At 52.2% G+C, this 56699-nt stretch carries 66 protein-coding genes and 1 riboswitch (2 of these 67 cut by a window edge); of the genes, 64 read left to right on the top strand and 2 right to left on the bottom strand.

Features of this window, described 5'->3' with window-relative positions:
• The 5 genes from pknB to KNP77_RS02045 all read left to right on the top strand — a co-directional run.
• Positions 1-391, top strand: partial view of a Stk1 family PASTA domain-containing Ser/Thr kinase gene (pknB, locus tag KNP77_RS02065; RefSeq protein ID WP_214888057.1) — the end only. 1547 nt of this gene lie to the left of the window's left edge; the window shows 391 of its 1938 coding nt (coding positions 1548-1938); its start codon lies off the left edge, out of view; it ends in the stop codon at positions 389-391.
• A 43-nt stretch (positions 392-434) separates the two neighbouring features.
• Complete coding sequence (rsgA, locus tag KNP77_RS02060) at positions 435-1319, top strand: ribosome small subunit-dependent GTPase A (RefSeq protein WP_070327526.1); 885 nt, start codon at positions 435-437, stop codon at positions 1317-1319.
• Position 1320: 1 nt separating this feature from the next.
• A complete protein-coding gene (gene rpe, locus KNP77_RS02055) occupies positions 1321-1977 on the top strand; it encodes a ribulose-phosphate 3-epimerase (RefSeq protein WP_070327525.1) in 657 nt (218 codons plus the stop codon).
• Between the two features lie 19 nt (positions 1978-1996).
• Positions 1997-2096: riboswitch (TPP riboswitch) on the top strand.
• 74 nt (positions 2097-2170) lie between these two features.
• Positions 2171-2743, top strand: coding sequence for an energy-coupled thiamine transporter ThiT (thiT, locus tag KNP77_RS02050; protein WP_070327524.1), 573 nt, complete (start codon positions 2171-2173; stop codon positions 2741-2743).
• On the top strand, positions 2743-3330 hold the full coding sequence (locus KNP77_RS02045; RefSeq protein ID WP_070327523.1) for a thiamine diphosphokinase: 588 nt from the start codon (positions 2743-2745) through the stop codon (positions 3328-3330). The genes thiT and KNP77_RS02045 overlap by 1 nt, the downstream gene beginning before the upstream one ends.
• A gap of 56 nt (positions 3331-3386) precedes the next feature.
• Here the strand turns inward: KNP77_RS02045 and rpmB are convergent, their stop codons facing one another.
• Positions 3387-3575, bottom strand: coding sequence for a 50S ribosomal protein L28 (gene rpmB / locus KNP77_RS02040; RefSeq protein ID WP_015881349.1), 189 nt, complete (start codon positions 3573-3575; stop codon positions 3387-3389).
• Positions 3576-3827: 252 nt separating this feature from the next.
• Here rpmB and KNP77_RS02035 point away from each other — a divergent pair, with 252 nt between their 5' ends.
• From KNP77_RS02035 to rnc, 11 genes are all read left to right on the top strand, one after another.
• The gene (locus KNP77_RS02035) at positions 3828-4190 is read left to right on the top strand and encodes an Asp23/Gls24 family envelope stress response protein (RefSeq protein WP_016509701.1); all 363 of its coding nucleotides are present in this window, start codon (positions 3828-3830) and stop codon (positions 4188-4190) included.
• Positions 4191-4212: 22 nt separating this feature from the next.
• Positions 4213-5889, top strand: a complete 1677-nt coding sequence (locus tag KNP77_RS02030) for a DAK2 domain-containing protein (RefSeq protein ID WP_214888054.1) — start codon at positions 4213-4215, stop codon at positions 5887-5889.
• A 63-nt stretch (positions 5890-5952) separates the two neighbouring features.
• Entirely contained in the window at positions 5953-6615 is a 663-nt protein-coding gene (gene sdaAB, locus KNP77_RS02025; protein WP_035386362.1) for an L-serine ammonia-lyase, iron-sulfur-dependent subunit beta, read from the top strand.
• Positions 6616-6627: 12 nt separating this feature from the next.
• Positions 6628-7515: an L-serine ammonia-lyase, iron-sulfur-dependent, subunit alpha gene (gene sdaAA, locus KNP77_RS02020; RefSeq protein WP_070327520.1), complete on the top strand. Its 888-nt coding sequence runs from the start codon at positions 6628-6630 to the stop codon at positions 7513-7515.
• On the top strand, positions 7502-9532 hold the full coding sequence (gene recG / locus KNP77_RS02015; RefSeq protein WP_131489843.1) for an ATP-dependent DNA helicase RecG: 2031 nt from the start codon (positions 7502-7504) through the stop codon (positions 9530-9532). The genes sdaAA and recG overlap by 14 nt, the downstream gene beginning before the upstream one ends.
• 85 nt (positions 9533-9617) lie before the next feature.
• Positions 9618-10187 carry a transcription factor FapR gene (gene fapR, locus KNP77_RS02010; protein WP_016509712.1) on the top strand — a complete coding sequence of 190 codons (570 nt, stop codon included), beginning with the start codon at positions 9618-9620 and terminating at the stop codon, positions 10185-10187.
• Entirely contained in the window at positions 10184-11173 is a 990-nt protein-coding gene (gene plsX, locus KNP77_RS02005) for a phosphate acyltransferase PlsX (protein WP_070327518.1), read from the top strand. The genes fapR and plsX overlap by 4 nt, the downstream gene beginning before the upstream one ends.
• 18 nt (positions 11174-11191) lie before the next feature.
• Positions 11192-12109 carry an ACP S-malonyltransferase gene (fabD, locus tag KNP77_RS02000; protein ID WP_214888051.1) on the top strand — a complete coding sequence of 306 codons (918 nt, stop codon included), beginning with the start codon at positions 11192-11194 and terminating at the stop codon, positions 12107-12109.
• Positions 12102-12842: a 3-oxoacyl-[acyl-carrier-protein] reductase gene (gene fabG, locus KNP77_RS01995; protein WP_070327516.1), complete on the top strand. Its 741-nt coding sequence runs from the start codon at positions 12102-12104 to the stop codon at positions 12840-12842. Before fabD ends, fabG begins: the two co-directional genes overlap by 8 nt.
• Positions 12843-12901: 59 nt before the next feature.
• Entirely contained in the window at positions 12902-13141 is a 240-nt protein-coding gene (acpP, locus tag KNP77_RS01990; protein WP_016509693.1) for an acyl carrier protein, read from the top strand.
• 121 nt (positions 13142-13262) lie between these two features.
• Complete coding sequence (rnc, locus tag KNP77_RS01985; RefSeq protein ID WP_070327951.1) at positions 13263-13979, top strand: ribonuclease III; 717 nt, start codon at positions 13263-13265, stop codon at positions 13977-13979.
• 37 nt (positions 13980-14016) lie between these two features.
• On the opposite strand, the gene KNP77_RS01980 is transcribed toward rnc, so the two are convergent.
• Positions 14017-14211 (bottom strand): DUF1128 family protein, encoded by a 195-nt coding sequence (locus KNP77_RS01980; RefSeq protein WP_016509709.1) that lies wholly within the window; start codon positions 14209-14211, stop codon positions 14017-14019.
• A 115-nt stretch (positions 14212-14326) separates the two neighbouring features.
• On the opposite strand from KNP77_RS01980, the gene smc reads away from it, so the two are divergent.
• From smc to KNP77_RS01740, 48 genes are all read left to right on the top strand, one after another.
• Positions 14327-17884 (top strand): chromosome segregation protein SMC, encoded by a 3558-nt coding sequence (gene smc / locus KNP77_RS01975; protein WP_251138867.1) that lies wholly within the window; start codon positions 14327-14329, stop codon positions 17882-17884.
• The gene (ftsY, locus tag KNP77_RS01970; protein WP_131465298.1) at positions 17881-18882 is read left to right on the top strand and encodes a signal recognition particle-docking protein FtsY; all 1002 of its coding nucleotides are present in this window, start codon (positions 17881-17883) and stop codon (positions 18880-18882) included. Before smc ends, ftsY begins: the two co-directional genes overlap by 4 nt.
• Before the next feature lie 96 nt (positions 18883-18978).
• Positions 18979-19302 (top strand): putative DNA-binding protein, encoded by a 324-nt coding sequence (locus KNP77_RS01965; protein WP_070327513.1) that lies wholly within the window; start codon positions 18979-18981, stop codon positions 19300-19302.
• An 11-nt stretch (positions 19303-19313) separates the two neighbouring features.
• Positions 19314-20654: a signal recognition particle protein gene (gene ffh, locus KNP77_RS01960; RefSeq protein ID WP_070327512.1), complete on the top strand. Its 1341-nt coding sequence runs from the start codon at positions 19314-19316 to the stop codon at positions 20652-20654.
• A gap of 81 nt (positions 20655-20735) precedes the next feature.
• On the top strand, positions 20736-21011 hold the full coding sequence (rpsP, locus tag KNP77_RS01955) for a 30S ribosomal protein S16 (protein ID WP_021067098.1): 276 nt from the start codon (positions 20736-20738) through the stop codon (positions 21009-21011).
• A 53-nt stretch (positions 21012-21064) separates the two neighbouring features.
• Positions 21065-21583, top strand: coding sequence for a ribosome maturation factor RimM (gene rimM, locus KNP77_RS01950; protein ID WP_070327511.1), 519 nt, complete (start codon positions 21065-21067; stop codon positions 21581-21583).
• Positions 21573-22292 (top strand): tRNA (guanosine(37)-N1)-methyltransferase TrmD, encoded by a 720-nt coding sequence (gene trmD, locus KNP77_RS01945; protein ID WP_131465296.1) that lies wholly within the window; start codon positions 21573-21575, stop codon positions 22290-22292. Before rimM ends, trmD begins: the two co-directional genes overlap by 11 nt.
• A gap of 110 nt (positions 22293-22402) precedes the next feature.
• A complete protein-coding gene (rplS, locus tag KNP77_RS01940; protein WP_070327950.1) occupies positions 22403-22756 on the top strand; it encodes a 50S ribosomal protein L19 in 354 nt (117 codons plus the stop codon).
• Positions 22757-22836: 80 nt separating this feature from the next.
• On the top strand, positions 22837-23379 hold the full coding sequence (lepB, locus tag KNP77_RS01935; RefSeq protein WP_016508241.1) for a signal peptidase I: 543 nt from the start codon (positions 22837-22839) through the stop codon (positions 23377-23379).
• Positions 23380-23391: 12 nt separating this feature from the next.
• Complete coding sequence (gene ylqF / locus KNP77_RS01930; RefSeq protein ID WP_131440287.1) at positions 23392-24252, top strand: ribosome biogenesis GTPase YlqF; 861 nt, start codon at positions 23392-23394, stop codon at positions 24250-24252.
• A 41-nt stretch (positions 24253-24293) separates the two neighbouring features.
• Positions 24294-25049, top strand: coding sequence for a ribonuclease HII (locus KNP77_RS01925; protein WP_302050620.1), 756 nt, complete (start codon positions 24294-24296; stop codon positions 25047-25049).
• A gap of 13 nt (positions 25050-25062) precedes the next feature.
• Positions 25063-25908, top strand: coding sequence for a hypothetical protein (locus KNP77_RS01920; protein WP_071399590.1), 846 nt, complete (start codon positions 25063-25065; stop codon positions 25906-25908).
• Positions 25908-26174, top strand: coding sequence for an EscU/YscU/HrcU family type III secretion system export apparatus switch protein (locus tag KNP77_RS01915; protein ID WP_016508266.1), 267 nt, complete (start codon positions 25908-25910; stop codon positions 26172-26174). Before KNP77_RS01920 ends, KNP77_RS01915 begins: the two co-directional genes overlap by 1 nt.
• 111 nt (positions 26175-26285) lie before the next feature.
• Positions 26286-27446: an ADP-forming succinate--CoA ligase subunit beta gene (gene sucC, locus KNP77_RS01910; protein ID WP_070327507.1), complete on the top strand. Its 1161-nt coding sequence runs from the start codon at positions 26286-26288 to the stop codon at positions 27444-27446.
• A 12-nt stretch (positions 27447-27458) separates the two neighbouring features.
• Positions 27459-28376 carry a succinate--CoA ligase subunit alpha gene (sucD, locus tag KNP77_RS01905; protein ID WP_070327506.1) on the top strand — a complete coding sequence of 306 codons (918 nt, stop codon included), beginning with the start codon at positions 27459-27461 and terminating at the stop codon, positions 28374-28376.
• A gap of 54 nt (positions 28377-28430) precedes the next feature.
• A complete protein-coding gene (dprA, locus tag KNP77_RS01900; RefSeq protein WP_251138866.1) occupies positions 28431-29225 on the top strand; it encodes a DNA-processing protein DprA in 795 nt (264 codons plus the stop codon).
• A gap of 65 nt (positions 29226-29290) precedes the next feature.
• The gene (gene topA / locus KNP77_RS01895) at positions 29291-31387 is read left to right on the top strand and encodes a type I DNA topoisomerase (protein WP_071399592.1); all 2097 of its coding nucleotides are present in this window, start codon (positions 29291-29293) and stop codon (positions 31385-31387) included.
• A 2-nt stretch (positions 31388-31389) separates the two neighbouring features.
• Positions 31390-32697, top strand: a complete 1308-nt coding sequence (trmFO, locus tag KNP77_RS01890) for an FADH(2)-oxidizing methylenetetrahydrofolate--tRNA-(uracil(54)-C(5))-methyltransferase TrmFO (protein WP_483297946.1) — start codon at positions 31390-31392, stop codon at positions 32695-32697.
• Positions 32698-32884: 187 nt separating this feature from the next.
• Complete coding sequence (locus KNP77_RS01885) at positions 32885-33766, top strand: tyrosine-type recombinase/integrase (RefSeq protein ID WP_131440275.1); 882 nt, start codon at positions 32885-32887, stop codon at positions 33764-33766.
• 11 nt (positions 33767-33777) lie between these two features.
• On the top strand, positions 33778-34326 hold the full coding sequence (gene hslV / locus KNP77_RS01880) for an ATP-dependent protease subunit HslV (protein WP_070327501.1): 549 nt from the start codon (positions 33778-33780) through the stop codon (positions 34324-34326).
• Entirely contained in the window at positions 34323-35693 is a 1371-nt protein-coding gene (gene hslU, locus KNP77_RS01875) for an ATP-dependent protease ATPase subunit HslU (protein WP_070327500.1), read from the top strand. Before hslV ends, hslU begins: the two co-directional genes overlap by 4 nt.
• A 38-nt stretch (positions 35694-35731) precedes the next feature.
• The gene (gene codY, locus KNP77_RS01870; RefSeq protein WP_016508279.1) at positions 35732-36511 is read left to right on the top strand and encodes a GTP-sensing pleiotropic transcriptional regulator CodY; all 780 of its coding nucleotides are present in this window, start codon (positions 35732-35734) and stop codon (positions 36509-36511) included.
• Positions 36512-36786: 275 nt separating this feature from the next.
• Positions 36787-37158: a flagellar basal body rod protein FlgB gene (flgB, locus tag KNP77_RS01865; protein ID WP_131465289.1), complete on the top strand. Its 372-nt coding sequence runs from the start codon at positions 36787-36789 to the stop codon at positions 37156-37158.
• A 2-nt stretch (positions 37159-37160) separates the two neighbouring features.
• Entirely contained in the window at positions 37161-37589 is a 429-nt protein-coding gene (flgC, locus tag KNP77_RS01860) for a flagellar basal body rod protein FlgC (protein WP_070327498.1), read from the top strand.
• Between the two features lie 13 nt (positions 37590-37602).
• Complete coding sequence (gene fliE / locus KNP77_RS01855) at positions 37603-37887, top strand: flagellar hook-basal body complex protein FliE (RefSeq protein ID WP_016508240.1); 285 nt, start codon at positions 37603-37605, stop codon at positions 37885-37887.
• 21 nt (positions 37888-37908) lie between these two features.
• The gene (gene fliF / locus KNP77_RS01850; RefSeq protein ID WP_214888038.1) at positions 37909-39477 is read left to right on the top strand and encodes a flagellar basal-body MS-ring/collar protein FliF; all 1569 of its coding nucleotides are present in this window, start codon (positions 37909-37911) and stop codon (positions 39475-39477) included.
• Positions 39478-39482: 5 nt separating this feature from the next.
• Positions 39483-40490: a flagellar motor switch protein FliG gene (fliG, locus tag KNP77_RS01845; RefSeq protein ID WP_083273965.1), complete on the top strand. Its 1008-nt coding sequence runs from the start codon at positions 39483-39485 to the stop codon at positions 40488-40490.
• Complete coding sequence (locus KNP77_RS01840) at positions 40474-41199, top strand: FliH/SctL family protein (protein ID WP_251138865.1); 726 nt, start codon at positions 40474-40476, stop codon at positions 41197-41199. Before fliG ends, KNP77_RS01840 begins: the two co-directional genes overlap by 17 nt.
• On the top strand, positions 41186-42505 hold the full coding sequence (gene fliI / locus KNP77_RS01835) for a flagellar protein export ATPase FliI (RefSeq protein ID WP_070327495.1): 1320 nt from the start codon (positions 41186-41188) through the stop codon (positions 42503-42505). Before KNP77_RS01840 ends, fliI begins: the two co-directional genes overlap by 14 nt.
• On the top strand, positions 42502-42936 hold the full coding sequence (locus KNP77_RS01830) for a flagellar FliJ family protein (RefSeq protein WP_016508248.1): 435 nt from the start codon (positions 42502-42504) through the stop codon (positions 42934-42936). Before fliI ends, KNP77_RS01830 begins: the two co-directional genes overlap by 4 nt.
• A gap of 4 nt (positions 42937-42940) precedes the next feature.
• Positions 42941-43507 carry a MotE family protein gene (locus tag KNP77_RS01825; protein ID WP_214888035.1) on the top strand — a complete coding sequence of 189 codons (567 nt, stop codon included), beginning with the start codon at positions 42941-42943 and terminating at the stop codon, positions 43505-43507.
• A gap of 22 nt (positions 43508-43529) precedes the next feature.
• Complete coding sequence (locus tag KNP77_RS01820) at positions 43530-44636, top strand: flagellar hook-length control protein FliK (protein ID WP_251138864.1); 1107 nt, start codon at positions 43530-43532, stop codon at positions 44634-44636.
• A complete protein-coding gene (locus KNP77_RS01815) occupies positions 44608-45042 on the top strand; it encodes a flagellar hook capping FlgD N-terminal domain-containing protein (protein ID WP_071399604.1) in 435 nt (144 codons plus the stop codon). Before KNP77_RS01820 ends, KNP77_RS01815 begins: the two co-directional genes overlap by 29 nt.
• Before the next feature lie 12 nt (positions 45043-45054).
• The gene (gene flgG, locus KNP77_RS01810; protein WP_131456193.1) at positions 45055-45924 is read left to right on the top strand and encodes a flagellar basal body rod protein FlgG; all 870 of its coding nucleotides are present in this window, start codon (positions 45055-45057) and stop codon (positions 45922-45924) included.
• Entirely contained in the window at positions 45924-46142 is a 219-nt protein-coding gene (locus KNP77_RS01805; protein WP_214888010.1) for a flagellar FlbD family protein, read from the top strand. The genes flgG and KNP77_RS01805 overlap by 1 nt, the downstream gene beginning before the upstream one ends.
• The gene (locus tag KNP77_RS01800; protein ID WP_071399607.1) at positions 46135-46584 is read left to right on the top strand and encodes a flagellar basal body-associated FliL family protein; all 450 of its coding nucleotides are present in this window, start codon (positions 46135-46137) and stop codon (positions 46582-46584) included. Before KNP77_RS01805 ends, KNP77_RS01800 begins: the two co-directional genes overlap by 8 nt.
• 9 nt (positions 46585-46593) lie before the next feature.
• On the top strand, positions 46594-47583 hold the full coding sequence (fliM, locus tag KNP77_RS01795; protein WP_070327489.1) for a flagellar motor switch protein FliM: 990 nt from the start codon (positions 46594-46596) through the stop codon (positions 47581-47583).
• The gene (fliY, locus tag KNP77_RS01790) at positions 47580-48689 is read left to right on the top strand and encodes a flagellar motor switch phosphatase FliY (protein WP_214888007.1); all 1110 of its coding nucleotides are present in this window, start codon (positions 47580-47582) and stop codon (positions 48687-48689) included. The genes fliM and fliY overlap by 4 nt, the downstream gene beginning before the upstream one ends.
• A 12-nt stretch (positions 48690-48701) precedes the next feature.
• Entirely contained in the window at positions 48702-49067 is a 366-nt protein-coding gene (locus KNP77_RS01785) for a response regulator (protein ID WP_035385909.1), read from the top strand.
• Positions 49064-49558 carry a flagellar biosynthetic protein FliO gene (locus tag KNP77_RS01780; RefSeq protein ID WP_070327487.1) on the top strand — a complete coding sequence of 165 codons (495 nt, stop codon included), beginning with the start codon at positions 49064-49066 and terminating at the stop codon, positions 49556-49558. The genes KNP77_RS01785 and KNP77_RS01780 overlap by 4 nt, the downstream gene beginning before the upstream one ends.
• Positions 49555-50220, top strand: coding sequence for a flagellar type III secretion system pore protein FliP (gene fliP, locus KNP77_RS01775; RefSeq protein WP_016508219.1), 666 nt, complete (start codon positions 49555-49557; stop codon positions 50218-50220). The genes KNP77_RS01780 and fliP overlap by 4 nt, the downstream gene beginning before the upstream one ends.
• Positions 50221-50231: 11 nt before the next feature.
• Positions 50232-50504, top strand: coding sequence for a flagellar biosynthesis protein FliQ (fliQ, locus tag KNP77_RS01770; protein WP_070327486.1), 273 nt, complete (start codon positions 50232-50234; stop codon positions 50502-50504).
• Positions 50501-51271, top strand: coding sequence for a flagellar biosynthetic protein FliR (gene fliR, locus KNP77_RS01765; protein WP_070327485.1), 771 nt, complete (start codon positions 50501-50503; stop codon positions 51269-51271). Before fliQ ends, fliR begins: the two co-directional genes overlap by 4 nt.
• A complete protein-coding gene (gene flhB / locus KNP77_RS01760) occupies positions 51268-52359 on the top strand; it encodes a flagellar biosynthesis protein FlhB (protein ID WP_131465277.1) in 1092 nt (363 codons plus the stop codon). The genes fliR and flhB overlap by 4 nt, the downstream gene beginning before the upstream one ends.
• Positions 52360-52372: 13 nt before the next feature.
• A complete protein-coding gene (gene flhA / locus KNP77_RS01755; protein WP_070327483.1) occupies positions 52373-54391 on the top strand; it encodes a flagellar biosynthesis protein FlhA in 2019 nt (672 codons plus the stop codon).
• Position 54392: 1 nt separating this feature from the next.
• Positions 54393-55463 (top strand): flagellar biosynthesis protein FlhF, encoded by a 1071-nt coding sequence (locus KNP77_RS01750; RefSeq protein WP_131465275.1) that lies wholly within the window; start codon positions 54393-54395, stop codon positions 55461-55463.
• Positions 55442-56281, top strand: a complete 840-nt coding sequence (locus KNP77_RS01745) for a MinD/ParA family protein (RefSeq protein ID WP_070327481.1) — start codon at positions 55442-55444, stop codon at positions 56279-56281. The genes KNP77_RS01750 and KNP77_RS01745 overlap by 22 nt, the downstream gene beginning before the upstream one ends.
• Positions 56282-56300: 19 nt before the next feature.
• Positions 56301-56699 carry the 5' end (the start) of a chemotaxis protein CheA gene (locus KNP77_RS01740; protein WP_131465273.1) on the top strand. 1578 nt of this gene lie beyond the right edge of the window, so the window shows 399 of its 1977 coding nt (coding positions 1-399); its start codon is at positions 56301-56303; the stop codon falls past the right edge of the window.

Below are 56699 nucleotides of genomic sequence, written 5' to 3'. Positions count from 1 at the left end.
GAAACGCGATGAGTATTCGACGAGCATCCCAGCGAATCAAATCATTCGTCAACTTCCGACGTCAGGGACGGCGGTCGACCCGGGAACGGAACTGACGGTCATCGTCTCACAAGGGGTCGAGCCGACCGACATCTCGATCGAGCGAGAAGTGGACGTCGAAATCGAACCGCCGGCAGAAGGTGACGAGGCGGAGCCGGTCGAAGTCGTCATCCGTACCGTCGATGCCCGTGGTGAGATCGAAGTGTTGCGTGATATGATCACAGAAACGACGACGTATTCCTATACGCTCGTCATTGCTCCGGACGAAGTCGGTACCGCGACGATTGAAGTCGAGGGAGAAGTCGTTCGGACCGATACGGTGACATACGCCCAAGCAAAAGATTCACAATGAAGAGGTGGCGTGCGCGTCACCTCTTTTCTAAGGAGGAAACAGGATGAAAGGAACGATTATTCGCTTGCAAGGTGGATTTTATGATGTCATGACCGAAACGAAAGTTGAAATCAGATGTCGCGCCCGAGGAAACTTCCGGAACCGAAACATTTCGCCCGTCGTCGGGGACGACGTCGATATTCAAGACCAAGGGGACGGGACCGGCTACATCATGGCTGTCGATGAGCGATCGAACCATCTCGTCCGTCCGCCGATCGCCAACATCGATCAGGCGTTTCTGCTCTTTTCCGTGAAAGAGCCGGCGTTCTCGTTTCATTTGCTTGACCGCTTTCTCATTTTGATCGAATCGAAGCAAGTTCACCCGATCATCGTGTTGACGAAGATGGACTTGTTGCTAGAAGCTGAGAAGGAAAAAATTAGTGCGGCGGCAGCGCTATACCGTTCGATCGGCTATCAAGTCATTGAGACGTCGACCGAAGACGGAGCTGGGATCGAGCTCATCCGCAGCGCGTTCAAAGACAAGACGAGCGTATTCGCCGGACAGACCGGCGTCGGGAAGAGTTCGTTGCTGAACGCGGTCGCACCGGAGCTTGAACTCGCGACTGGTAAAATTTCGAAAGCGCTTGGCCGCGGGAAGCATACGACGCGTCACGTCACGCTCATCACACTCGCGGACGGGTTCGTCGCCGATACACCTGGATTCTCGAGTCTTGAGTTCCCGGAAGAACTTGAAGTCGAGGAGATGCGTTGGTGTTTCCCTGAATTCGTCTTGCGGCACGATGACTGTAAATTCCGTGGTTGCGCCCATTTGAACGAGCCAGGTTGTGCCGTCAAAGCGGCGGTCGAGGCCGGAGAAATCGCTTCCACCCGCTATGCGAACTATGTTACGTTTATGGAGGAATTAAAAGATAGACAACGGAGGTACTAACATGATTAAAATCGCACCATCGATCCTGTCGGCCGATTTTGCCAACCTTGAGGCAGAGGTCAAAGCGGTCCAAGAAGCAGGGGCCGATTACATCCATTTTGACGTCATGGACGGTCAGTTCGTGCCGAACATCTCGATTGGACTGCCGGTACTCAAAAGTTTGCGTGACAAGTCGGACATGGTATTAGACGTCCATTTGATGATTGACCAGCCGGAACGGTTCGTCGAGGACTTCGTTCAAGCAGGCGCCGATATCGTCACGGTCCATGTCGAGGCGACAAACCATTTGCATCGCGTATTGCAACAAATCAAAGGAGCCGGCGCCAAGTGTGGTGTCGTCTTGAACCCACATACGCCGTTGTCATCAATCGAGCACGTGCTCGGTGATGTCGATATGGTGTTGCTCATGACCGTGAACCCTGGCTTTGGCGGCCAAGCGTTCATCGAAGCGGTCGTCCCGAAGATTGCGGCGCTCAGCGAGATGCGCCAAGCGCGTCGTCTCGACTTCGAGATCGAGATCGATGGCGGGGTAAATCCTGCGACGGCAAAACTTTGTATCGACGCAGGTGCCGACGTCCTCGTTGCCGGTTCAGCCATCTATAACGAACCGAGCTATAAAGACGCAATCGATAGCATTCGCAACGCGTCTCGTGTATAATCGTCTGTAGAACAACAAATATTGTCGCAAGGGGTGTCACATCTGTGGCTGAGAGGCATGAGCTAACCCTTTGAACCTGTTCCGTTCACACGGACGTAGGGATGTGGCGAAAATGCACGTTGCTACACGATAGCAGCATGGCGTTTACGTCATGCTGCTTTTTGTCGTTCACTCATATCAAGGAGGGAATAAGATGAAACAACGTTTAAAACTACAGGCGCTCATTGAAATCTCGCTGTTCGCCTCGCTCGGACTGATCTTTGACATGCTCATCCCATATCGGTTGCCGCAAGGCGGAGCAGTCAGCTTGGCGATGCTGCCGATTCTCGTGATGGCTTATCGGCATGGATTGAGAGGCGGACTCGCGACAGGCGCGCTCGTCGGGACGCTACAACTGTTATTTGGGGCCTATATCTTCACGCCGGTCCAGTTTTTACTCGACTACACGGTCGCCTACGGCCTCGTCGGAGTCGCCGGCATCTTCGCCGGGCAAGTCAAACAGTCGGCAAAAGACGGCGCCAAGAAAACGCTCACGTTCTATTTGATTCTCGGGGCGTTGATCGGCTCGGCGCTCCGCTACGTTGCGCACGTCGTCTCCGGCATCGTCTTCTTCGCCGAGTATGCGGAAGGACCGGTCGTCTTGTACTCGCTCGGCTATAACTTGACGTATATGTTGCCGTCGTTCCTCGTCTCGGCGGTCGTGATCGTGCTCTTGTTCACGTCGGCGCCGCGTTTCGCGACGCTCGCGACACGGGACATCAGATAATGCGTGTCTTGATTGTGGCTGCGAGCCCGGAAGCGGTCCCTGAGCTTCCTCGGAACGCCGATTACGTCATCGGCGTCGACGGCGGCTATCATACGCTGCTCGACCGTGGGATGAAGCCGGACCTGCTCGTCGGTGACTTTGATTCGTTCACAGGCACCGTGCCGGAGGAAGCTGTCCGTTATCCGTCTGAAAAAGACGTGACCGACCTTGAGATCGCTCTCGAGGCGGCACGAGGGAAAGGGGCGGACGTGATCGACGTGTACGGTGCACTCGGGGGCAGACTCGATATGACGCTCAGCAACGTCGGTCTGCTCGAGGCGTACCCCGAGATGCGGTTGTTCGCAGACGGGCAAGAAGTGCGCCTCGTCGGAAAAGGGGACTATCGTCTCCCGCGTCGTCCTGACCATTACTTGTCGCTCGTACCTTGGAAACGGGCCTCGGTCTCGATTCGTGGCGTCAAGTACCCGCTCGAGAACCATGACGTCGTCAGCCATGAGGCGCTGACGATCTCAAACGAGTGGTCGGCGGAAGAGGCGGATTTGCTCGTTCATAGCGGCAACGTCTTGATTATGTATATAAAGAAATAAACAAAAAAATCCCATCGGCGCATGCCGCTGGGATTTATTTCGTTCGTGTATGGTAATTATACGCGTTCAACGAGACCTGATTTAAGAGCGCGAGCTGAAACCCAAACTCGTTTAGGTTTACCGTCAACGAGAATGCGAACTTTTTGTACGTTTACACCCCAAGTACGTTTTGTCTTGTTGAGTGCGTGCGAACGGTTGTTACCTGACTTAGGTGACTTACCTGTTACGTAGCATTTACGTGCCATGCGTTTCCCCTCCTTTTTTATGTGGGTTCGTCCTAATAGACACTCGTTTATATTAGCATGGGTTTTTTCACGATGCAACTAGAAAATAACCGGATGACAAGAAAAAAACTTGACATTACGGATGAGGATTTTAATAATGAATGAGGGTTGCGGTTACAATTGACCGAGTTTAGGGGCATGTCCTTTTAATAACTAGGTACTTATTGTAGAATATACTGTAGGAATCATTCCGAATAAAGGAGGCTACTCCATATGGCAATTGAAATGAAGACAACATATGGCAATATTGATATCACGAACGACGTGGTCGCGACACTCGCGGGCGGTGCGGCGATGGAATGTTTCGGCGTCGTAGGAATGGCGTCACAAGCTCAACTGAAAGACGGGATCGCAGAACTGCTCAAACGTGAGAATTATGCGCGTGGCGTTGTCGTACGTCAAGATGGAGAAGACGTACATATCGATATGCACATCATCGTGAGCTACGGGACGAAAGTGTCGGAAGTCGCTTACAACGTGCAAAGTCGTGTAAAATACACGCTCGGTGAAACTTTAGGATTAAACGTTTCGTCGGTAAATATATTCGTACAAGGCGTTCGTCTGACGAATGACTGACGAGAACGAAGGAGGATTTGGTGTGGGGTTAAAACGTTTAGATGGATTGGTGTTTGCGCAAATGGTCGCAAACGGTGCAGCCAACTTGAGCCAAAATGCAGATTACGTGGATTCGCTTAACGTCTTCCCGGTCCCAGACGGCGACACGGGAACGAACATGAATTTGACGATGACTTCAGGTGCGAAGGAAGTGGCCGCACTCGACACAGCGAACATCGCTGACGTGTCATCGAAGTTTGCCCGCGGCCTACTTATGGGGGCCCGTGGGAATTCGGGTGTTATTTTGAGCCAATTATTCCGTGGTTTCGGTAAATCGATCGAAGGAAAGACAGAATTGTCGACACTCGACTTTGCCGAGGCACTCAAACGTGGCGTCGACACGGCATACAAGGCGGTTATGAAACCGGTTGAAGGAACGATTTTGACGGTTGCTCGTGAAGCGGCCGACGAAGCGCTCCGTGCCTCTGAGTCGACGAGCGACTTCAATGAGTTCATGGAGCAAGTGATCACGGAAGCGAAAGCGTCGCTCGAGCGGACACCTGATTTGTTGCCGGTCTTAAAAGAAGTCGGTGTCGTCGACTCAGGCGGTCAAGGTCTCCTCGTCATCTATGAAGGGTTCCTCGCGAGCCTTGAAGGGAAAGAGCTCGAGAAGCCGCACGCACCGGTCATGGATGCCCTCGTTGAGGCAGAACACCATGCTGCGCAAGGTTTCATGTCGACGGAAGATATCGAATTTGGATATTGCACGGAGATCATGGTCCGTTTCCAAGACGAAAAGTTGAAACAGACTCCGTTCGATGAGGACGTGTTCCGTAACGAGTTGTCTGAACTCGGAGACTCGCTCCTTGTCGTCGCCGACGAAGAGTTGCTCAAAGTCCACGTTCACGTCGAGACGCCGGGCGACGTCATCACGAAAGGACAACGTTTTGGTGAGCTTGTCGCGGTCAAGATCGAGAACATGCGTCAACAGCATTCGACGATTCTTGAAGAAGAGCACGGTGCCAACCAGCACGGCGTTCAAGCGACTGCCGTCAAAGCGAAAGTGCCTTACGCGATCGTCACCGTCGCCATGGGTGAAGGTGTCAGTGAACTGTTCCGTTCGCTCGGTGCCGCACATGTCATCGAAGGCGGGCAGACGATGAACCCGTCGACGGAAGACATCGTCAAAGCGATTGAAGCGGCGAACGCCGAGCACGTCTTCATCTTCCCGAACAACTCGAACATCATCATGGCCGCTGAGCAAGCGGCATCGGTCGCACCTTGCGGCGTCTCGGTCATTCCGACGAAGACGGTACCACAAGGACTAGCGGCTGCCATCGCGTTCAATCCTGAAGCGGATGTCGAGACGAACGAGTCGGTCATGAAGACAGCCGCAACTGCGGTCAAGTCAGGACAAGTGACATACGCTGTCCGTGACACGAGTATCGACGGTGTCGAGATTCGTAAAGATGATCATATGGCGATTGCTGAGAAGAAAATCGTCGCATCATCAAAATCGAGTCTAGAAGCGGCAAAAGCGCTCGTAGATGCACTTGTGGACGCGGATGATGAGATTGTCACGATTTTGACGGGCGAAGGTTCGTCGGCGGAAGACGTCGCAGCACTCTCGGCTTACATCGAATCGAAGAACGATGAGATTGAAATCGAAGTTCACGACGGTAAACAACCGCTCTACTCCTACATTTTTAGTGTGGAATAAGCTGTATCTCAGCCCTGCCTTCTGTATAATGAAGGTAGGGTTTTTTTGAAAGGGGGAAATGCGATGAAATATCGCAGTGTGTTTGATATTATCGGACCGGTCATGGTCGGACCATCGAGTTCGCATACGGCCGGAGCCGCACGCATCGGTCTTATGGCCGGCAAACTGTTCGGCCGAACGCCGGACCTCGCGCGGATCACGTTTTACGGGTCGTTCGCCGACACGTATCGAGGTCACGGGACAGACGTCGCCATCGTCGGAGGCATCATGGGGTTCGATACGTTCGATCTTCGCATCCCGCAAGCGCTCGACATCGCGAAAGAGCGGGGAATCGAAGTCGTCTTTGAGACGAGCGACGCGCTCACGGATCATCCGAACACGGCTCGGGTTCATCTCGAGGACGCGGAGGGGACGTTTGAGATCGTTGGGATCTCGATTGGCGGTGGCACGATTGAAATCACCGAATTGAACGGATTCCCGCTCAAGCTTTCCGGCGGTGGACCGGCACTCGTCGTCTTGCATCACGATCGCTTCGGGGCGATCGCGGCCGTGACGGGCATACTCGCCAAGCACGAACTGAACATCGGGCATATGGAAGTGAGCCGTCATGAAAAAGGCAAGCAAGCCTTGATGGCGATTGAAATGGATGAACCGATGCCAAAAGACGTATTAGCGGAACTGGAACGGTTACCTCAAATCGAACGGGTAGCCATCTTTGGGGAATAAGGAGAAACGACTATGTTTAAATCAGTAGAAGAATTAGTACGGACGGCAACGGAACGAAACATCCCGATCTCTGAAGTGATGATCGAGCAAGAAGTCCACGTCAGACGCTCGACACGAGAAGAGGTCATGGCGATGATGGAACGTAACCTTGAAGTGATGGAAGAAGCGGTCGAGCGGGCGATGCAAGGCGTGACGTCTGTGACGGGGCTGACTGGGAATGACGCCGTGCTCATGCAAGACTATGTCCGGTCGGGCAAATCACTTGCCGGTGACTTGATTTTAGATGCCGTCGCCAAAGCGATCGGCACGAACGAAGTGAATGCGGCGATGGGACGGATTTGCGCGACACCGACGGCGGGGAGCGCCGGGGTCGTACCGGGGACGCTATTTGCGGTCAAGGACCGTCTCGAGATGGACCGCGATGCGATGATTCGGTATTTGTTCACCTCGGGCGCGTTCGGATTCGTCGTCGCGAACAACGCCTCGATTTCGGGTGCGGCCGGAGGCTGTCAGGCCGAAGTCGGTTCCGCGACCGGTATGGCTGCAGCAGCCATCGTCGAAGCGGCCGGCGGGACACCGGAACAGTCGGCGACGGCGTTTGCGATCGCCTTGAAAAACATGCTCGGGCTCGTCTGCGATCCGGTAGCGGGTCTTGTCGAAGTACCTTGCGTCAAACGGAACGCCATGGGTGGGGCGAACGCGGTCGTCGCGGCTGATATGGCGCTCGCCGGCATCACGTCCCGCATCCCGTGCGATGAAGTCATCTCAGCGATGTACGAGATCGGTCAAATGATGCCGACCGCCTTGAAAGAGACGGCACGGGGCGGACTCGCCAACACACCGACAGCACGTCGGATCGAACGCAATATTTTTGGAGAGAAAGAAAATGCCAAACAGTGACGCGTTGACGACGCTCCGAGGGGTCGGGCCAGAGATGGCCAAAAAATTAGAGACGATGGGTCTCGAACGAATCGAGGACGTGCTAGAGCACGTCCCGTTTCGTTATGAAAATTATAACAGCGGCACTGTGACGACGGCAGTCCACGGGGACCTCGTCAAATGGAGTGGGACCGTTCAAGCGGAACCGCTCGTCCGCTATTATAGTAAAGGCAAAAATCGACTTCAGTTCCGGCTGTTGTTAGAAGAGCGCTACGTCGTCCATGTGACGATGTTCAACCGCGCTTTCTATAAAGACAAATTGGCGCTTGGTGCGACGGTTACGGTCAAAGGGAAATGGGATATGAACCGGATGACGATCAGTGCGACCGATCTCGAGTTCGGTGAGCTCGCGGACGGGTTACAGCCGATCTATTCGCTTCGGGCCGGATTGACGCAAAAGAATTTCAGTCGAATCGTCAAACTCGCCTTCGATCAGACGACGACGTTTGAGGACCGGCTGCCGGAATCAATCCGCTTGCGTTACCGCTTGGAGGACCGGGCGTCGATGCTCAGAGGGATGCATTTCCCTGATTCGATCGAGATGTACAAACAAGCGCGCCGCAGTTATGTGTACGAAGAATGCCTGCTCTATCAATTGAAGCTTCAGGCGTTTCGAAAGATGGAGCGTTCCGGGAAAGGGAGGGCGCTCACGCTCGAAAAAACGCAACTGAACGAGTTCGTCAAGCGGCTCGCTTTCCCGTTGACGGGTGCACAGACGCGCGTCATTCGTGAGATCGTGAGTGATATCGAGAAGCCTGAACGCATGAATCGCCTGTTGCAAGGGGATGTCGGGAGCGGGAAGACAGTCGTTGCCGCGATCGCCTTGTATGCGACAGTGAACGCGGGTTATCAAGGCGCGCTCATGGTGCCGACCGAAATTTTGGCCGAGCAGCATGTCGCTTCGCTTGAACAACTGTTCGAGCCATACGGGATCCGTGTCGCCTTATTGACGAGTTCGGTCAAAGGGAAGGCGCGCGCTACGTTGCTCGAAGCGATCAAAGCCGGTGACGTCGACATCATCGTCGGCACGCACGCCTTGATTCAAGGGCCGGTTGAGTTTTCGCGTCTGCACTTGGCGATCACGGACGAGCAACACCGGTTCGGCGTCGAGCAGCGGAAAATGTTACGAGACAAGGCCGATCTTGCGGACGTCTTGTATATGACGGCGACGCCGATTCCGCGGACGCTCGCGATCAGCGCGTTCGGGGAGATGGATGTGTCGACGATCGATGAGATGCCGGCAGGCCGGAAGCCGATCGAGACGTATTGGGCGAAAACGGATCAAATCGACCGGGTGCATACGATGGTCGAGCGCGAACTGTCACTCGGACGTCAAGCGTACGTCATCGCGCCATTGATCGAGGAATCCGATACGCTCGAAGTCGAGAGCGCAACTGAGTTGTATCATTTACTCAATGAGCGATTCCCGAACTATGCGGTCGGACTCATGCACGGAAAACTGTCGAGTGCCGAGAAAGATGAAGTGATGAAGGCGTTCGCTGACAACTCACTGCAAATTCTCGTGTCGACGACGGTCGTCGAGGTCGGGGTGAACGTGCCGAACGCCTCGCTCATCGTGATCCACGATGCGGAACGGTTCGGTTTGGCCCAGCTCCATCAGTTACGGGGGCGCGTCGGTCGAGGCGCACATCAATCTTATTGTATATTAGTAGGAGACCCGAAGTCTGATGTCGGGAAGCTCCGCTTGAAGACGATGACGGAGACGAACGACGGATTCGTGTTGGCGGAAAAAGATTTAGAACTCCGCGGCGCCGGCGACTTCTTTGGGACAGCCCAAAGCGGGTTGCCGAGTTTCCGTGTCGCCGACCCGGTCCTCGACCTCAAAGTGATGGAAGTGGCGATGCAAGACGCCGTCCGCTTGCTCGGCAGCGAGACGTTTTGGCAGGAGTCCTCGTACAGGCCGCTGCGTCAATACTTGAAGCGACTCGACTTACTTGTCGGCGAAAGGTTAGAATAACACTTGAAAATTAAAACTAAAGAATATATACTGCTATTAGTACCAGGTATTAAGTTCTTTAGGGAAGAGTTTAGGAGGGAACTGAATGCGGGTACCTAAGAAGGAGCGGCAACGCTTACTGCAAGAAACGATTGAACATAACCCGTTCATTAAAGACGACGAACTGTCGAAGCAGTTCGCCGTCAGCATTCAAACGATCCGTCTCGATCGGATGGAGCTTAAAATTCCTGAAGTCCGGGAACGGATCAAGCATGTTGCTTCAGAGCACCTCGATGAAGTGAAGTCGCTCGCAATGAGCGAGGTCATCGGTGATATGATTGACTTGAAACTCGACGAATCGGCCATCTCGGTTCTCGACATGGAAAGAGAACACGTCTTTAGCCGCAATGAGATCGCCCGTGGACACGTCTTGTTCGCTCAGGCCAACTCGTTAGCGGTGGCGCTCATCGACGACGAACTGGCGTTGACCACTAAAGCGGAAATCCGGTTTAGTCGCCAAGTTCATCTCGGAGAGCGAGTCGTTGCCAAGGCTCGTGTTGTCAAACTGCGTCGAGACGGACGGACGGACGTCTCAGTGGATAGTTATGTCGGCGAAGAGTGTGTCTTTAGCGGAGACTTCACGATTTATCGTCGCGGTGAGGAGGAACAAGTATGAAGTTAGCAATTGATGCAATGGGTGGGGATCATGCCCCAAAAGCAATCGTGGACGGCGTAAAACAATTTGCTGAAAGTTTTCCGGACGAGCAGATGGAACTGTTTCTAGTCGGTGATGGAGTGAAGCTTGCGTCCTACGGGTTGACCGACCCGCGGATTACAATCGTTCCTGCGAGCGAAGTCATCACAGGCGAAGATGAACCGGTCCGGGCGGTTCGCCGGAAAAAAGACAGCTCGCTCGTCGTAGCGGCTCAGCTCGTCAAAGACGGGAAAGCAGATGGACTCGTATCGGCCGGGAACACCGGGGCGCTCATGGCGGTTTCGCTTTTTGTCATCGGTCGGATTCCTGGAATCGAACGTCCGGCACTGTCGCCAACGTTCCCTACATATACGGGTAGCGGTGTCGTCGTCTTAGATGTCGGGGCCAATCCGGACGCTAAGGCAGAACATTTGGTTGATTACGCGATCATGGGTTCGCTATACGCCGAGCACGTCCGCGGCATCAAGCGCCCACGTGTCGCACTCCTAAACATTGGGACGGAGGCTGGGAAAGGAAACGCGCTGACGAAAGAAGCGTTCCCCCTCCTCGAACAGGCTCCGGTCCACTTCGTCGGAAACGTCGAGGCCCGCGAGGCGATGTCAGGTGACGTCGATGTCATCGTGACAGAAGGATTTGCCGGAAACATTTTGTTGAAAGGTGTGGAGGGTGCTTCGTCAATGCTCATGAAAATGTTGAAAGAACAGTTCACGAGCGATATTGTCTCGAAGCTTGCCGCTCTCGTCTTAAAACCGAAACTGAAAAACTTGAAACAAACATTAGATTATCGTGAGCAAGGTGGTGCGGGCTTGTTCGGAATCAACGCCCCCGTCATCAAAGCGCACGGGTCGAGTGACGCACTAGCCATCATGAGTGCGCTCAAACAGGCGAAAATCATGGTTGACCATGATGTCGTCGCGAAAATCAAACAAGCGAAAGCAACAGACTAACGTAAAGAAGGTGAGTACATGAGAGAAGCGTGGATATTTCCCGGCCAAGGGTCACAAACAGTCGGTATGGGTCAAACGTTCTTAGACGATCCTGAACAGATGCAAGCGATCGATCGTCGACTCGGATTTGATTTGCTCGACGTCATGGCGGCCGGATCAAAAGAAGAGCTTCAACAAACGGAAGTCGCACAACCTGCCATCGTGGCGCACGCGGCGCTGCTCGCGCTCGCACACGGGAAGACCGGTGCCAAACCGGACGTCGTGATTGGCCATAGTGTCGGTGAGTATGCGGCACTCGTCGTCGCGGGCGTCATCGATCTCGAAGAAGCGTGTGTGCTCGTACGTGAGCGCGGTAAGCTCATGTCCGAGGTGAAGGATGGAACGATGGCAGCGGTCATCGGCATGACCGATGTCGCAGAAGCGTTCCACTTGACCGAGAAGATCAGTGCCAGCGGAAACCTTGTACAAATCGCCAATTACAACTGTCCGGGCCAGTTCGTCATTTCGGGTCACGTCGACGCGGTCAAACAAGCAGAGACAGACTTAAAACAGGCTGGGGCGAAACGCGTGTTGCCGCTAGACGTGTCAGGCGCGTTTCATAGCTCGTATATGATGCCTGCTGCGACACGGTTTAAAGATGTGCTCGCATCGTCACCGTTCAAAGATGCGACGATTGGGATCATTTCGAACGTCGACGCGGCGGTCCATACTGACGCCGAGAAACTAAAAGCTCTTCTTACCGAGCAACTGTACGCCTCGGTCCGGTTTGAGGACTGTGTCCGGAAAGCGATTACTGAGGGGGTCGATACGTTCATCGAGTTCGGTTCGACGTCACCGTTGTCCGGGCTCATCAAACGAATCGATAAAAACGTGACACTTAAACAAGTGACGACGTTAGAAGAGGTTGCAGCGTTAGGGGGAGAAGTGCGTGCATGACCAAGTAGCAATCGTGACGGGTGCGTCCCGGGGTATCGGGGCCGCCATCGCGAAGCGTTTAGGGGAAGACGGCTTTCGAGTCGTCGTCAATTACTCGGGTAGTGTCGAGCAAGCAAAAGCAGTCGTTGCAGCCATTGAAGCGGCGGGCAGCGAGGCGATCGCCGTCAAAGCGGACGTCTCGAACGCTGACGATGTGAAAGCACTCGTCAAGACGGCAGTCGATACGTTCGGCCGTTTGGATTGCCTCGTCAACAACGCCGGGATCACACGAGACGGTCTGCTCATGCGCATGAAAGAGACCGACTTTGACGATGTGCTCGCGACGAACTTGAAAGGCGCGTTCTTGACGTCGCAAGCGGCGACGCGTCCGCTCCTCAAGTCGAAATCAGGGCGCATCATCAACATCGCCTCGGTCGTCGGAATCACGGGGAACGCCGGACAAGCGAACTATGCGGCAGCGAAAGCTGGACTCATCGGACTCACAAAATCGGTGGCGCGCGAGCTCGCGGCCCGTCACGTGACGGTGAACGCGGTCTGTCCAGGCTTTATCGAGACCGACATGACCGGTGCGTTGACAGACGCGCAGCGCGAAGCGACGCTCGGACAAATTCCGTTCAATCGCTTCGGCCAAGTCGAAGACGTGGCGAGCATCGTCTCGTTTCTCGCGTCAAGCGAGGCCGCTTACGTGACCGGGCAGACGATCGCCGTCGACGGCGGCATGACGATGGCGTAAAAACAGAACTTTACCAATTGTAGTACATTTAATATAATTTACTTTGGAGGGATTTTATCATGACAAAAGAACAAATCTTAGTAGACGTACAAGCAGCAGTAGCAGAGAAACTCGGGAAAGACGTTTCTGAAATCACAGCCGAAAAATCATTTAAAGACGACCTCGGTGCGGACTCGCTCGAAGTGATGGAAATGGTCATGGACCTTGAAGACAAGTTCGATATCACAATCGAAGACGAAGATGCCGAGAAGCTTGCAACTGTGGGCGACGTCGTGTCTTACATCGAAACAAAATTGTAATCAAGCCTCCCACCGCTCATAATGAGCGGTGGGCTTGTGCTTATACACGGAGGGACTTATGACAAAGGATAAGCGACGGTTCGACCGTCAAGGGTCGGCGCAAAGACGCCGACGAAATGAAGTGGAGCGAGCACGTATCGTGGAGAAGTTCACGTCACTCGAGGAACGACTTGGTGTGAAATTTACGAACCAAGAACTGTTAATGCAGGCGTTCACCCATTCATCATATGTCAATGAACAACGCGGTTTGAAAAAAGACAATGAACGGTTAGAGTTTTTAGGAGACGCGGTGCTCGAGTTGACAGTGTCCCGGTTTTTATATGAGACGTATCCGGAGCGCTCCGAGGGGGAATTAACGAAGTTACGGGCGGCCATCGTTTGTGAGCCGTCGCTCGTGAACTTTGCCGAAGCCTACGCTTTCTCTGATTTTATCTTGCTTGGAAAAGGGGAAGAGCTGACAGGCGGACGGAAACGTCCCGCGTTACTCGCCGATGTGTTCGAATCATACATCGCCGCCCTCTACCTTGACCAAGGGATCGAACCAGTAGAACAGTTCCTCGCCGAAGCGGTTTTTCCGAAAGTCTTAGCCGGTGTGTTTGAAGAGCAGACCGATTATAAGAGTCAACTTCAAGAGAGTGTACAGCGCGAAGGGCTCGGCCCGGTCACGTATACGATCATCGAAGAACGCGGTCCGGCCCATAGCCGTGAATTCGTCTCCCACGCTCGTCTCAGTGACGATATCGTCGGCGAAGGGATCGGTCGTTCGAAGAAAGAAGCCGAGCAGATCGCGGCTAAAGAAGCGTTGATCGAATTCAATCGGCGATACGCCGGCCTATAAAAAAAGGAGTGGACCCGCGCGGGTCCACTCCTTTTGGTTACGTCAATTGGCCAAGTTCCTCGACGAGACCGTCGACTTCAGAGATCGAGAGTGATGACCGGTTCATCACGTAGTCGTAAATCTCTTTCACGGCCGATGCATCGGCTTTGTTATATTCTTCCGCCTTGATCGCACCGCGGTTGATGATGTTCATTTTATCGAGGATTTCCTCGATCATTTGTTCATTCGTCATGTGTAGTACCCCTTTCTACAGTTCTTTTTAGAATAGCATGATTCTAGCATTTTGACGAACTAGCAACTGTGGTAAAATAAACGAATGAATGCTTACTTAGGATAGGATGGTCACGATGCACTTAAAACGAATCGAACTCGCTGGCTTTAAATCGTTTGCCAAGCGGATTGAACTAGATTTCCGTCCCGGCGTGACAGCCGTGGTTGGACCGAACGGGAGCGGGAAATCAAATATATCGGACGCTGTTCGCTGGGTACTCGGCGAACAGTCGGCCAAATCGCTCCGTGGGGCGAAAATGGAAGATGTCATCTTTGCCGGTAGCGAAGGCGAGAACCACCGCAACGTCGCCGAAGTGACGCTCGTTTTAGATAATAGCGATGCGCACTTGCGCCTGCCGTATGAAGAAGTGAGCGTAACGAGACGCGTGACGCGCAGTGGCGACAGCGACTATTTCATGAATAAAAAGCCGTGCCGCCTGAAAGACGTCATCGACTTGTTCATGGATACGGGTTTGTCCCGTGACGCGTTTGCGATCATCGGGCAAGGACGGGTCGAACAAGTCATCTCGGGTAAACCGGAAGATCGCCGCGCCGTCATTGAAGAAGCGGCCGGCGTGCTGAAGTACCGCCAACGCAAAAAACAAGCGGAACGAAAGTTGCAAGACACCGAGCTGAACTTGTCGCGCGTCGACGATATCTTATACGAACTTGCCGACCGGGTCGAACCGCTTCGTGAACAAGCGGCACTCGCTCGAGAGTTCCAAGTCGCCAAGGCGCGGCATGACGACCTCGAGACCGGGATTCTCGGTGCCGAGATCACTGAGCTCAAGGCGAAGATCACTTTCGCCACAACACAACAGACGGCAGCAGAAGAACAGTTACGCAACCAAGAAGCGACGCTGAACGCGCTCGGCACCGAACGGGCCGCGCTCGAGGAAACATTGACCGAGCATCGGGCCGTCCTCGAGACGCTCCATCAGGATGAGCGTCTTCAAGCGACTGAGCTCGAACGGCTCTCAGGAGATATTAAACTCGCCAAAGCGCGAGAAGAACACGGGGCAGAGACGAAAGAACGACTCGAGCGCCAACGCGCGGAGTTGGTCGAAGAGACAGAGCAATTGCAGTCGCGATTGTCGGTCGCTCAAACGGACAAAGCCTTGAAGTCAGAAGCGTTGCAGACCGTTGAGGTGACACGTGACGAGCTCGCGCGGAAGCTTACGGCGGCGACTCGCGATTTCAACGCGGAGATCGAACAGCTTCAAAGTGAAGCGTTCGAACTGGCAACGACACGAGCCACGCTCAGCAACCAACAAAAACGGGAACGACGTGACATCGAACAGGCAGAGGGAGCGAAAGCACGTCTCCTGCGTGAGAACAAGGACCGGCTTGATGTTCGAACCGAACAGACCGCCTCGCTCGATGCAAACCGAGATCGTCTTGAAGCGGTACGTACGGCTTGGCAGGAACTGCTGGCCGAAGAAGAGGCATTGGTCGCTAAGGAAGTCGCGCTCCGAGAAAAGTTGTCGCGAGCCGAACAATCGTATCATGACCTCGACCGGCGCCGTCAAAAGACCGAAGACCGGATCGACATGTTAGAGCGGATGAAGCAATCATATGAAGGGTATTTCCATGCCGTCAAATTCGTATTGAAAGACCGTGCGAGCGGTGTGCTCGGAGCGGTTGCAGAGCTGATTCAAGTGCTCCCATCATATGAGGCCGCCATCGAGACGGCACTCGGTCAAACGCAACAACACGTCGTCGTTGAAGATGAAGCGGTCGGCCGCCGTGAGATCGACAAGTTGCGCCGGGCTAATGCCGGGCGGGCTACGTTCGTCCCGATGACGACGGTGAAAGAGCGCTTTATCCCGAGCGAGGTCGCCCATCGTCTCGAGGCGATGGATGGCTTCGTCGGCATCGCATCCGATCTCGTGACGACGGAACCTTTGTTTGACAAATTGAAACGGTCCTTGCTCGGGGCCGTCATCGTGGCCAAGACGCTCGAGGTCGCGAACCGGATCGCTCAGACGACGGGCTATCGCTACCGGATCGTCACGCTCGACGGCGATATCGTCAACGTCGGTGGTTCGATGACAGGGGGGAGCCGGAAACAAGGCGTCGCCCTGTTCACCCAGTCAAGAGAGCTCGATGATTTGAAACAAGGATTGACGCAAGGGTTGGCCATGCTGCACGAACAGCAGCTTCGTGTGACGGAGTATGAAGCGGAGACGAGTCGCCTCAAACAGTCGCTCCACACGCTCAGAACACGGAAACGGCAAGAGGAAGAGACGCTCCGGGCGTTAGAGACCTCGTTCCGGGAATTAGAGCGGACGACCCAGGACGCGAAAGCACAACTCGAACTGTTCGATCACGAGATGAATCGCTATACGCATACGATTGAAACATCTTCGGCAGAATTGACGCGCCTCGCAAGTGAACTCGAGGCGACGGAAGTGTTGCAGACGTCGCTGCGGACAGAGCTCGAGCAGTTGCGTGCGGAGCAGGCGAAAGGCGCGGAGACGACGGGGCAATTGCAAGAAGCAATCCGTCTAAACGAGCTCGACCTGCAACGTCATACGCTTGACCTGGATCGGGTGAATACGGAAGTCGAACGGCTCGTTGCCGAAGTCGACAAACAGACAACCCGACTCAATCAAATCAAACACGAACTCGAGCGGCTCGAAAGCGGACGGATCGTCTCATCCGCGGAACTTCGAATCGAGCATGACGAGGCGACGGAGCAGATGAAAGTGTTGAAAGGGCGAATTGAAGCGCAGTCGCAAACGCTGAAAACAGAGGAAGAGTCACATCGTATCCTCAGACAGCGTGAACAGCAGGCGATGGACGTTCGCCGCCAATTCGAGGCCGACGTCCGTAAGCTTGAAACTGAGGCGAATGAACTCGAGTTGAAACAGCAGTGGAAACTAGACGCCCTCGAAGAACGTGGACTCGTCTATGACCTGCTCCCGGTATTATCGATCCCGCTCGACGAGGCGAAAGAAGAGTTCAAGTTGCTCGTCCGTCAAATCGAGGAGATCGGACCTGTCAACTTGAGTGCGATCGAAGAGTTTGAACTCGTCAATGAACGGTTCACGTTCTTGTCTGAACAGCGAGACGATCTCGTCAATGCGAAACAGGACCTGTACGACGTCATCTCCGAAATGGACCGAGAAGTGACACGGTTGTTCAACGAGACGTATGCGACCGTCCGCACGCATTTCAAACAGACGTTCAAAGAACTTTTCGGAGGCGGCGAGGCCGACCTTAAACTCGTCGATGCGACTGATTTATTAAACACAGGGATCGATATCGTCGCCAAACCGCCCGGCAAAAAGTTACAGACGTTGAGTCTGTTGTCTGGTGGCGAACGGGCACTGACCGCGATCGCGCTCTTATTTGCGATTTTAAAGACGCGCCCTGTCCCGTTCTGCGTGCTCGACGAGGTCGAAGCAGCGCTCGACGAGGCGAACGTCCACCGGTTCGGTGAATACGTCCGCACGTTGTCGATCGATACACAGTTCGTCATCATCACCCACCGTAAAGGGACGATGGAGGCGGCCGACACGCTCTATGGCGTGACGATGCAACAAAACGGTGTCTCGGAGGTACTTTCGGTCGAATTATCAGAAGCGAAACGTGTCGTCGAGACAGATGAAGAGATGGAGGAATTGACTTGAGTTTTTTTAAAAAATTAAAAGATAAATTGACGACCTCGACACAAGAGGTGTCGCAAAAGTTTACAGACGGGTTGACGAAAACACGTGACGGGTTTGCGAGCGCCGTCAACGACCTCGTCTATCGGTTCCGTGAAGTCGATGAGGACTTCTTCGATGAACTTGAAGATTTGCTCATCCAGGCGGACGTCGGCGTCACGACGACGATGGACCTCGTCGAAGATTTAAAAGAAGAAGTGAAGCGTCGCAATTTGAAAGACCCGGCCGCCGTCCGCGACGCCCTCGTCGAAGTCGTGGCGAAACGTCTACAAGAAGACGAGTCAGACCGCGAGTTGAACATGCAGGACGGGTTGACCGTCATCTTGTTCGTCGGTGTGAACGGTGTCGGCAAGACGACGACAATCGGAAAACTCGCCCATCAGTTGAAAGCAGAAGGTCGTTCGGTCATGCTTGCGGCGGGAGATACGTTCCGGGCCGGCGCGATCGACCAGCTGCAAGTATGGGGTGAACGTGCCGGTGTCCCCGTCATTCGCCAAGCGGAAGGGTCAGATCCGGCCGCGGTCGTGTTTGATGCTGTCCAAGCCGCGAAGTCACGCGGTGTCGACGTCTTGATTTGCGATACGGCAGGACGACTCCAAAACAAGGTCAACTTGATGAAAGAGCTCGAGAAAGTGAAACGGGTCATCGAACGCGAAGTGCCAAACGGTCCGCACGAAGTCTTGCTCGCGTTAGACGCGACGACGGGACAGAACGCGATGCTTCAAGCGAAGGCGTTTCAGGAAGCGACGAACGTGAGCGGGATCGTGCTTACGAAGTTAGACGGGACGGCCAAAGGCGGCATCGTCCTCGCGATCAGAAACGAGCTCGATATTCCGGTCAAATACGTCGGTCTCGGTGAAAAAATTGATGATTTACAGGCGTTCGACCCAGAGCAGTTCGTCCTCGGACTATTCGGTGACGTATTTGAAGAAAAAAACCAGACAAACGATGACCTCGCCTAACTTTCACTGTTAAGAAAAAAACTTGACAAGACGTTAGGACGGCTGTACTATTGTTAGTTGTAAAGGGATTTCACTTAACATGTGGAGGTGAGAGGTATGTCGCTCGAAAAGACGAATCGAATGAACTACTTATTCGATTTTTATCAAGCGCTTCTCACGCCGAAACAGCGCAACTACATGTCTCTTTATTACCTAGATGACTACTCGCTCGGAGAGATTGCGGAAGAGTTTGAAGTCAGCCGTCAAGCGGTCTACGATAACATAAAGCGTACCGAAGCAATGCTTGAGCAGTATGAAGAAAAGCTGGAGCTGTTCGAGAAATTCGAGCAACGGCAACTGCTTCTCCAAACGCTCAGACGTCAAGTCGAGCAAATGCCCGACGTGACGGAGACGGTTTCGGCGCTTGAGAATTTAGAGTAGGGGGCTGAAGCATGGCATTTGAAGGATTATCAGAACGGTTGCAATCGACATTGGCGAAAATGCGGGGGAAAGGTAAGATTTCCGAAGCAGACGTCAAAGAGATGATGAGAGAAGTTCGTCTCGCGCTCCTTGAGGCCGACGTTAACTTCAAAGTGGTCAAACAGTTCGTCAACGACGTGAAAGAACGGTCAATCGGCCAAGACGTCATGAAATCGTTGACACCTGGACAACAAGTCGTCAAGATCGTTCATGAAGAATTAACGACCTTGATGGGAAGTGACGTCGTCCCGATCACCTTTAGTTCAAAACCACCGACAGTCGTCATGATGGTCGGATTACAAGGTGCGGGTAAGACGACGACGACCGGAAAGCTCGCGAACTTGATTCGCAAAAAGCATAACCGGAGTCCGCTTCTCGTCGCTGCTGATATTTATCGGCCGGCGGCCATCAAACAGCTCGAGACTCTCGGCAAGCAACTCGATTTACCGGTGTTCTCACTTGGCGATCAAGTGACGCCGGAAGAAATCGTCACAAAAGCGCTCGAGCACGCCAAAGTTAATCATCACGATTTCGTGTTGATAGATACGGCCGGTCGTCTTCATATCGACGAGACGCTCATGGGCGAACTCGAAAATGTGAAAACGATCGCCAAACCGAATGAAATCTTCCTCGTCGTCGATGCGATGACGGGTCAAGATGCGGTCAACGTGGCCGATCGCTTTAATGATTTGCTCGGAATTACCGGCGTCGTGTTGACAAAACTCGACGGTGATACACGTGGTGGGGCAGCCCTTTCAATCAAGGCAGTCACGGGAGCGCCGATTAAGTTCGTCGGTCTCGGTGAAAAGTTGGATGCCCTCGAACCTTTCTATCCGGAGCGCATGGCGTCACGGATCCTTGGAATGGGTGACGTGCTCACGCTCATCGAAAAAGCGGAGTCACAAATGGACCAAGATGCCGCGAAAGAGCTTGAAAGCAAAATTCGTGATGCATCGTTCACGTTCGATGATTTTATCGAGCAATTGGGTCAAGTGAAAAACATGGGCCCAATTGATGAATTACTCTCGATGTTACCTGGTGCAGGTAAGATGAAAGGGTTGAAGAACGTCCAAATCGACGAGAAGCAACTCGATCATGTCGAGGCAATCATCCGGTCGATGACGAAGCATGAGCGCACGAATCCTGAAGTGCTCAACGCCAGTCGTCGCAAGCGGATCGCAAAAGGGAGCGGTCGTTCCATCCAGGAAGTGAACCGTCTCATCAAACAGTTCGATGACATGAAGAAGCTCATGAAGCAGATGTCAGGACAAATGAAAGGGAAGAAAAAAGGTCTCGGCCTTCCATTCTTCTAAGAAAACTTTTGTCAGTCAGGCAAAAAAGCAGTATACTATTAAAGTTGTCAATTCTTAAACACATAATGGAGGTATATTACCATGGCAGTTAAAATTCGTCTCAAGCGCATGGGCGCAAATAAATCACCTTTTTACCGGATCGTTGTAGCAGATTCACGTTCACCACGTGATGGCCGTTTCATCGAACAACTCGGTCACTACAACCCGGTTGCAAAACCAGAAGCAGAAGTTCGCATCAACGAAGAACTCGCGCTCAAATGGTTGGCAGACGGCGCGAAGCCATCTGACACAGTCCGCAACTTGTTCTCTAAAGCAGGGATCATGGAGAAATTCCACAACGCGAAAAACGCGAAGTAACCCTGTGGCCGACCTTTTATGAGGTCGGCCTATTTTTTTGAGGAGGTTTTATGATGGATTGGTTAAACGTAGGCAAAATCGCCAACACGCACGGTTTAAAAGGGGAATTGAAGTTGCTCGCCGCGACTGATTTTCCAGAAGAACGCTTTAAAATTGGTGAGACGCTCTACCTTGACGTCGACGGGAAGAAGATGCCGCTCGAAGTGACGACGTATCGTCCGCACAAACAGTTCCATCTCGTCACGTTCAAAGGGCTAGACAACATCAATCTCGTCGAGAAGTACAAAGGGATGTCGCTCTACGTCCATGCCGGAAACGTCCACGAGCTTCCGGAGCATGAATTTTACTACCACGAGATCATCGGATGCGAGGCCGTCGTCGACGGAGAAGTGATCGGTGTCGTCGAGGACATCTTTGAGACCAATGGCGCGAACGACGTCTGGGTCATCAAGCGTCCCGGCAAGACGGATGCGCTCATCCCGTACATCGAGTCGGTCGTCAAAGACATCGACGTCGAAGCGAAACGTGTCATCATCACGCCGATCCCTGGAATGATCGACGATGAAAATTGATGTCTTGACCTTGTTCCCGGAAATGTTCGCCCCGCTTGATCATTCGATCGTCGGGCGTGCCCGGACACTCGGCCAAGTCGAAGTGCAGTTCACGAACTTCCGTGACTTCTCGACGAACAAACATCATAAAGTCGATGATGCTCCGTACGGAGGCGGCGCCGGGATGCTACTCACGCCACAGCCGATGTTTGATGCGTTCGATTCGCTCGCAAAGTCGAAGCCGCGCGTCATCGTGACGACGCCGACGGGGCGACCGTTCAATCAACGTGTCGCCGAAGAATGGGCGAACGAAGAGCATTTGATCTTTTTATGCGGACATTACGAAGGATTCGACCAACGGATCCACGACGAACTCGCGACAGACGAAGTGTCGATTGGAGACTTCGTGATGACCGGTGGTGAACTCGCGGCGATGGTCATGATCGACGCGACGGTTCGCCTCATCCCGGAAGTGCTCGGCGATCAAGCGAGCCACGAGGACGACTCGTTCTCGACCGGACTGCTCGAATATCCGCATTATACGAGACCGGCTGACTTCCGCGGCCTCAAAGTCCCGGACGTCCTGTTGTCGGGCAATCACGCCAAAATCGAGTCGTGGCGCCGCGAGCGTTCGCTCGAACGAACGTTCAGGCGTCGACCGGAACTGTTAGACCAAATTGATCTGTCGCCGGCCGATAAAAACTTCATCGAATCGTTGCGCGATTCATAAAATTATGCTATGTTTGAGCATGTGGGTTAGCCCCACCGATTACCGATGTTCCGCTATTGGATGCCGAGGCAAACGAAGATATGAACATTGAAGAAAAAGGAGATCAATTCATGAACGCACAAAAACTGTTCCGTGAAATCACAGAAGAACAATTCAAATCGGACGTCCCTGCTTTCCGTCCTGGTGACACAGTACGTGTCCACGTTAAAGTCGTAGAGGGAACGCGTGAGCGTATCCAGATCTTCGAAGGCGTAGTCATCAAGCGTAAAGGTGGCGGCATCAGCGAAACATTCACAGTCCGTAAGATTTCTTACGGCGTAGGTGTTGAGCGTGCATTCCCGCTTCACTCACCGCGTGTCGCGCAAATCGAAGTCGTTCGTTACGGTAAAGTTCGCCGTGCGAAACTTTACTACCTCCGCAACCTTCGCGGTAAAGCAGCACGTATTAAAGAAATCCGTCGTTAAGATGGGGAAAGCTTGTCGCTTGCGACAAGCTTCTTTTTTTCTAGTACAATAAGTTCAAACGGACAGAGGAGTGAGGCAATTTGAAAGAAGTGTTCAGTTGGCTTAAAGCAATCGTAGTGGCGCTCGTCATCGCGTTCGTGATCCGGACGTTCATCTTTGTACCTGTCATCGTCGAAGGTGAGTCGATGATGCCGACGCTCCAAAACGCCGATCGGATGATCGTCAGCAAAATCTCTAACTACGTCGGTGAACTCGACCGGGGCGATATTATCGTCTTTCATGCGACTGAATCAAAGGACTATATTAAACGCGTCATCGCCATTCCTGGAGATACGCTTGAATATCGGGACGATACGCTCTACTTGAACGGAGAAGCAGTCGAAGAACCGTATTTAGAGGATTTTCAAGCCCAAATGAACGGCTTTCCTCTAACCGAGAACTTTACGCTCGAACAAGTGACAGGTGAAGCGGTCGTACCGGAAGGCTCATACTTCGTTATGGGAGATAACCGACAAAACTCGAAAGACAGCCGTGAAATCGGCTTTGTCTCGAAAGAAAGCGTCGTCGGCAAAACGAACTTTGTGTTCTGGCCGATGGGTGACTTCGGGACGGTAGAAGAATAAGGTGGTGTTTTTTTGGCAATTCAATGGTTCCCTGGCCACATGGCCAAGGCGCGAAGACAAGTAACAGAAAAGTTAAAACTGATTGACGTCGTCATCGAACTCGTCGATGCACGTGTTCCGCAATCGAGCCGAAATCCGATGGTCGATGAGATCACGGCCGGTAAACCGCGGCTGATCGTGTTGAACAAGGCTGACATGGCCGATCAAGCCGTCACCGACGCCTGGATGCGCGCCCTGAAGCGTGACGACATCGAAGTCGTCGCCGTCGATGCGAAGCATAGCAAAGGCTTAAAGCAGCTCATGACGGGCGCAGAGAAGCTCATGCAAGACAAGCACGACCGCATGCGTGAGAAAGGCCGTAATCCTGGCCCGATCCGCGCCCTCATCATCGGCATCCCGAACGTCGGGAAGTCGACACTGATCAACCGGCTCGCCGGGCGCAACATCGCCATCACCGGGGACCGCCCTGGTGTGACGAAACGGCAGCAATGGATCAAGATGAAAGGCGGCGAGATGGAACTGCTCGACACGCCTGGTATTCTGTGGCCGAAGTTCGAGGACCAGATGGTCGGATATCGCTTAGCTGCTACGGGTGCGATCAAGGACGACATTTTAAACCTTGATGACATCGCGATGTATGCAGCGCGTGAACTGCGCGCCCGTTACCCGGAACAGTTGAAAGAGCGGTTTAAACTCGACGACTTGCCGGAAGACGCGGTCGAACTGCTCGAGTTGATCGGGAAAAAACGTGGCCTTCTCAGCGGCGGCTACGTCGATTTCGAAAAAGCGAGCGAACTATTATTGAATGAGCTTCGTCATGAGAAGATCGGACGTGTCTCGCTTGAGACGCCGGCAGATCATAATATGGCGTGAAGTCCTGTGAAAACAGGGCTTTTTTGGATAGGAGGCAGATCGTGACGATTCAAGAGATTAAACAACGGCTAAAAACCGTCCGATATGAAGAGTGGGACGATGTCCGGGCCGAACTGAAGGATGACCCGCGCGCGGGCGTCCAGGCACTCCTGGAGCAACGTCAGAGACGGTTTGACGCGGAGCGGGACGAGCGGGACGACTATACACGCCGCCTGCAGTATGAGGCCGAGCTGAAACAGCAAGGCTTCAAGTTGGTCGCTGGCATCGACGAGGTCGGGCGGGGACCGCTCGCGGGTCCTGTCGTCGCGGCGGCTGTCGTCTTGCCGGACGATTTTTACAGCCCGGGACTGAACGATTCAAAGAAGATGACGAAAGCGGCACGGGAACGAGCGTACGCAACGATTCTCGACGAGGCATTCGTCGGGGTCGGAATCGTCGACGCGGAAGTGATCGATCAAATTAATATTTATGAAGCGACGAAGCTCGCGATGACCGAGGCGGTCCGACAGCTTGACGGGGCCGACGCGCTCTTGATTGACGCGATGACACTCGAACTTGATTTGCCGCAGACGTCGCTCATTAAAGGGGACGAGTTGAGCGTCTCGATCGCGGCGGCGAGCGTCGTCGCCAAAGTCGTCCGCGACAAGATGATGGAAGAGTTCGCCGCGACGTATCCGGGATACGGTTTCGAACGCAACGCCGGATACGGGACGGAACTTCATTTGAACGCGTTGAACGAGCGCGGCATCACACCGATTCATCGCAAGTCGTTCGCACCGATTAAACATATGATATGAAAGGGGGAGCCCGATGCGGATCGATCACCAAGGCGTCCTGCCGTTCAAAGTCACCGAACAGACGTCGCGTCAGCTGCTCGTCGGCAACACGGTCGTCGGCAGGGTGCTCCAGCTCTTGCCCGGGAACGAAGCGGTCATGCAACTGCCGCAAGGACTGTTCCGGGTCGGGGTGAACGCAGACGTTAAAGAGAACGTCACGTACAAGATGGTCGTCACCGAGCTCGAACCGAAACTCGTCCTGAAAGTGATGCCGCCTACGGCGGAACCGGCCCAGGCCGGGAAGACACCGGTGACGTTACTCTTAGAACAACTCGGCCGCTTCTCAAAAGAGGCCATCCAGACACCGGAATCCGTCAAAGCGATGGGACGGCAACTGCTCGAGAGCGGAGCGGGAAGTGACGTCAAACAGCTCGTCGGGGAACTGTTCAAGGCGAAAGGCGACCCGAAGTTTGAACAGTTCGTGCGGGCCCAAGAGACGTTCAACGCGGTCCAGACGCCGCCGTTCGTCGTCCAAGCATTTCACATACCGCAATTAGGACCGTTCGAACAAGTTAGGTTCCGGCTTGAGGCCCCGAAAAGCGAGATGATCGACGCAGACCATGCCCGTATCGTCTTATTTCTAGAAACGCCTCGCTTCGGCGAGACGGGCATCGACCTGCTCGTTCAAAAGCGGCACGTCACCGTGAAAGTATTCAACGAACAACACGACTTGTCCCCGTTCATCAAAGCGTACGAGCCGCTGCTCGGCAGTGCGCTCAAAGCGAACGGCTATGAACTGTCCCGATTCTCGTTCGAAGTGAGACAAGAATCGCTCCCCGAGACGTTCGCCCCGTTAGGAAAGGTGGATTTTCATGTATGATGGACCGTAAAAAAGCAATCGCCTTGTCTTACGAACAATCGATGGAATCTCCGCGCGTCGTCGCGAAGGGCGGCGGCCTCGTCGCCGAACGGATGCTCGCCCTCGCACAAGAGAACGGTATCCCGATCCATGAAGACCCGGCGCTGTTGTCACTCCTGTCAGCGTTACAGATCGAAGAGCATATTCCGGACGACTTGTATCAAGTGATCGCCGAGCTTTTTGTGTTTCTCTATCAGATGGAACAAGGTAAAATCGAAAATGTCTAGGGGTAGATGTGAAAAAAAGATGAAAACTTAAAGCAAGAACGATAGACAGCGCTTTCAGTTTTTCGTTACAATAGATATGCCGATATCAAAGGGGACTAAGGGGGAAACTAAATGAATATCCATGAGTATCAGGCGAAAGAATTGCTTAGAACGTTTGGAGTGGCCGTACCTACGGGCTATCCGGCTTTCACGGTAGAAGAAGCAGTTGCAGCAGCCGCCAAGCTAGACGGTGAATTGAAAGTAGTCAAAGCACAGATCCACGCAGGTGGCCGCGGGAAAGCCGGTGGCGTCAAACTTGCCAGAACGGATGAAGAAGTAAAACAGTACGCGACAGAGATTCTCGGTAAGACGCTCGTCACGCACCAGACTGGACCTGAAGGAAAAGTCGTGCAGCGCCTCTATATCGAAGAAGGTTCTGCCATCGATCAAGAATTTTACTTAGGACTTGTGCTTGACCGTTCGATCGGCCGAATTGTCATCATGGGTTCATCTGAGGGCGGTATGGACATCGAAGAAGTCGCTGAACATACTCCTGAAAAGATTCATAAAGAAATCGTCGACCCGGTCGTCGGACTCCGTCCGTTCCAGGCGCGCCGTCTTGCTTTCAAGATGGAAGTGCCGACTAAACTCGTCAACAAGTTTAGCGACATGGTCATGAAGCTTTATAAAGTGTACGTCGAGACGGACTGCACGATTGCGGAGATCAACCCGCTCGTCACGACGAAAGACGGTAACGTCGTCGCGCTCGATGCGAAATTGAACTTTGACAGCAACGCGCTTTATCGTCATACCGACATCGTCGACCTTCGTGACACGACGGAAGAAGATCCGCGTGAAGTCGAGGCGTCGAAACACGACCTTAGCTATATCGCCCTTGACGGCAATATCGGCTGTCTCGTAAACGGTGCCGGCCTCGCCATGGCGACGATGGATATCATCAAGCACTACGGCGCCGAACCCGCTAACTTCCTCGATGTAGGCGGCGGTGCGACAAAAGAAAAAGTCACAGAAGCGTTCAAATTGATTTTGTCGGATGACCAAGTCAAAGGAATCTTCGTCAACATCTTCGGTGGCATCATGAAGTGTGACATCATCGCCGAAGGAATCGTCGCGGCGACAAAAGAAATCGGACTCGACTTGCCACTCGTCGTCCGCTTAGAAGGAACAAACGTGGATGCGGGAAGACGCATTCTCGATGAATCTGGACTTGCGATCACTTCTGCGACCTCGATGGATGATGGGGCAGAAAAAATCGCGGCACTCGTTCGATAAGGGGGAAACGACATGAGTATTTGGGTGAATCAAGATACAAAAGTGATCATTCAAGGGATCACGGGGAAACAAGGTATGTTCCACGGCGAACAGATGTTAGCGTATAACACGAAACTGGTCGGCGGGGTCACACCTGGTAAAGGTGGTACGACCGTACTCGACAACGTACCTGTGTTTAACACTGTCTCTGACGCGGTCGAGGCGACCGGTGCGAACGCATCGATCATCTACGTGCCACCAGCTTTCGCGGCCGACTCGATCATGGAAGCGGCTGATAGCGGCATCGAACTCATCATCTGCATCACGGAAGGGATTCCTGTCATCGACATGATCCAAGTGAGCCGCTATCTCGAGGACAAACCGGCCCGTTTGATCGGACCGAACTGCCCAGGGATCATCACGCCGGGTGAGGCGAAACTTGGCATCATGCCAGGCTACATCCACACGAAAGGCCATGTCGGCATCGTCTCACGTTCAGGGACGCTCACGTATGAAGCGGTCCATCAGTTGACGACGGCCGGAATCGGCCAATCGACTGCGGTCGGGATCGGTGGGGACCCGGTCAACGGGACGAACTTCATCGACACGCTCCAAGCGTTCAACGAAGATGAAGACACGCTTGCGGTCATCATGATCGGCGAGATCGGTGGGACGGCTGAAGAAGAAGCCGCTGAATGGGTCAAGGCGAACATGACGAAACCGGTCATCGGTTTCATCGGTGGTCAGACGGCTCCTGAAGGCAAACGGATGGGCCACGCTGGAGCGATCATCTCAGGCGGAAAAGGAACGGCCGCTGAAAAAATCAAGACGTTAAACGCAAACGGGATCGAAGTCGCCGAGACACCTGCTGTCATCGGTGAGACACTCATCCGTGTGCTTAAAAATGAAGGTCTGTATGATGCTTGTGTCACGGGACAACCGACGACGTAAGACCAATCGGAATGAGGGGTGCGCGCATCCCTCATTTTTTTAAAGGAGATTGTGATGAATCAAACAATAGCTCGTTTTGCGGCAGAACGTTTGCCGGTCGAGTTCGTCCATCATTACTTATCAAATCCGGGTCTGACGGAACAGAATTCGTTCCATCCGAACGTTTGGAAAAAAGCGAATCGGGCGTTCCGTTCAACGGTCACGTATGACCGTTTTTTGACGTGGGAGGACGAATTGTTCCCACGAATGCTCTTACATATCCCCAACCCTCCGTACTGTTTGTTTTATCAGGGCGATTTAGAGGTACTACAAGAACAAACGACCGCTTTGGTCGGGAGTCGTGAATTGAATCGGATCAGTCGACCGCTCGTTGAATATTTACACCCTTTAATAGAAGAAACTGTATCGATTTCAGGCGGCGCGATCGGTATTGACGGACTCGTTCATGAGTTGGCAGTCAGGCGGAACCGACCGACGATTGCGGTCCTCGGTTCCGGCTTTTCGCACATGTATCCACATGTTCATCACCAACTGTTCGACCAGATCTCGAAACAAGGATTGCTCCTCAGTGAATATACTCCGGAAACACCTGTCAAAAAATTTCAATTTTTAGAACGAAATCGAATTGTCAGTGGATTAGGCGACCGGCTCGTCGTCGTCCAAGCGAGACGAAAGAGCGGGACGATGAATACGGTGAGTCATGCGCTCGAGCAAGGCAAGACGGTGTTTGCGGTGCCGGGAAGTCCGCTCGATCCGTTAGCGGAAGGACCGAATAAATTGATTGAAGAAGGAGCGATTCCTTTGACGAATCCCGACCAAATTTTGAATGGTGTGATGATTGCACGTTGACAAACGGTCGATAACATGAATATTATGGTAGGGATTTAAATGACCTCCAAAAGGGGAGCAGATGTATGGCAAAATATTTGGTGATCGTCGAATCACCTGCGAAAGCAAAGACAATTAAACGTTATTTAGGATCAAACTACACGGTCAAAGCGTCCATGGGTCACGTCATCGATTTACCGAAGAGTCAACTCGGTGTCGACGTTGAACATGACTTTGAACCGAAGTACATCACGATCCGTGGAAAAGGCCCAGTGTTAAAAGAACTGAAGACGGCCGCTAAAAAAGCGACGAAAATTTTTCTCGCGGCTGACCCGGATCGCGAAGGGGAAGCAATCGCCTGGCACTTAGCCCGTGCCCTCGGCGTCGATGAAACGACAGAATGTCGTGTCGTCTTTAACGAGATCACAAAAGATGCGATTAAAGAATCATTTAAACATCCACGCAAGATCAATCACGATCTCGTCGACGCCCAACAGGCGCGACGGATTCTCGACCGTCTTGTCGGATACGGGATGAGCCCGTTGTTATGGAAGAAAGTCAAAAAAGGTTTGTCAGCCGGTCGTGTTCAATCTGTCGCTGTCAAAATGATCATCGACCGCGAACGTGAAATCAACGCCTTTGACCCGGAAGAGTACTGGACGATTAAACTGATGCTCAACCATGAGGGTGAGACGTTTGAGACATCGTTCTACGGAAAAGACGGGAAAAAGATGGAGTTGAAGACGGAAGCGGATGCCGACGCCGTCCTCAAGACGATCGATGAGTCATTCAAAGTCATCGATGTCACGAAGAAAGAGCGGAAGCGTAACGCATCATTACCGTTCACGACAAGTTCACTCCAACAAGATGCGGCCCGGAAACTGAACTTCCGCGCCAAGAAGACGATGATGCTCGCCCAGCAGCTTTACGAAGGAATCGACCTTGGTAAGAAAGAAGGGACTGTCGGGTTGATCACGTATATGCGTACCGACTCGACACGAATTTCTGACTTGGCGAAAGACGAAGCGAAATCGTATATCGAATCGACGTTTGGTCCAGAGTACGTCGCCTCTCAAAAACAGAAAGAGAAAAAAGCGGCGAACGCACAGGATGCCCACGAGGCGATCCGGCCGACGTCGGCGTTACGTGACCCGGCTTCGATGAAGGCGTACTTGTCACGGGATCAACTCCGATTGTATAAACTCATCTGGGAACGGTTGGTCGCGAGTCAAATGGCGCCAGCAATTCTTGATACGGTGAAAATCGACGTCGAATCGAACGGCATGATTTTCCGTGCCAACGGATCGACCGTCAAATTCCCAGGTTTCATGAAAGTGTATATCGAGTCAAAAGACGACGATATCGAAGACACGAACTTAGAGCGGGAAGGATTGCTTCCGCCGCTTGAAGTCGACGACCTGGTCGCATTCGAGACGGTCGAGCCGAAGCAACACTTCACCCAGCCACCACCGCGTTACAGTGAGGCGAGACTCGTCCGAGCGATGGAAGAGCTCGGCATCGGTCGTCCGTCGACTTACGCGCCGACACTCGACACGATCCAAAAGCGCGGTTACGTCGTGCTTGAAGAGAAAAAATTCATTCCGACCGAGCTCGGAGAACTTGTCATCGAGATGATCGATGAGTACTTTAACGACTTCATCACGGTACAGTTCACAGCCGACATGGAGACGCTTCTTGATTCGATCGCCAATGAAGAGGTCGAGTGGACGGAAGTCGTTGCCCCGATTTACCGGTCATTCGAGAAACGTTTGAAACGGGCCGAATCCGAAATTGAGAAGATCGAAGTGAAAGACGAGCCAGCCGGTATCGATTGTGAAATCTGCGGTTCGCCGATGGTCATCAAGATGGGACGGTACGGCAAGTTCATGGCTTGTTCTGGATTCCCGAACTGTACGAATACGAAGCCGGTTCAAGTCGAAATCGGCGTCCCGTGCCCGAACTGTAAAGACGGACAAGTCGTCGAGCGCCGCAGTAAGAAAGGTCGCCTGTTCTATGGCTGCTCGAACTATCCAGACTGTGAGTTCGTCTCATGGGACAAACCGGTCGCGAAACCGTGTCCTGAATGCGGTAAGTTGATGGTTGAGAAAAAGATTAAAGATGGCGTCAAATATCAATGCACGAACTGTACCCATACCGAGGTACATCAGTTAGAGGAGGATTAACCTTGCAGCAACGTGTAACTGTGATCGGAGCGGGCCTCGCCGGCTCCGAGGCGGCTTGGCAACTCGCAAAACGCGGGATTCAAGTCGATTTGTATGAAATGAGACCAGTCCGACAGACGCCGGCGCACCATACGGATCAGTTTGCTGAACTGGTCTGCTCGAACTCGCTTCGGGCGAACGGACTTCAAAATGCGGTCGGTGTGTTAAAAGAAGAGATGCGCACACTCGACTCGCTCATCTTGAAAGCGGCGGATACGGCTAGCGTTCCGGCCGGTGGCGCTCTCGCCGTCGACCGTCACGACTTCGCCGGCTTCGTCACCGACACGCTCAAGAATCATCCGCTCGTGACGGTACACAACGAAGAGATTAAACAGATTCCGGACGGGATCGTCATCATGGCGACGGGACCGCTCACGTCTCCTGACTTGTCTGCTTCATTGAAAGCTTTCACCGGTGAAGATTATTTATACTTCTACGATGCGGCCGCTCCGATATTAGACGGAGAGACGATCGACCGAGAGAAGGTCTACTTGAAGTCACGTTATGACAAAGGCGAGGCGGCTTATCTCAACTGTCCGATGACGGAAGAAGAGTTTAATCTGTTTTACGAAGAACTCGTCAAAGCCGAAGTCGTACCGCTCAAAGAGTTTGAGAAAGAGATTTACTTCGAAGGCTGCATGCCGTTTGAAGTGATTGCTCAACGCGGGAAGAAGACGCTCTTGTTCGGACCGATGAAACCGGTCGGACTCGAAGATCCGAAAACAGGTAAACGTCCGTTTGCGGTCGTCCAACTCCGCCAAGACAATTCGGCCGGAACGCTCTATAACTTGGTCGGGTTCCAAACCCACCTCAAGTGGGGCGAGCAAAAACGGATCATTCAATTGATCCCAGGTCTCGAGAATGCGGAGATCGTCCGTTACGGTGTCATGCACCGGAACACGTTCATCAATTCACCGAGCCTGTTGAAACCGACGTATCAGGCCCGTACTCGCGATACGCTATTTTTCGCCGGTCAGATGACCGGTGTCGAAGGCTACGTCGAGTCAGCCGCGTCAGGACTACTCGCCGGAATCAACGCGGCGAAGATGGTTGCCGGTGAAGAGCTGGTCGTCCTCCCGCGCGAGACGATGCTCGGTTCGATGGCGCATTACATCACGACGACAGACGGGAAGCACTTCCAACCGATGAATGCAAACTTCGGTCTCGTGCCGTCGCTCGAAGATGCGCCGAAGAAGATGAAAAAGCAAGAACGCTATGAGCGCTATGCGAATCGTGCCCTTGAGACGATTCAGCAATATAAAGAGATTTAAGGGAAAGGAGCCAATTTTTGGTTCCTTTTTTTGTGAATTTAAATTTCAATTGTGTAATTTGTACAATACTTTGAAAATTTTCAGATTATTGAAGGGGTTTCTATTGTCACCTCTGATTCTGTATGCTATGCTAATTTCGATTTGACGGGAACATGCGTTTTTAAGCTGAAAGCAAGGGGGCGAGAGGATGGGATTCGCTGAGGATCAACAATCATTTTTACGCTATTGCCAAGTCGAACGAAGACTGTCGCCTCATACGAAACGCTCTTACGAACAAACACTCGAACAGTACGCCGCTTATTGCCAATCGACACATCAAGAGCCATTTGATGTGCAGTCGGCGCGGCGTTATTTATATGTCCTTTACGAGAATGAAGCGGCGACGACGACCGTTTCCCAAAAAATCTCCTGCCTCAAACAGTTCGGGAAATTTGTGGCTCGAGAAACCGGGAGTGAACCGCTGTTTCATGACTTGACGTCGCCGAAACGTCGCAAGACGCTGCCGACGTTTGCCGTACCGAGCGAGGTCGAACACCTGCTCATGACGGCAAACGGCCAAGACGACCCGTTCCTGCGGGCACGTGATGTCGCGCTTGTCGAAGTGTTGTACGGGACCGGGATGCGTGTCGCCGAACTTTGTGGCATGGACATATCGTCATATGATGCGGCGCTCTCATTCGTTCATGTCATCGGGAAAGGCAAGAAAGAACGTTACATCCCGCTCGGGCAATTTGCCGTCGAAGCGTTGGAGCATTACCTTGAGGTAAGGCAAAACTGCGCCGCGGCACACGAAACGGCATTATTCGTTAGTCAAAAAGGGAATCGAGTGACAACAGACCAAATTCGTTACGTGATGAAGCGACTCCGGAAACTCGGCGGACTTCAAAAACCGTTAACACCGCATTCGTTACGTCATAGTTTTGCGACCGACCTGCTCGAACGCGGGGCCGATTTACGTGCCGTCCAAGAGTTGCTCGGACATGAGTCACTATCGACGACCGGTCGTTACACACACGTATCGACTGAACGCCTGCGAGCGGTCTATCAAGCCACACATCCGAGAAAGTAGGGGGTCATTCTATGTTTCATGCAACAACTATTTTCGCAGTCCGGCACGACGGAAAATGTGCGATGAGCGGAGATGGGCAAGTCACGTTTGGCAACGCCGTCATCATGAAAAACAAGGCTAAAAAAGTGAGACGGTTATACGGCGGGAAAGTCGTGGCCGGTTTTGCCGGTAGCGTGGCCGATGCGTTCACGTTATTTGAAAAGTTTGAATCAAAACTCGAGATGTATAACGGGAACTTACCGCGAGCGGCAGTCGAACTCGCCAAAGAGTGGCGCGGCGACAAGATGCTTCGTCAGCTCGAGGCGCTTCTCATCGTCATGGACGCGGAACATCTCTTACTCGTGTCCGGGAGCGGCGAAGTGATCGAACCGGACGATGGCATCCTTGCGATCGGTTCAGGTGGGAATTATGCGCTAGCAGCGGGACGCGCTCTCGTACGTCACTCACCGGAGAAAACAGCCGAACAGATTGCTCGCGCCGCCCTAGAGATTGCCGGTGAATTATGCGTCTATACGAACGACCAAGTTATCGTAGAAACGATCGGAGGCGATACAGAATGAAACGTGAATTGACACCACGTCAAATCGTAGCTGAGCTAGACCGGTTCGTCATCGGGCAAAAAGATGCCAAACGTGCGGTCGCGATTGCACTGCGCAACCGTTACCGTCGCCAGAAGCTAAGTGCTGACTTACGCGACGAAGTCACACCGAAGAACATTTTAATGATCGGTCCGACCGGTGTCGGGAAGACGGAGATCGCGAGACGTCTTGCCAAGCTCGTCGGTGCCCCGTTCGTGAAAGTCGAAGCGACAAAATTCACTGAAGTCGGATACGTCGGACGGGACGTCGAATCGATGGTCCGAGACCTTGTTGAAGACTCGGTGCGCCTCGTGAAGGAAGAAAAGAAAGAAGACGTGAAGGAACCAGCGGAAGCCGCTGCGACCGAACGTATTCTCGATGCACTGCAAGGTAAGGCTAAAGTTGAGCCGACAGCCGCAAACCCGTTCGAAGCGCTGTTTGGCGGTCAAGGACAGAAGACGCAAGAACCGACGGACGATCAATCGACTGATCGGTCTCAATTACGTAAGTTGCTTGAACTCGGCGAACTCGAAGAGCGATTGATCGAAGTCAACCTTGAAGAGAAACAGACAGTTGATTTGTTTCAAGGACAAGGGATGGAGGGCTTATCGAATCTTCAAGACATGCTCGGCCAAATCGTCCCGAAAAAGCGGAAGAAGCGGAAGCTCCCGGTTCGAGAGGCTCGCCCGCTCATCGTTGCCGAAGAGGCGGAAAGTTTGCTCGACATGAATGAAGTACATGACGAGGCGGTACGACGCAGCGAACAGATGGGCATCATCTTCGTCGATGAGATCGATAAAATCGCGACGAAGTCACAAGACCATGCTGGCGTCTCTCGTGAAGGTGTGCAGCGAGACATCTTGCCGATTGTCGAAGGCTCGACCGTCGTCACAAAATATGGTCCCGTCAAAACGGATCACGTGTTATTCATCGCGGCAGGTGCTTTCCATATGGCGAAGCCGTCAGATCTGATTCCTGAACTGCAAGGTCGTTTCCCGATCCGTGTCGAGTTGAGTAGCCTGACCGAGGAAGATTTCGTCAAAATTCTGACGGAGCCGTCACAAGCGCTCATCAAGCAGTACAAGGCCCTTCTCGAGTCAGAGGAGATCAGCGTCGAATTTACCCACTCGGCCATCGAAGAGATCGCTAAGATCGCAACGCACGTCAACCGAGAAACTGATGATATCGGAGCGCGCCGTCTCTATACGATCATGGAGCGCGTGCTCGAAGACTTATCGTTTGAGGCGGCCGACATGCCACAAACACACGTCGAGATCACACCGGCGTATGTGAAAGAAAAAGTCGGCTCGATCGCGGAAGATCGAGACCTTAGTCAATTTATTTTATAAGAATTCTGTATGCACATACAGGGAGGAAAATTAGAATTATGAACTTACTAGATAAAACACGTCAATTGAACACGATGCTTCAGCAAGAGGCGAGCGCGCACGTCGACTTTAAAGAGATGGCAGATAAGATGCGTGAAGTACTCGAAGCGAACACGTTCATCGTGAGCCGTCGCGGTCGCTTGCTCGGTTTCGCCATTAAACAACAGATTGAGAACGAGCGGATGAAGGCGTTCCTAGTCGATCGTCAGTTCCCTGAACCGTACGCATCGAACTTGTTCAACGTGAAAGAGACGACGGAAAATATCGGCATCGATAGCGAGTATACGGCGTTCCCGGTCGAGAACCGTGAGCTGTTCCTTGATTCAATGACGACGATCGTCCCGATCATCGGTGGCGGGGAACGACTCGGTACACTCGTTCTCGGCAGACTGAACAACGAGTTCACTGAAGACGACCTCGTCCTCGCAGAATATAGCGCGACAGTGGTCGGAATGGAGATCCTCCGTGAGAAAGCAGCGGAAGCAGAGGCGTCGGCGCGCAAGAAAGCCGTTGTCCAAATGGCGATCAATTCGTTGTCTTATTCAGAGCTTGAAGCGATCGAGCATATATTTGAAGAACTTGGGGGTAATGAAGGCCTGTTAGTTGCTTCCAAAATTGCCGATAGAGTGGGAATTACTCGCTCTGTGATCGTCAACGCGTTGCGCAAGCTTGAAAGCGCTGGCGTCATCGAGTCACGTTCGCTCGGAATGAAAGGAACGTATATCAAGATATTAAATGATAACTTCTTGTTTGAATTGCAGAAGCTGAAATCAAATTAAAATCGAGCGAATATCCGTTAGATTATAGCTAAAAGTCCTATCAATTAGGACTTTAGTTGCAAAAAGGCGTCCCTTTGTGAAAAAGGGCGTCTTTTTTTAGTGCAAAAGTAATTATTTTCAGAATATGTCGTGAATTCGACAAAAACAGACGATACCATTTACCTGTTTTAATAAAAATATCTTTCAGAACTGTTACAGATTTGTTTCAATGAAGTAGTAGAATTTCCAAATAAGGTATATACATGCATTCTTTTAAGTGAAAGTGAGTGAGACGCATGAATTGGATCGGCACAGATTATCAATTAATGAAGCAAGCGATCAATCATTCGGTCATGAATCAAAAAGTGATCAGTCATAACTTGTCGAACATCGATACGCCGAACTTTAAAGCGAAACAGGCTGTGTTCGAACAGACGTTAAGCAACGAGATGCGCCTAAAGTTAGCCGGTGGCCGTCCGAGTGACCGCGGTGGTGCAACGAAAATCGTTGACCGGGCCGGAGGGGCGATGCGAAGTGACGGGAACAGTGTCGATCTCGATTATGAGATGAGTGAACTGGCCCGTAACCAACTGCAGTATGAGGCGATGATGGAACAATTGAACCGTCGACTCGGTGGACTTAAAACCGTTATTAGAGGAGGACGTTAATTATGGGTATGTTCGATAGTTTTCACATATCCGCTTCGGCACTCATGTCTCAGCGCCTTCGGATGGATACGGTGTCGGCGAACATCGCGAACGCCCAGACAACTCGCGGCAAACTTGTCGATGGGGAATGGCAGCCGTATACACGGAAAATGACGGTGCTCCAAGAAGCGCCGTTTCGTCAACAGCTGTCGGCGGTGAGCGGAGGCGTCAAAGTTTCAGGCATCGTCGAAGACGAAAGTCCTTACAAACTCACATATGACCCGAGTCACCCGGATGCGGATGAACGGGGATACGTTCAGATGCCAAACGTCGACCTGTTAAAAGAAATGGTTGATTTGACAGGTGCGACAAGATCATATGAAGCGAACATTGCAGCGATGAATGCGTCAAAAGCGATGCTCGTCAAAGCGCTCGAAATCGGTAAAGGATAAGGAGTGACAGACTATGCAAATTAACCCGATTCAATTAATCGGTAACCAGACCGCGGCTCTGCCGACAGTGAAAGAGACACCGTCTCAGTTTGGGTCATATTTGAATGAAGCGATGCAGTCGCTCAATGAAGTTCAACAGGCAACGAGTACGGCACGGAAAGACCTCGCCGTCGGTAAAGCCGATCTTCACCAAGTCATGATCCAAAGCGAAGAGTCGTCGATTGCGATGCAACTCGCCATTGAGGTGCGAAATAAAGCGGTCGAGGCCTATCAAGAAATGATGCGAATGCAAGTTTAATGAAGAGGATGACGAGTTGCGATGAATGATAAGTTAAAAGAACAATTCAGCTCACTGGCCGGCCCACTGAAGGCGATGCAAACAAAACGTAAAATCATTTGGGGCATCGTCATCGTCGGCATACTTGTCGTCGCGGTGCTCTTGACGGTTTGGCTCTCGCGCCCGAACATGGCTCCTCTCTACACGAACCTCTCGGCCCAAGAGGCTGGAGAAGTGACAGAAAAGCTGACGGCTGATGGGGTGAAGTCAGAAATCAAAGCGACATCGAACGGTGTCAGCGTCTACGTGCCGAGCGAGCAAGTCGACCAATTAAAAGTTAACTTGGCGGCCGCCGGGATTCCAAAGTCAGGCGCGATCGATTACAGCTTTTTCAGTGAGAACGCCGGATTTGGAACGACGGACCGAGAAATGGCAGTCATCGAACGAAGCGCGATGCAAACCGAACTCGAACGTTTGATTACACAAATCGAAGGTATCAACCAAGCAAAAGTCATTATCTCACTTCCGGAGAAATCGGTGTTCTTGGCCGAAGACCAAGGGGAGCCGACGGCTTCAATCGTCCTGAATTTAGGAGCAGGTACGAATCTTGAGCCGGCGACGGTCAAAGGACTTTATCATTTGATCAGTAAGAGTGTCCCGAACTTAAAACCGGAGAACATCTCGATCATGGACCAATATTTCACGTATTACGATTTGGATCAATCGACGATGGCCGGTGGAGCTTCGACCGACCCGTTAGCATTGAAGCGCCAAGTCGAGAAAGACGTACGTCAACAAATTCAACAAATGCTCTCGGTCTTACTCGGAGAACGTAGCGTGCTCGTCTCGGTCACGGCCGACATCGACACGACCCAATCGGCAGAAGAGCAAAACCTGGTAACCCCGGTCAACGAGGATACGATGGAAGGGATTGTGACGTCTGCTGAACGGATCGCCGAAGCGTACACAGGTGGTACGGGAGCAGCGGCAGCAGCAGGAGCTGGTGAAAATGATACCGTCAACTTCCCAGCCGCTACGGGAACCGGGGAAGAAGAAAGCGAAAAGAACCATGAAATCATCAACTATGAGGTCAATCGCATCACGAAACAAATTCAGAACGCCCCCTACACGATCCGTGACCTCGGTGTTCAATTGATCGTCGAGCCGCCAGACGGCGCTCAAGCAATCGACCCGCAACTTGAGGGCGACCTTGAGACGATGATGTATTCAATCATCCGGACGTCGCTCGCTAAAACGGGCGAAGCGTTGACAGAGGCAGAACTCGAACAGAAAGTCGTCGTCGTGTCACGACCGTTCGCTGAAACGGAAGAAACGGCAGTGGCAGAACAGCCGACAGCGTGGTGGATGTATGCAGCCGCAGCTGGCGCTGTCGTCTTGCTCGCACTTCTATTCTTCGCCATGCGAAGACGGAATCAGCAACCGGTTCCGGAAACGAATGAATGGGAAGTACCGTATGAAGACGAAGTACCTGATCTCGACTTGGAAGAGCGAGGCGAAGGTGCCGTCAAGAAGAAACAGTTGGAGAAATTGGCAGAGAGTAATCCAGAAGAGTTCGCCAAGCTTCTTCGTACTTGGATGTCTGAGGAGTGAGTACTGTGAACTACGCAAAACAACCGAACCGAGAAAAAGCGGCCATGCTCATGATCTCGCTTGGACCTGAAGTGGCGGCAAGTGTATATAAACACCTGTCCGAAGAAGAGATGGAGCAGTTGACGCTACAAATATCGGCACTCCGAAAAGTGTCGTCTGAACAAAAGGAAGCCATTTTAGGAGAATTTCATGACCTGGCGATGGCACAGAGTTATATCACCCAAGGTGGCATCGGGTTTGCGAAAACGGTTTTAGAAAAAGCGGTCGGAGAAGAGAAGGCGATGGCGTTGATTCACCGTCTCACTTCGACGCTGCAAGTCCGACCGTTTGAGTTTGCCCGAAAAGCCGATCCGAAGCAGTTGCTCAACTTTATTCAAAACGAGCACCCGCAGACGATCGCCTTAATCTTGGCTCATCTTGAACCGGTCAAGTCCGGGCAAATCTTGTCGGAACTTCCACCAGAGATTCAGTCGGAGGTCGCGAAACGAATCGCGACGATGGATCGCCTCAACCCGGACGTCATTCATGAGATCGAACAGATTCTTGAAAAGAACTTATCACAAACCGATATGCAAGATTACGCCCAATCCGGTGGGATTGAGGCAGTCGTCGAAGTGCTTAACGGTGTCGACCGGACGACGGAGCGGACGATTCTTGACGCGCTCGAGATCGAAGACCCGGAACTCGCGGAAGAAATCAAAAAGCGGATGTTCGTCTTCGAAGATATCGTCACGCTCGACTCGCGTGCGATTCAACGGATTATTCGCGAAGTCGCCAACGACGACCTTCTGCTCGCGCTCAAAGTATCTTCCGAAGAGGTCAAACAGATCATCTTCAAAAACATGTCGCAACGAATGGTCGATACGTTCAAGGAAGATATGGAGTTCATGGGACCGGTCAGACTGCGTGACGTCGAAGAAGCACAAAGCCGCATCGTCGGAATCATCCGCCGCCTAGAAGATGTCGGAGAGATCGTGATTAGCCGTGGTGGAGGAGATGACATCGTTGTCTAACGTAATCAAACGTCAACGAGCGATGCCGCTCGAACCACAACGAATTGATTCGCGGCCATTTCTTGAACCGATTTCAGAGGTTATGGTCGAACGTAATCATGAACAAGAGTTAGAAGCAAGGTACGCTTCCCTCCGCCAAGAGGAAGAAGCGATCAAGCTACACCGTGAAGCAGTGGAACATGAGCTTGAACTGTTACGAGAACAAACGCTTGAGGCTGCTTATCAGGAGGGGTACGGGTCAGGTTTTGACCTAGGACGTCAAGAAGGAAAGTCAGAGTTCGATGAGCTGACGGCCCGATTGAACATGGTCAGCGCCGAACTTGAGAACTTGTTCGAACAGAAATGGCGAGATGCCGAAACGAAGTTAGTTGATTTGGCCGTCGAGATCAGTGCACGTGTCACGACCGATCTCGTCCGAAACGAGGAGGCGTTGTTCGCCGACATGATCCGCGAACAACTGTTTCGCCAGATCGATGCCGAAGCGTTGACCGTCTTCGTCCACCCGACGCGACTAGCGTCAATCCAACGTTTCGAGTCGATGTGGCAATCCGAACAGATGCCGCCGTTGAAATATCGGGCCGATGTCTCGTTGACAGAGACGAGCGTGCGGATCGAGACGCCACATCATGGCAACGAGCTCGACGTATCGTACAGTTTTGAACGAATCCGTTCCAAGATTGAGGAGGTTCTATCCGATGGCGCTTATTGACCGCGTATTCGACACAATCACCGCTGCTCCAGAAGATGAGTATGTGCGTAAAGTCGGTCGTGTCTGCCGCGTCGTCGGGCTGATGATCGAATCGAACGGTCCGAGCGCGTTTATCGGTGAGCGCTGCCTGATCGAGTTACCGTCCGGCCAAACGGTTGAAACCGAGGTCGTCGGCTTCAATGAAGAGCGCGTCTTGCTCATGCCTTACGGAGAAACGACACAGATCGCCCCAGGTTGTATCGTCAAAGGGACGGGGCACATGCTCCAAGTACCGGTCGGGTTCGAACTGATCGGTCAAGTCCTTGACGGGCTCGGGCGCCCTTTATCGGGTGAAGCGATGCCGACTGGGAAACGCTACGATGTTCTTCGAAAACCGCCGAACCCGTTAGAACGTCCACGCATTTTAGACGTTTTGTCGACCGGGGTCCGGATCATCGACGGGTTATTGACGGTCGGGAAAGGCCAACGTGTCGGTTTGTTTGCGGGATCAGGCGTCGGGAAATCGACATTGCTTGGCATGATCGCTAAACGCTCATCGGCAGATATAAACGTGATCGCATTGATCGGCGAACGGGGACGAGAAGTAAAAGAGTTCATCGAAAAAGAACTTGGGCCTGAAGGCATGGCTCGATCGGTCGTCATCGTAGCGACGAGCGATCAACCCCCGCTCGTGCGTTTGAAGGGCGCTTACACGGCGACGGCGATCGCAGAGTACTTCCGGGACCAAGGCAAAGAGGTCGTCCTTATGATGGACTCAGTGACCCGATTCGCGATGGCCCAACGAGAGATCGGGCTAGCGACCGGAGAACCACCGACATCGAAAGGATATACGCCTTCCGTGTTCGCGATGCTTCCGCAACTGCTAGAGCGGAGCGGGACGTCCGTCACCGGTTCGATCACGGCGTTTTATACCGTCCTCGTTGACGGGGACGATATGAACGAACCAATCGCGGATGCCGTCCGTGGGATTTTAGACGGTCACTTCGTGATGGACCGTTCGCTCGCCAACCGAGGGCAGTTTCCGGCGATCCATGTCTTAAAATCGATCAGTCGGGTCATGAACCAGATTGCTTCACCTGTACATCGCGATGCCGCGCAGACGTTTCGGAGTTGGCTCGCCACTTATCTAGACGCGGAAGACTTGATTAACATCGGAGCCTATAAAAAGGGCACGAATCCTGCGATCGATACAGCAATCGATGAATATCCGGGACTGCTCACATTTTTAAAACAGTCGATTGAAGAAGAGGCATCGATCGAGCAGACGCTCGATCGTCTTGTCGGAATTGCGAGAGGTGAATCATGAACAAGCTGTTGTTAGAACGCATCATGCCGATTGCCGAGCATGCAAAAGAAGAATCGGCGACAGAGATGAGAGGTCATAAGGCGCGATTCGAAGCCGAGATGGAGACGCTGTATCGATTAGTCGTGACGTATGAGACGCTCATGAAGAGTCAAGATGAACAATCTGGTGTGATTGATCTGCTCATGTTCCAATATCGTGAAAAGGCGAGGGAACAGTTAAAGCGTCAAATTGAGACGCAACAACTCGTCGTGCAACAGTCGCGGAACCGTTACAATCTGGCTCAAGAGCGTTTGCTCGGAAAAGTTGTCGAAGAGAAAAAATATGTAACGTTGCATGAGAAGGTCAGCCAAAATGAAGTGGCCGTCTCGAAACTCACCGAACAACATTTTATCGATGAGTTGGCAGTGATTCATCACGGGAAAGGGAAGTAAGCTGATGGAAAAAGAGAACAATAAGCGAGGTAGACAGCTCTTGGTCGCTCTTGTCCTCGTCCCGGCAATCTTTTTACTCGTCGGCGGAATCGTCGTCATGAACTATGCGATGGACCGGCCGCTATTATCGGTGCCGTTTATAGAAACAAGCGAACAGGCAGACAAAGATGAGACGGTTGAAACAAAAGTCAATGTTACCGGCATTGACGCGGACACGACGAATCGTTTAAAAGTCGCGAACGCTGAGATTGAAAAACTTCGCACGGAAAACGTCGAATTGACGAATGAAGTAAAAGCGAGACAAAAAGAAGTATCGGACTTGATCAAAGAGCGGGACCGCCTCGTGTCTGAACTCGGAGCCACTACGGAAGCGGAAGTTGAAGAAGACACGTCGAACGTGTCTCGCGTCTATGAAGAAATGTCCGCCAAACAAGCGGCCGCAATCATGAACGAACTCGAAAGCCCGCAAGTAGCGACGATTTTAAAAGAACTGTCGCCGAAACAACAGGCTGACATATTAGGACGAATGGACGCACAGCAGGCAGCCGTCGTCACGCAATTGCTCCAATGAAACGTGAAAGGAGGAAGAGATGATGAATATCGCCTTACTCGCTCAAGCGGTCCAAGGAACGACGTCAAAGGGAGGGGAGACAGGATCTACCCCGACCGGACAGTTTTTGGAGCTGCTATCATCGATGCTCGGCGCCTCGACGGAAACGTTGGCTGAGTTAGAAGCTGCTCCGACGACATTCGCACCGAACGCGGAAACGACACTCGCACCGAATTCGCCCCTTGTGGCAAATAGCGCCCTTCCGCTCGAGAAGTTGTCGAGCCAGCTTGAACAATGGTTGCAACAACCCGATAGCTTACAGTGGTTAAAGTCTTTGCCACAAGACGCCTATCGTAAGTTCATGGACGCCTATATCGGCATCATCGCCCAAGCAGGTGCAGCCACAGGAACGACAGAAGAAACGGTCTCGTCAGACGTTATGACCACGTTAGCTGCCGCCCAAACGATTTTACCGGGCGCGATGATGTTAGGAAAGACGGAACGCGAGGCGTTGGGTGGAAAGCAAAGCCAGCCAACCGTAAACGAGAACGTCCAAGTCATCCAGCAAATCGTTTCGCAATTTAAAGGGAGTTTAACCCAGACCACAAAACATATTCCCCTCCCTTATCAAAATGAAACGCCGGCGAATGTATTACCGCAAGCTGGAAAAGAAAGCGTCGACTGGTTGCCGAAAGGCATGACGTGGTCACGACCACAGATCGACTCGGAAACGGTCATGTACGCGTCTAAAGGCTCGCTTCCGGAGAACCTCCAAGCCCGAATCGAGGCTGCTCTTCAAAGAGCACCGTTCCGAAGCGGGGCCGATGGATCGAAAGTGTTCACCGTTCGCCTATATCCGGAACAGCTAGGTGAACTCGTCGTCAAACTCGAGCGCCATAACGGTGAACTCGTCGTCAAGCTGTTCGCGAGCAACCAAGAAGCAAAACAGTTGCTCCAGTCGCAAATGCAACAACTGCAACAGACGCTCCAACCGCTGTCGCAGCATATCCGGGTCGAAGTGAGTTTGACGCAACAAGCGCTCGAAGCGAAATCATCGACGTTTAGCGAGTCAGACCAACCTGAACCAGAACAACAGGAACAACCGAAAGGGGAACCCGACGATGACGACCATCCAACCGAAGACGAATGATTATACGTTACCCGATCAATCGCTGCCTAAAGCGACGAACCAATACGATAAGGACATGTTCTTAAAGCTATTGATGGCCCAGCTTGGCAACCAAGACCCGATGTCACCGATGGAAGATCGCGAGTTCATCTCACAAATGGCTCAATTTTCATCACTCGAACAAATGCAGACGATTTCAAAGCAACTTGATTCAGTACTCGTCGATCGCCACATGGCTTCGATTTCCGAGTTCAGTAATATGATCGGCAAGACAGTCGACCATAAAACGGAGACTGAGACGGAGACGATCAAAGGATCGGGACGTGTCGTCTCGATTTCAAGAACGGATGAGTCAGGGTACATGGCCGATCTCGAAGACGGCAGCTCGGTAAGCGTCTACAATATTACGTCCATCAAACAAGCATAAGGGGGATTCATCATGTTAAGAGCAATGTACTCAGGAATCAGTGGATTAAAGAACTTCCAGTCAAAGCTTGATGTCGTCGGTAACAACATCGCCAACGTCAACACGTTCGGGTATAAAAAAGGCCGCGTCACGTTCAAAGACCTCGTCAGCCAACAAGTCGGTAGTGCTGCAGGCGGGAACGGCAACACGGCCGGCGGGATCAACCCGAAAGAAATCGGACTCGGGGGCACGATGGCGACCGTCGACAACGTCTATAACCAAGGCGCGATGCAAAACTCAGGTCGGGCGCTCGACGTCGGGATCTCCGGTGAAGGATTCTTCGTGACGATGGTCAACGGACAAGCGCAGTATACGCGCGCCGGTAACTTTTACACGGATAACCAAGGAAACTTGGTAACGGGTGACGGAACTTACTTGCTTGGGACAGGTGATAAAGCAAATGGGAATCTAGCAGCCCCTAACCTTGTTGGAAATATCCCTGATGTCACACCAGGTGCAGCAACTTACGGGAAAATCAAAGTTCCGACTGATGCTCGGTCACTTTCAATCGGAAAAGACGGCCAAGTCAGCTACGTCGACGCGGCAGGCGCTTTACAAACTGCTGGATATATTGTCACCGCCAACTTCCCGAACAACGCCGGGCTATCAAAAGTTGGGGCAAATAACTACCTACAATCGCAAAACTCAGGAGATCCGACGATTGGTGCTTCAGGTGACAACGGACGTGGTGAACTCGTCTCGGGCGCCCTCGAGATGTCGAACGTCGACTTGTCTGAAGAGTTCACCGAAATGATTATCGCGCAACGTGGATTCCAGGCGAACACACGGATCATCACAACGTCAGACGAGATTTTACAAGAACTCGTCAACTTGAAACGCTGATGATACGCGTCACGACATTGCGGGGTGAGGAATTTGTCTTGAACGCCTTGTTCATCGAGACGGTCAAGGCCGAACCTGACACGATCATTCATTTGTATAACGGCAAAACTTATATCGTCACAGAGACGAAAGATCAAATCATCGATCGGACGACGGCGTTTTACAGCTCAATCGGATTGATGGGAACGACAGTCACAAGAGGTGAAGAAGATGAGTGAAGAAAAACAAAAAGGAGGCGCCATGAAAATGGTGCTCATCCTGCTCGTCGTCCTACTCGTCATGGGGGGCGCTGGGTTTATGACTTATAAATATGTATTCGGCGACAACGTGACGGCTAAAACGAAACCTGTGACGGCAGAAGAACTCGCCGAGCGCAGCTTCACGACCGAGGATATGACGACGAACATTCAAGACGAACGGTTCATCAACGTCCAATTCACGATTGTGACCGATGCGGCTGAGACGAAAGAAGATCTTGAACTTCGTAAGTTCCAAGTCCATAACGTCATCCTTGGTGATTTGGCCGGTATGACGAAGGCACAGCTCACGACGAAGGAAGATATGCAGAAGTTCGAGCAATCCCTTCGCGAGCAATTAAACGGACTGCTGGAAAAAGGTGAGGTCCAGCGCGTCTATATGACGAAGAAAATTATACAGTGAGGTGGCATCATGGGAGAAGTACTGTCTCAACAAGAAATTGATGCCCTGTTATCAGCGCTAAGCAGTGGAGATGTCGAAGCCGATTCCTTTTTGAATCAAGAAGAAGAACGAAAAGTACGGCAGTATGACTTCAAACGGGCCGTCCGTTTCTCTAAAGATCAAATTCGTAGCTTGACCCGGATCCATGAACACTTCACACGGATGCTGACGACATTTTTCTCGGCCCAACTTCGGACGTATGTCCAGTTCACGGTCAATTCAGTCGAACAGCTTCCATACGATGAGTTCATTCATTCGATTCCGAGTATGACGATGATCAACTTGATCGAGGCGCCCCCGCTTAACGGTCGGTTCATCATCGAAGTCAATCCGAACATCTCTTACGCGATGTTGGATCGACTGCTCGGGGGACCTGGCGTCGAGATTGAAAAAGTCGAAAGCTTCACTGAAATCGAGATGCGAATCTTGACCCAGCTATATAAACGAGCTTTTGCCGGTTACGGGGAAGCGTGGGAGTCGATTGCCGAAATCAAGTCCGAAATGACGGCCGTTGAAGTGAACCCACAGTTCCTTCAACTCGTGTCACCAAACGAGACGGTCGTGCTCATTTCGATCGGGGTCACGATCGGAGAAGTGAGCGGGACGATTAACGTCTGCTTGCCGTTCGTGACGATCGAGCCGGTGCTATCGAAACTATCGAGTCATTACTGGATGCAGGAGGCGAACCGCCGCAATGCGAGCGGGAATAGTCAAGAACCGCTCAAAGCCCAATTGATGAACTCGACGGTAGAAGTCGTGTCCCTGCTCGGGGAGACGACAATCACGTTCGGTGACTTGTTGCATTTAGAAATCGGTGACTGTTTGACGCTCGATCAACTAGTGAAAGACCCGCTATCCGTCCTAGTAGGGGAAAATAAAGTGTTCAGAGGGCAAGTCGGTGTGAGTGGGAAGCGGATGGCGGTCCAAGTGCTTCACCGGGTGAAGGAGGAAGAGCAATGAGTGAGATGTTGTCACAAGATGAAATTGACGCGTTGTTACGAGGAACGAACGACAGTTCGCCAAAGCCGGTAGACGAGAGCGAAGAACATCTCGACTCGATGGAAAGCGACGCCCTCGGAGAGATTGGAAATATCTCGTTCGGAAATTCCGCGACGGCGCTGTCGACGTTACTGCAACAAAAAGTAGAAATCACGACCCCGGTCGTCAGTGAAGTGACGATCGATGAGCTCAGAGAGCGTTATCCGACACCTCACGTGGCGCTTCGGGTCGGTTACACCGAAGGGTTGAAAGGGGAGAACGTCCTCGTCTTGACCCGCGAAGACGCGGCCATCATTTCTGATTTGATGCTCGGTGGGACCGGGATCGGCGTCGATCCGGAGGGGCTCGATGAGATTCGGTTATCGGCCGTTCAAGAAGCGATGAACCAAATGATGGGGGCTGCGGCCACATCGCTCTCGACCGTGTTCTCTAAAAAGATTGATATTTCGCCGCCGCTCGTCGAAGTGTTCGATGCGACGAAAAATCAAACGATCATTGACCGGCTTGAGCTTTGGGAAACGATGGTGCTAATCGAGTTCAATTTGAAAGTCGGCACGTTGATTGATTCAAAAATTGTCCAAATTGCCCCGATTCAATTCGGGAAGCAGCTCGTCAACGAACTGATTGCAGCTACGACGTCAGCCCCGGCCGCTCCTAAACAAGAGCAGCCGAAAGTTCAAGCGGCGGTCACACCAGCGAAAGCTCCGGCACCTGCTCCGGTACGCGCTGAAAAAACGTCAGCCCCAGAAGTGGCGGTCAGCCAAGCCGAGTTCATGCCGCTCCACGCCCCGACGTCAAACGATTCGGTGCCGGCAAACCTAGGCTTGCTGTATGATGTGCCGCTCAACGTGACGGTCGAACTCGGCCGGACGAAACGGTCAGTGCGAGAAGTGCTCGAACTGTCGCAAGGGTCGATCATTGAACTTGATAAATTGGCGGGGGAACCTGTCGATATTTATGTGAACCAACAACGCATTGCCCGCGGCGAAGTCGTCGTCATCGAAGAGAACTTCGGGGTACGTGTGACAGAAATCATCCAACCGCATGAGCGGATTGGAATCGTTTAAGGAGGAAGAATAATGAGTGCAAAAATTTTGGTGGTAGATGATGCGGCGTTCATGCGCATGATGATTAAAGACATTTTAACGAAGAACGGGTTTGAAGTGGTCGGCGAGGCAGAGAACGGTATTGACGCGGTCGCAAAATACCGTGAACTCACGCCAGATCTCGTCACTCTCGACATCACGATGCCAGAAATGGACGGCCTGGCGGCATTGAAAGAAATTCGCGGGTTCGATTCGAACGCCAAAGTCATCATGTGTTCGGCGATGGGACAACAAGCGATGGTCATCGATGCGATCCAAGCGGGAGCGAAAGACTTCATCGTGAAACCGTTCAACGCGGAACGTGTCGTCGAGGCAGTTTCGAAAACGGTCGCACAATGAACAAGTGGTGGTTGATTTTCCTGCTCGTGGTCGGGCTGTCTGTGCCGGCCACGGTCGAGGCCGCCACCGTGGATAAACAGTTCGAACAACAGCAGCCTGAAGCCAAAGATCAATCTGTCCCTACGACCGTCTCGACGGTCGGGACGTTGGTCAAGGTCGTTTTGAGTTTAGTTGTCGTAATTGGAGGATTCCTCGTCTTGATGCGTTGGTTAAACGCACGGACGCAAGGTGTGAAGACGGCGCAACATATGAAACATCTCGGCGGGGTACCGCTTGGGAAGGACCGCTCGGTGCAGCTCGTCAAGTTAGGGGAGCAAGTATACGTGCTCGGTGTCGGTGAATCGATTCAATTGATTGATCGAATCGATGCGGAATCGATTGATGAAGCAGCGTATGACGCGCCTTCACTGAACACTTCGAACACATCAACGTTCTTAGATACGTTCAAACAACAACTGTCACAGATTGAAGAAGTGAGGAAGAAGCAATGACGACGATTGAACAACTGATCAATTTAGAAACGCCGGACAGCACGTCGACTTCGATTAAATTATTGGTCGTATTGACACTGCTCACGCTGGCGCCGTCATTCTTGATTTTGATGACTTGTTTTACACGTGTCGTCGTCGTTCTTTCATTCATTCGGCCAGCCTTAGGGACACAACAGACCCCACCGAACCAATTGATCATCGGGCTCGCCTTGTTCATCACGCTGTTCGTCATGTCTCCTGTCTTATCTGATCTAAACGACAAGGCGTTGTCTCCATATATGGACGACGAGATCAGTCAAGATGAGGCGTTCGAGGAAGCCGGTAACACGATGAAACGATTCATGGCAAAGTATACGCGACAGGAAGATTTGCAACTGTTTATCAAATACGGGAATTATGAGCAACCGGAGTCGGTCGAAGACGTTCCTTTGCTCGCGATGGTACCAGCTTACGCCATCAGTGAACTCAAGACGGCGTTTCAAATCGGCTTTATGATTTTCTTGCCTTTTTTGATCATTGATATGGTCGTGGCGAGTGTGCTCATGTCGATGGGGATGATGATGCTTCCACCGGTCATGATCGCTCTGCCGTTCAAATTATTGTTGTTTGTATTAGTGGATGGATGGCACTTAATCGTGGAATCATTGCTTAGAAGTATGTAGGAGGAACGATTATGACGCATGAAATGGTCATCTATTTGGCGACAGAGAGTGTATGGACATTATTAAAGATTTCGATGCCACTTCTTTTGATCGCCCTCGTCGTCGGACTCGTCATCTCGATTTTACAGGCGACGACTCAAATTCAAGAACAGACGCTATCGTTCGTTCCAAAGCTAGTCGCGGTCTTTATCGGGCTCGTCGTTTTCGCGCCGTGGATGCTGCAACAAATGGAAGGATTTACGCGGATGATCTTTGAACTGATGGTCGAGGTCGCCTCGAAATGAATGCGGTCGATTTCATTAGTTTATATGGATTGACGTTTGCTCGTCTATCCGGATTTTTCGTAAGTGTGCCTTTATTTTCTTCAAGGCAGCTCCCGGTCATGCACCGTGTCGCGTTTAGTGCTTTTTTAGCTTATTATGCGATGTTCACGGTAACAGAGCCGCTCGAACTTGGGCAAGCCTTCATCGTTCAAGTGCTGTACGAAGTGCTGATTGGACTTCTGCTCGGCATTTTGATCAACATCTTATTTTTTGCCCCACAGATTGCCGGGGGAATCATCGATTTGCAGCTCGGTCTGGCGATGGCGTCAGCGTATGACCCGATGTTTGGCGGACAGTCGCCGTTGATCGGACGATTTTATTACATCTTTACGCTGTTCATCATGCTATCAAGTAATTTGCACTTACTGTTGATCGACGGTATCTATTACAGCTTTCAAATTTATCCGCCTGGTCAGCCGATGATCAACTTTAGCGAAGCATCGCTCATGATGGCCGTGAAGGTCGTCACGATGACGATGATGGTCGCATTGCAACTCGCGTTCCCGCTCATGGCATCGCTGCTTCTCGTCGACTTGGCGCTTGGCTTCTTAGCAAAATCGGCCCCGCAGTTCAACATTTTTGCCATCGGGTTCTCGTTCAAATTGATCGCCGGGTTTTCCGTGATGGTCATGATGATGGGATTGACGCTGAATGGGATCAGCCAATTCATCCCGGTGTTGCAAGAGATATTACGTGATTTTATGACGTTGTTAGGAGACGCTCAATGAAGCCTCTATACTCTTTATCGGTCGATCTTCAGTTTTTTGCAGGAGAAAAAACGGAAAAAGCAACACCTCGAAAACGAGAAGACTCGCGTAAAAAAGGCCAAGTTGCGAAATCAGCCGATCTGACCGGAGCGTTCGCCTTGTTCGCGATGTTCCTCATGTTATCTTTTCTCGGACCTTTTGTCGGTCAGCAGTTGTTTGGCCTGACGAAAGAGCTACTCGGTCCAACATATTTGCTGTACGACTTATCAGAAGGCATGTCCGGGATGATGATTGATTTGGTCATTCGCGCCGGGATCATTTTAGCACCGTTCTTGATCGTTGCGGTCGTGTTCGGTATTTTAATCAACTATTTCCAAATCGGTTCACTGTTCTCAACAGAGGCGATTCAACCAAAGTTAGAGCGGATTGACCCGCTCAAAGGGGTCAAGCGCATCATCAGCATGAAAGCAGTCGTCGAATTTTTAAAGTCCTTATTCAAATTATTGATTATCCTGACGACTGCGGTCGCTATACTTTGGCAAAACCAAAAAGAATTGTCACGCATGGCCGTCGAACATGTTCGTGAATCGGTCGTCGCACTCGCTGCGATCACGATCGAACTCGGGCTTTGGGTCAGTGTCGCGTTGCTCGCGCTCGCACTGCTCGACTTCTTTTATCAACGGTTCGATTTTGAAAAGTCGATCCGTATGTCGAAACAAGACATTAAAGACGAGTATAAGAACAGTGAAGGCGACCCGCTCATCAAGTCGAAAATCAAACAACAACAACGGGAGATGGCGATGCGGCGTATGATGCAAGAGATTCCGAACGCGGACGTCGTCATCACCAACCCGACCCATTTCGCTGTCGTCATCCGTTATGACGATACGAAAGACTTTGCGCCGCTCGTCGTCGCCAAAGGGGTCGACCAAGTCGCTTTCAATATTCGTGACGTCGCAAAAGAGCACGATATCCCGATCGTGGAAAATAAACCACTGGCCCGTGCGCTCTATGCGCAGCTAGACATCGGAGAAGTCGTCGACGAGTCGTTTTATCAGGCGATCGCCGAAGTGCTGGCGTTCGTCTATCAACTGAAACAACCGTCTTGAGGAGGAGTATGCGTTGGCTGTAAAAGCTAAAGATTTCGCAGTATTGATTGGCGTTCTTATGATCGTCGTCATGCTGGTCATCCCGTTACCGGGGTTCTTACTAGATTTTCTTATCATTATAAATATATTGATCGCCCTCATGATTTTACTCGTGGCGATGAACGCCCGGGAAGCGCTTGATTTCTCTGTCTTCCCATCTCTCTTGCTGATCGTCACGCTGTTCCGTCTCGGGCTGAACGTGTCGACGACCCGCTCGATCCTCTCGACCGGATATGGTGGGGAAGTCATTGCGACGTTCGGGAACTTCGTCATCGGCGGAAACGTTCTCGTCGGATTTGTCGTATTCCTCATTCTCGTCATCATCCAATTCGTCGTCATCACGAAAGGTGCCGAACGGGTATCGGAAGTCTCGGCTCGATTCACACTCGACGCGATGCCAGGGAAACAAATGGCAATCGATGCCGATTTGAACTCTGGGTTGATCGATGACAAAGACGCCCAAATCCGCCGTAAAAAGATTCAAAGCGAGGCTGATTTTTATGGTTCGATGGACGGGGCCTCGAAATTCGTAAAAGGTGACGCCATTGCCGGAATCATTATCGTCGTCATCAACTTGATTTTCGGTATCATCATCGGCGTTGTCCAAATGGGATTACCTGTCGGTGAGTCGTTTACGACGTTCTCGCTTATGACAATCGGGGATGGGCTCGTCAGTCAGATTCCGGCCCTCCTCATTTCGACGGCGACCGGGATCATCGTCACCCGTGCCGTCTCGGACGGCAATCTCGGGGAAGACGTGGTCGACCAGCTCGGTCAAAATCCGACGTTGCTCTATATCGCGGGCACGGTCATCTTCTTGCTCGGTTTCGTGTCACCAAGTTTACTTCCAGTGACGACGCTGATCGCGGGTGCGACATTCTTCGGGGCATACTCGATGCGCCGCAGCCTGAAGCAAGCGATTGCTGAACCGTTACCGGATGAGGAACCAGCGGCACCGACCGAGACCGTCGTCTCGCTCCTGCAAATCGATGCGATCGAGTTCGAGTTCGGCTACGGGCTGATCCCACTCGCGGATGAATCGCAAGGCGGCGACCTGCTCGACCGTGTCGTCATGATCCGCCGTCAACTCGCACTCGAACTCGGATTCATCTTACCGACGGTTCGAATCCGTGACCACCTGCAACTGTCACCGAACGCTTACCGGATCAAAGTGAAAGGCAATGTCGTCGCAGAAGGTGAGTTATTACTCGATCACTACTTGGCGATGAGCCCTGGAATTGAAGACCCTGAAGTGTACGGGATTGAAACGACGGAACCGGCTTTCGGATTGCCCGCTCTCTGGATCGATGAAGAGACGCGGACGCGGGCCGAGATGAGCGGTTACACCGTCGTCGACCCACCTTCAGTCGTCGCCACGCATTTAACGGAGACGCTCAAGAAACATGCGTCCGACCTACTCGGACGGGAAGAGACGAAACAACTCGTCGAGCATTTGAAAGAGACACATCCGGTGCTCGTCGAAGATGTGACCCCATCCGTGCTCTCGATCGGAGATATCCAAAAAGTACTTCGTCATCTATTGAAAGAGCACGTCTCGATTCGCAACTTGCCGCTCTTGTTTGAGACGATGGCCGATTATGGAAAAGTGACGAAAGACGCTGATATATTAGGCGAATACTGTCGTCAAGGACTCGCCCGACAGTTGACTGACCAAGTCAGCCCGCCGGACGGTCCACTCTACGTCGTCACACTCGGTGGGCAGACCGAGCAACTTATTCAAGACGCTGTCCAAAAAACCGAGTTTGGCAACTATTTGGCGCTCGATCCGGAGCAAGCGCGCGAAATCATCGAGCGTTCTGGCGAACAACTGTCGATGTTTGAACGCTACGGGGCTTCGGCCGTCATTCTTTGCTCGCCGACGATTCGGATATTCGTGAGACAGCTGCTCGAACGGTACTATCCTGACGTTCCGGTCCTTGCGTATAACGAATTGCTCAGCTCGCTCGAAGTGAAAAGTATTGGGGTGATTTAATATGCAAATTAAAAAATATACAGGCAAGACGATGTCCGAAGTGATGGCGAAAGTGAAACAAGAGCTCGGCGACGAGGCTGTCATCTTAAATTCTCGCCAAGTCAAGAAAGGGTGGTTCGGGTTGTTCGCTTCACAAGAAGTTGAAGTGATTGCCGCACTCGAGAAAGCGCCGCTAACGGTCAAGCCTCGAACCGAGCCGAAACTGCAGCCGAAACAAGCAAAGGCGAAGCCGATTCCTGCACCTACACCCACTCCACAACCGGTGACGCCTGTTCCTGAAAAGAGACGTTTGCCAGCGGGTCTGACCCATATCGAGTCGCTCTTAGCGTCTGAGTCGTTCACGAATGAATCGTGGGAAGAGCGAATCAACGAACTGTACTATACGACTAAATCGCTAGAGGTCGTCGAGCAATACGTCTATGACCAGATCCGCAGTTCCTTTTTACCGGTCCCGGATGCGTTGCGCTACGTCATGCTCGTCGGTCCGACCGGTGTCGGCAAGACGACGACGCTCGCGAAGCTTGCCGCCCACTATAAGCTCGACCAAGGGATGTCGGTCGGTTTGATTACGACCGACACGTACCGGATCGCGGCGATCGAACAGCTGAAGACGTACGCCGAGATTTTAAATATCCCCGTCGAGGTCGCCTATGACTTTGACGACTTTAAACGGGCGAAACAACTGTTTGCAAGAAAAGATATCGTCTTGATCGATACGGCCGGACGTAATTTCCGCGATGAGGCGTACGTCGAACAGTTTCATAACCATCACGACTTCTCGGAGACGAGCTTGTCACTCGTGCTCAGTCTGACGTCGAAAATGAAAGACATGGATTTGATTTACCGACAGTTTGAAAAGTTGCCGCTCCGGTCGCTCATCTTCACGAAAGCGGATGAGACGAGTGATATCCACGCGATGTATCGGATGGTGCGCGAGAGCGGACTCCCCGTCGCTTGGCTGACAGACGGCCAGGAAGTGCCGGACGATATGGTCGCCGGCGACCCAGACATCTTGACGCAAAAGATGCTTGAGAAGGAAGGGTGGACACGATGGACCAAGCAAGGCGTTTAAGAGCGAAGACGGATGTCGCACCAACGACAATCGCGTTCGCGAGCGGAAAAGGCGGCGTCGGCAAGACGAACGTCTGCGTGAACACCGCAATCGGGCTCGTCGAACTCGGAAAGCGTGTCTTGATCGTCGATCTCGACATCGGGATGGCGAACGTGCACATTCTTTTGAATGCGGCGCAGTCTAAAACGATGGTCGATTCTGTGAAAACTCGGACTCCGCTTGCGTCTTCGGTTCAGAAAGACGTGCACGGTGTCGATATATTACATGGAGGAAGTGGACTTGACACATTAGTTCAATTCTCAGAAGCAGACATGCAATTTTTAATGCGTGAACTTGAAGTGCTAACGACTTATGATTACGTACTGTTTGACATGGGAGCAGGAGCAACGGACACATCGTTACGATTCATTGAAGGATGTGACGAGATGTTTCTCATCCTGACCCCAGAACCGACATCGCTGATGGATGGTTACGCGTACACGAAACTCGTGCATCGTCAAAGTCCAGATTTACCGATCGGGGTCATTGTCAATCGGGCGCAGTCGGGGGAAGAAGCACTCCAGTGTTACGAACGGATGGAAGTCGCATGCCGACAGTTTTTGAATAAACCGATTCGGTTCCTTGGTTTTTTACCAGATGACGCTTCTGTAAGGAAAGCGGTCATCGCCCAAGTCCCGTTTTACCAATTTGACCGAAAGAGTGATATTAGCTGGCGGCTCGAGCGTATTTTGACAACGCTTACCGGAACACCACCGAAGCCACGGCACTTCATGGATCGGTTGATTGGGAATTTGCGGCAACAGTGGAAGCGAGTCTAACGACAGGGAGGCAATATAGATGGACGTGAACGAATACTTAGGGTTGTTTTTGGATGAGTCACAAGAGCATATCCAATCGGTCAACACACAGTTGATGAAATTTGAGCAGACGGCTAGCGCTGAAGCGGTTCAAGAGATTTTCCGTTCGGCCCATACGCTCAAAGGGATGTCGGCGACGATGGGTTACGAAAGCGTGGCCAATTTGACACACGAGATGGAGAGTGCCCTTGACCTTGTCCGGTCAGGCAAAAAAGAGAGCAACCAATTGTTGCTTGATACGATGTTTATCGCGATGGAACAGATTGAAGCGATGATTGCCGACATCGAGACGGGTGGAACTGGTACGAACGTCGACGTCAAAGCGACGGTTTCGGCATTCCAGTCGTTTATCGGAGGTAAGGAACAAACAATCGCTGCG

It is taken from the genome of Exiguobacterium sp. s142 (genome assembly GCF_018618455.1).
Taxonomy (GTDB): Bacteria; Bacillota; Bacilli; order Exiguobacteriales; family Exiguobacteriaceae; genus Exiguobacterium; species Exiguobacterium aurantiacum_A.
This window is presented reverse-complemented; position numbering and strand designations above follow the sequence as displayed.

Excerpts from the sequence above, each read along its gene's own strand:
- sucD (WP_070327506.1), top strand. The coding sequence starts at position 27,459 with ATGAGTATTTGGGTGAATCAAGATACAAAAGTGATCATTCAAGGGATC.
- fliQ (WP_070327486.1), top strand. The coding sequence starts at position 50,232 with ATGACGCATGAAATGGTCATCTATTTGGCGACAGAGAGTGTATGGACA.
- rpsP (WP_021067098.1), top strand. The coding sequence starts at position 20,736 with ATGGCAGTTAAAATTCGTCTCAAGCGCATGGGCGCAAATAAATCACCT.
- rpmB (WP_015881349.1), bottom strand. The coding sequence starts at position 3,575 with ATGGCACGTAAATGCTACGTAACAGGTAAGTCACCTAAGTCAGGTAAC.
- hslV (WP_070327501.1), top strand. The coding sequence starts at position 33,778 with ATGTTTCATGCAACAACTATTTTCGCAGTCCGGCACGACGGAAAATGT.
- KNP77_RS01785 (WP_035385909.1), top strand. The coding sequence starts at position 48,702 with ATGAGTGCAAAAATTTTGGTGGTAGATGATGCGGCGTTCATGCGCATG.
- fliP (WP_016508219.1), top strand. The coding sequence starts at position 49,555 with ATGACGACGATTGAACAACTGATCAATTTAGAAACGCCGGACAGCACG.
- ffh (WP_070327512.1), top strand. The coding sequence starts at position 19,314 with ATGGCATTTGAAGGATTATCAGAACGGTTGCAATCGACATTGGCGAAA.
- KNP77_RS01820 (WP_251138864.1), top strand. The coding sequence starts at position 43,530 with ATGAATATCGCCTTACTCGCTCAAGCGGTCCAAGGAACGACGTCAAAG.
- fliR (WP_070327485.1), top strand. The coding sequence starts at position 50,501 with ATGAATGCGGTCGATTTCATTAGTTTATATGGATTGACGTTTGCTCGT.
- KNP77_RS01805 (WP_214888010.1), top strand. The coding sequence starts at position 45,924 with ATGATACGCGTCACGACATTGCGGGGTGAGGAATTTGTCTTGAACGCC.
- KNP77_RS01800 (WP_071399607.1), top strand. The coding sequence starts at position 46,135 with ATGAGTGAAGAAAAACAAAAAGGAGGCGCCATGAAAATGGTGCTCATC.
- trmD (WP_131465296.1), top strand. The coding sequence starts at position 21,573 with ATGAAAATTGATGTCTTGACCTTGTTCCCGGAAATGTTCGCCCCGCTT.
- thiT (WP_070327524.1), top strand. The coding sequence starts at position 2,171 with ATGAAACAACGTTTAAAACTACAGGCGCTCATTGAAATCTCGCTGTTC.
- sdaAA (WP_070327520.1), top strand. The coding sequence starts at position 6,628 with ATGTTTAAATCAGTAGAAGAATTAGTACGGACGGCAACGGAACGAAAC.
- rpe (WP_070327525.1), top strand. The coding sequence starts at position 1,321 with ATGATTAAAATCGCACCATCGATCCTGTCGGCCGATTTTGCCAACCTT.
- flhB (WP_131465277.1), top strand. The coding sequence starts at position 51,268 with ATGAAGCCTCTATACTCTTTATCGGTCGATCTTCAGTTTTTTGCAGGA.
- sdaAB (WP_035386362.1), top strand. The coding sequence starts at position 5,953 with ATGAAATATCGCAGTGTGTTTGATATTATCGGACCGGTCATGGTCGGA.
- rimM (WP_070327511.1), top strand. The coding sequence starts at position 21,065 with ATGGATTGGTTAAACGTAGGCAAAATCGCCAACACGCACGGTTTAAAA.
- fliM (WP_070327489.1), top strand. The coding sequence starts at position 46,594 with ATGGGAGAAGTACTGTCTCAACAAGAAATTGATGCCCTGTTATCAGCG.
- fliI (WP_070327495.1), top strand. The coding sequence starts at position 41,186 with ATGGCGCTTATTGACCGCGTATTCGACACAATCACCGCTGCTCCAGAA.
- KNP77_RS01840 (WP_251138865.1), top strand. The coding sequence starts at position 40,474 with ATGACATCGTTGTCTAACGTAATCAAACGTCAACGAGCGATGCCGCTC.
- KNP77_RS01885 (WP_131440275.1), top strand. The coding sequence starts at position 32,885 with ATGGGATTCGCTGAGGATCAACAATCATTTTTACGCTATTGCCAAGTC.
- fliF (WP_214888038.1), top strand. The coding sequence starts at position 37,909 with ATGAATGATAAGTTAAAAGAACAATTCAGCTCACTGGCCGGCCCACTG.
- KNP77_RS01980 (WP_016509709.1), bottom strand. The coding sequence starts at position 14,211 with ATGACGAATGAACAAATGATCGAGGAAATCCTCGATAAAATGAACATC.
- fabD (WP_214888051.1), top strand. The coding sequence starts at position 11,192 with ATGAGAGAAGCGTGGATATTTCCCGGCCAAGGGTCACAAACAGTCGGT.
- KNP77_RS01780 (WP_070327487.1), top strand. The coding sequence starts at position 49,064 with ATGAACAAGTGGTGGTTGATTTTCCTGCTCGTGGTCGGGCTGTCTGTG.
- fapR (WP_016509712.1), top strand. The coding sequence starts at position 9,618 with ATGCGGGTACCTAAGAAGGAGCGGCAACGCTTACTGCAAGAAACGATT.
- flgC (WP_070327498.1), top strand. The coding sequence starts at position 37,161 with ATGGGTATGTTCGATAGTTTTCACATATCCGCTTCGGCACTCATGTCT.
- KNP77_RS01750 (WP_131465275.1), top strand. The coding sequence starts at position 54,393 with ATGCAAATTAAAAAATATACAGGCAAGACGATGTCCGAAGTGATGGCG.
- smc (WP_251138867.1), top strand. The coding sequence starts at position 14,327 with ATGCACTTAAAACGAATCGAACTCGCTGGCTTTAAATCGTTTGCCAAG.
- KNP77_RS01965 (WP_070327513.1), top strand. The coding sequence starts at position 18,979 with ATGTCGCTCGAAAAGACGAATCGAATGAACTACTTATTCGATTTTTAT.
- KNP77_RS01915 (WP_016508266.1), top strand. The coding sequence starts at position 25,908 with ATGGACCGTAAAAAAGCAATCGCCTTGTCTTACGAACAATCGATGGAA.
- KNP77_RS01815 (WP_071399604.1), top strand. The coding sequence starts at position 44,608 with ATGACGACCATCCAACCGAAGACGAATGATTATACGTTACCCGATCAA.
- KNP77_RS02045 (WP_070327523.1), top strand. The coding sequence starts at position 2,743 with ATGCGTGTCTTGATTGTGGCTGCGAGCCCGGAAGCGGTCCCTGAGCTT.
- KNP77_RS01920 (WP_071399590.1), top strand. The coding sequence starts at position 25,063 with ATGCGGATCGATCACCAAGGCGTCCTGCCGTTCAAAGTCACCGAACAG.
- rsgA (WP_070327526.1), top strand. The coding sequence starts at position 435 with ATGAAAGGAACGATTATTCGCTTGCAAGGTGGATTTTATGATGTCATG.
- flgB (WP_131465289.1), top strand. The coding sequence starts at position 36,787 with ATGAATTGGATCGGCACAGATTATCAATTAATGAAGCAAGCGATCAAT.
- KNP77_RS01830 (WP_016508248.1), top strand. The coding sequence starts at position 42,502 with ATGAACAAGCTGTTGTTAGAACGCATCATGCCGATTGCCGAGCATGCA.
- fliE (WP_016508240.1), top strand. The coding sequence starts at position 37,603 with ATGCAAATTAACCCGATTCAATTAATCGGTAACCAGACCGCGGCTCTG.
- fliY (WP_214888007.1), top strand. The coding sequence starts at position 47,580 with ATGAGTGAGATGTTGTCACAAGATGAAATTGACGCGTTGTTACGAGGA.
- acpP (WP_016509693.1), top strand. The coding sequence starts at position 12,902 with ATGACAAAAGAACAAATCTTAGTAGACGTACAAGCAGCAGTAGCAGAG.
- topA (WP_071399592.1), top strand. The coding sequence starts at position 29,291 with ATGGCAAAATATTTGGTGATCGTCGAATCACCTGCGAAAGCAAAGACA.
- recG (WP_131489843.1), top strand. The coding sequence starts at position 7,502 with ATGCCAAACAGTGACGCGTTGACGACGCTCCGAGGGGTCGGGCCAGAG.
- hslU (WP_070327500.1), top strand. The coding sequence starts at position 34,323 with ATGAAACGTGAATTGACACCACGTCAAATCGTAGCTGAGCTAGACCGG.
- dprA (WP_251138866.1), top strand. The coding sequence starts at position 28,431 with ATGAATCAAACAATAGCTCGTTTTGCGGCAGAACGTTTGCCGGTCGAG.
- sucC (WP_070327507.1), top strand. The coding sequence starts at position 26,286 with ATGAATATCCATGAGTATCAGGCGAAAGAATTGCTTAGAACGTTTGGA.
- plsX (WP_070327518.1), top strand. The coding sequence starts at position 10,184 with ATGAAGTTAGCAATTGATGCAATGGGTGGGGATCATGCCCCAAAAGCA.
- codY (WP_016508279.1), top strand. The coding sequence starts at position 35,732 with ATGAACTTACTAGATAAAACACGTCAATTGAACACGATGCTTCAGCAA.
- flgG (WP_131456193.1), top strand. The coding sequence starts at position 45,055 with ATGTTAAGAGCAATGTACTCAGGAATCAGTGGATTAAAGAACTTCCAG.
- KNP77_RS02035 (WP_016509701.1), top strand. The coding sequence starts at position 3,828 with ATGGCAATTGAAATGAAGACAACATATGGCAATATTGATATCACGAAC.
- rplS (WP_070327950.1), top strand. The coding sequence starts at position 22,403 with ATGAACGCACAAAAACTGTTCCGTGAAATCACAGAAGAACAATTCAAA.
- KNP77_RS01745 (WP_070327481.1), top strand. The coding sequence starts at position 55,442 with ATGGACCAAGCAAGGCGTTTAAGAGCGAAGACGGATGTCGCACCAACG.
- KNP77_RS01825 (WP_214888035.1), top strand. The coding sequence starts at position 42,941 with ATGGAAAAAGAGAACAATAAGCGAGGTAGACAGCTCTTGGTCGCTCTT.